49 protein-coding genes (2 of these 49 running past the window's edge) are annotated in these 55976 nt (G+C 68.0%); 21 read left to right on the top strand and 28 right to left on the bottom strand.

The window, feature by feature from the left end; all coding sequences use genetic code 11:
* The 6 genes from AC07SQ_RS09100 to AC07SQ_RS09075 form a co-directional block, all read left to right on the top strand.
* On the top strand, positions 1 to 28 hold the end of the coding sequence (locus tag AC07SQ_RS09100) for a 3-oxoacid CoA-transferase subunit A (RefSeq protein WP_492686569.1). The gene continues 674 nt to the left of window position 1, outside the view; only the last 28 of its 702 coding nucleotides appear in the window; the start codon falls outside the window, past its left edge; the stop codon is at positions 26 to 28.
* A gap of 60 nt (positions 29 to 88) precedes the next feature.
* A complete protein-coding gene (locus tag AC07SQ_RS09095) occupies positions 89 to 730 on the top strand; it encodes a 3-oxoacid CoA-transferase subunit B (protein ID WP_175497135.1) in 642 nt (213 codons plus the stop codon).
* A gap of 30 nt (positions 731 to 760) precedes the next feature.
* Entirely contained in the window at positions 761 to 1966 is a 1206-nt protein-coding gene (gene pcaF, locus AC07SQ_RS09090; RefSeq protein WP_495272074.1) for a 3-oxoadipyl-CoA thiolase, read from the top strand.
* Positions 1966 to 2940, top strand: coding sequence for a Bug family tripartite tricarboxylate transporter substrate binding protein (locus AC07SQ_RS09085; RefSeq protein WP_495272075.1), 975 nt, complete (start codon positions 1966 to 1968; stop codon positions 2938 to 2940). The genes pcaF and AC07SQ_RS09085 overlap by 1 nt, the downstream gene beginning before the upstream one ends.
* 56 nt (positions 2941 to 2996) lie before the next feature.
* Positions 2997 to 4010: a Bug family tripartite tricarboxylate transporter substrate binding protein gene (locus AC07SQ_RS09080; RefSeq protein ID WP_495272076.1), complete on the top strand. Its 1014-nt coding sequence runs from the start codon at positions 2997 to 2999 to the stop codon at positions 4008 to 4010.
* Between the two features lie 350 nt (positions 4011 to 4360).
* Entirely contained in the window at positions 4361 to 7486 is a 3126-nt protein-coding gene (locus AC07SQ_RS09075; RefSeq protein ID WP_495272077.1) for an autotransporter outer membrane beta-barrel domain-containing protein, read from the top strand.
* Between the two features lie 29 nt (positions 7487 to 7515).
* On the opposite strand, the gene AC07SQ_RS09070 is transcribed toward AC07SQ_RS09075, so the two are convergent.
* The 5 genes from AC07SQ_RS09070 to AC07SQ_RS09050 all read right to left on the bottom strand — a co-directional run bounded on the left by AC07SQ_RS09070 (position 7516) and on the right by AC07SQ_RS09050 (position 11765).
* The gene (locus tag AC07SQ_RS09070) at positions 7516 to 7938 is read right to left on the bottom strand and encodes a ribbon-helix-helix domain-containing protein (protein WP_307696991.1); all 423 of its coding nucleotides are present in this window, start codon (positions 7936 to 7938) and stop codon (positions 7516 to 7518) included.
* Positions 7939 to 8012: 74 nt separating this feature from the next.
* Positions 8013 to 8591 carry a DJ-1/PfpI family protein gene (locus tag AC07SQ_RS09065; protein WP_495272078.1) on the bottom strand — a complete coding sequence of 193 codons (579 nt, stop codon included), beginning with the start codon at positions 8589 to 8591 and terminating at the stop codon, positions 8013 to 8015.
* A 127-nt stretch (positions 8592 to 8718) separates the two neighbouring features.
* Positions 8719 to 9573, bottom strand: coding sequence for a carbohydrate ABC transporter permease (locus tag AC07SQ_RS09060; RefSeq protein WP_495272079.1), 855 nt, complete (start codon positions 9571 to 9573; stop codon positions 8719 to 8721).
* On the bottom strand, positions 9570 to 10460 hold the full coding sequence (locus tag AC07SQ_RS09055; RefSeq protein WP_139704849.1) for a carbohydrate ABC transporter permease: 891 nt from the start codon (positions 10458 to 10460) through the stop codon (positions 9570 to 9572). The genes AC07SQ_RS09060 and AC07SQ_RS09055 overlap by 4 nt, the downstream gene beginning before the upstream one ends.
* An 81-nt stretch (positions 10461 to 10541) precedes the next feature.
* Complete coding sequence (locus tag AC07SQ_RS09050; protein ID WP_070062654.1) at positions 10542 to 11765, bottom strand: ABC transporter substrate-binding protein; 1224 nt, start codon at positions 11763 to 11765, stop codon at positions 10542 to 10544.
* A 330-nt stretch (positions 11766 to 12095) separates the two neighbouring features.
* Here AC07SQ_RS09050 and AC07SQ_RS09045 point away from each other — a divergent pair, with 330 nt between their 5' ends.
* Genes AC07SQ_RS09045 through AC07SQ_RS09035 form a run of 3 tightly spaced genes read left to right on the top strand, consistent with a single transcriptional unit; the run spans position 12096 to position 15578 of the window.
* Positions 12096 to 12884 (top strand): SDR family oxidoreductase, encoded by a 789-nt coding sequence (locus AC07SQ_RS09045; RefSeq protein ID WP_373866829.1) that lies wholly within the window; start codon positions 12096 to 12098, stop codon positions 12882 to 12884.
* Between the two features lie 36 nt (positions 12885 to 12920).
* Complete coding sequence (locus AC07SQ_RS09040; RefSeq protein ID WP_095746735.1) at positions 12921 to 14117, top strand: ABC transporter ATP-binding protein; 1197 nt, start codon at positions 12921 to 12923, stop codon at positions 14115 to 14117.
* A gap of 18 nt (positions 14118 to 14135) precedes the next feature.
* The gene (locus AC07SQ_RS09035; protein WP_495272080.1) at positions 14136 to 15578 is read left to right on the top strand and encodes an aldehyde dehydrogenase family protein; all 1443 of its coding nucleotides are present in this window, start codon (positions 14136 to 14138) and stop codon (positions 15576 to 15578) included.
* Between the two features lie 33 nt (positions 15579 to 15611).
* Here the strand turns inward: AC07SQ_RS09035 and AC07SQ_RS09030 are convergent, their stop codons facing one another.
* From AC07SQ_RS09030 to AC07SQ_RS08995, 8 genes are all read right to left on the bottom strand, one after another.
* Complete coding sequence (locus AC07SQ_RS09030) at positions 15612 to 16571, bottom strand: LysR family transcriptional regulator (RefSeq protein WP_492697607.1); 960 nt, start codon at positions 16569 to 16571, stop codon at positions 15612 to 15614.
* A 46-nt stretch (positions 16572 to 16617) separates the two neighbouring features.
* Positions 16618 to 18102 carry an N-acyl-D-amino-acid deacylase family protein gene (locus AC07SQ_RS09025; protein WP_495272081.1) on the bottom strand — a complete coding sequence of 495 codons (1485 nt, stop codon included), beginning with the start codon at positions 18100 to 18102 and terminating at the stop codon, positions 16618 to 16620.
* A gap of 20 nt (positions 18103 to 18122) precedes the next feature.
* Entirely contained in the window at positions 18123 to 19427 is a 1305-nt protein-coding gene (locus tag AC07SQ_RS09020) for an alanine racemase (protein WP_495272082.1), read from the bottom strand.
* Positions 19428 to 19559: 132 nt separating this feature from the next.
* Complete coding sequence (locus tag AC07SQ_RS09015; protein ID WP_495272083.1) at positions 19560 to 20531, bottom strand: ABC transporter ATP-binding protein; 972 nt, start codon at positions 20529 to 20531, stop codon at positions 19560 to 19562.
* On the bottom strand, positions 20531 to 21568 hold the full coding sequence (locus tag AC07SQ_RS09010; protein WP_495272084.1) for an ABC transporter ATP-binding protein: 1038 nt from the start codon (positions 21566 to 21568) through the stop codon (positions 20531 to 20533). The genes AC07SQ_RS09015 and AC07SQ_RS09010 overlap by 1 nt, the downstream gene beginning before the upstream one ends.
* Positions 21568 to 22407 (bottom strand): ABC transporter permease, encoded by an 840-nt coding sequence (locus AC07SQ_RS09005; RefSeq protein WP_492697764.1) that lies wholly within the window; start codon positions 22405 to 22407, stop codon positions 21568 to 21570. The genes AC07SQ_RS09010 and AC07SQ_RS09005 overlap by 1 nt, the downstream gene beginning before the upstream one ends.
* A 3-nt stretch (positions 22408 to 22410) precedes the next feature.
* Positions 22411 to 23352, bottom strand: coding sequence for an ABC transporter permease (locus AC07SQ_RS09000; protein WP_495272085.1), 942 nt, complete (start codon positions 23350 to 23352; stop codon positions 22411 to 22413).
* A gap of 9 nt (positions 23353 to 23361) precedes the next feature.
* Positions 23362 to 24939, bottom strand: coding sequence for an ABC transporter substrate-binding protein (locus tag AC07SQ_RS08995; RefSeq protein WP_495272086.1), 1578 nt, complete (start codon positions 24937 to 24939; stop codon positions 23362 to 23364).
* Positions 24940 to 25167: 228 nt separating this feature from the next.
* Here AC07SQ_RS08995 and AC07SQ_RS08990 point away from each other — a divergent pair, with 228 nt between their 5' ends.
* From AC07SQ_RS08990 to AC07SQ_RS08975, 4 genes are read left to right on the top strand one after another with little or no spacing between them, the layout of a single operon-like run.
* The gene (locus tag AC07SQ_RS08990; RefSeq protein ID WP_495272087.1) at positions 25168 to 29904 is read left to right on the top strand and encodes an Ig-like domain-containing protein; all 4737 of its coding nucleotides are present in this window, start codon (positions 25168 to 25170) and stop codon (positions 29902 to 29904) included.
* Between the two features lie 51 nt (positions 29905 to 29955).
* A complete protein-coding gene (gene cnbZ / locus AC07SQ_RS08985; protein WP_062479841.1) occupies positions 29956 to 30708 on the top strand; it encodes a 2-amino-5-chloromuconate deaminase CnbZ in 753 nt (250 codons plus the stop codon).
* A 38-nt stretch (positions 30709 to 30746) separates the two neighbouring features.
* Positions 30747 to 31778, top strand: coding sequence for a TRAP transporter substrate-binding protein (locus tag AC07SQ_RS08980; protein WP_492744313.1), 1032 nt, complete (start codon positions 30747 to 30749; stop codon positions 31776 to 31778).
* 29 nt (positions 31779 to 31807) lie between these two features.
* Positions 31808 to 32653 (top strand): fumarylacetoacetate hydrolase family protein, encoded by an 846-nt coding sequence (locus AC07SQ_RS08975; protein ID WP_495272088.1) that lies wholly within the window; start codon positions 31808 to 31810, stop codon positions 32651 to 32653.
* A gap of 56 nt (positions 32654 to 32709) precedes the next feature.
* Here AC07SQ_RS08975 and AC07SQ_RS08970 read toward each other — a convergent pair whose 3' ends face one another.
* Positions 32710 to 33180 (bottom strand): hypothetical protein, encoded by a 471-nt coding sequence (locus AC07SQ_RS08970; RefSeq protein ID WP_447747003.1) that lies wholly within the window; start codon positions 33178 to 33180, stop codon positions 32710 to 32712.
* 5 nt (positions 33181 to 33185) lie between these two features.
* Positions 33186 to 33455 carry a hypothetical protein gene (locus AC07SQ_RS08965; RefSeq protein ID WP_307589336.1) on the bottom strand — a complete coding sequence of 90 codons (270 nt, stop codon included), beginning with the start codon at positions 33453 to 33455 and terminating at the stop codon, positions 33186 to 33188.
* 304 nt (positions 33456 to 33759) lie between these two features.
* On the opposite strand from AC07SQ_RS08965, the gene AC07SQ_RS08960 reads away from it, so the two are divergent.
* On the top strand, positions 33760 to 35973 hold the full coding sequence (locus tag AC07SQ_RS08960; RefSeq protein ID WP_495272089.1) for a TonB-dependent receptor domain-containing protein: 2214 nt from the start codon (positions 33760 to 33762) through the stop codon (positions 35971 to 35973).
* A gap of 33 nt (positions 35974 to 36006) precedes the next feature.
* On the opposite strand, the gene lhpI is transcribed toward AC07SQ_RS08960, so the two are convergent.
* The 5 genes from lhpI to rtcR are packed head-to-tail and all read right to left on the bottom strand — an operon-like array spanning position 36007 to position 40623.
* A complete protein-coding gene (gene lhpI, locus AC07SQ_RS08955; protein WP_495272090.1) occupies positions 36007 to 36957 on the bottom strand; it encodes a bifunctional Delta(1)-pyrroline-2-carboxylate/Delta(1)-piperideine-2-carboxylate reductase in 951 nt (316 codons plus the stop codon).
* On the bottom strand, positions 36954 to 37823 hold the full coding sequence (locus tag AC07SQ_RS08950; protein WP_495272091.1) for an alpha/beta hydrolase: 870 nt from the start codon (positions 37821 to 37823) through the stop codon (positions 36954 to 36956). Before AC07SQ_RS08950 ends, lhpI begins: the two co-directional genes overlap by 4 nt.
* Positions 37820 to 38392 (bottom strand): 3'-5' exonuclease family protein, encoded by a 573-nt coding sequence (locus AC07SQ_RS08945; protein WP_495272092.1) that lies wholly within the window; start codon positions 38390 to 38392, stop codon positions 37820 to 37822. The genes AC07SQ_RS08950 and AC07SQ_RS08945 overlap by 4 nt, the downstream gene beginning before the upstream one ends.
* Positions 38393 to 38428: 36 nt before the next feature.
* Positions 38429 to 39004: a hypothetical protein gene (locus AC07SQ_RS08940; protein ID WP_495272093.1), complete on the bottom strand. Its 576-nt coding sequence runs from the start codon at positions 39002 to 39004 to the stop codon at positions 38429 to 38431.
* Positions 39001 to 40623: an RNA repair transcriptional activator RtcR gene (rtcR, locus tag AC07SQ_RS08935; protein ID WP_495272094.1), complete on the bottom strand. Its 1623-nt coding sequence runs from the start codon at positions 40621 to 40623 to the stop codon at positions 39001 to 39003. The genes AC07SQ_RS08940 and rtcR overlap by 4 nt, the downstream gene beginning before the upstream one ends.
* Positions 40624 to 41315: 692 nt before the next feature.
* Between rtcR and AC07SQ_RS08930 the strand changes: the two genes are divergently transcribed.
* The 5 genes from AC07SQ_RS08930 (at position 41316) to rtcA (ending at position 46287) form a co-directional block, all read left to right on the top strand.
* Entirely contained in the window at positions 41316 to 42467 is a 1152-nt protein-coding gene (locus tag AC07SQ_RS08930; protein WP_495272095.1) for a slipin family protein, read from the top strand.
* 298 nt (positions 42468 to 42765) lie between these two features.
* Positions 42766 to 43986 carry an RtcB family protein gene (locus AC07SQ_RS08925; protein ID WP_307589349.1) on the top strand — a complete coding sequence of 407 codons (1221 nt, stop codon included), beginning with the start codon at positions 42766 to 42768 and terminating at the stop codon, positions 43984 to 43986.
* Between the two features lie 11 nt (positions 43987 to 43997).
* On the top strand, positions 43998 to 44786 hold the full coding sequence (locus AC07SQ_RS08920; protein ID WP_495272096.1) for a hypothetical protein: 789 nt from the start codon (positions 43998 to 44000) through the stop codon (positions 44784 to 44786).
* Between the two features lie 24 nt (positions 44787 to 44810).
* Positions 44811 to 45164 (top strand): zinc-ribbon domain-containing protein, encoded by a 354-nt coding sequence (locus tag AC07SQ_RS08915; RefSeq protein ID WP_495272097.1) that lies wholly within the window; start codon positions 44811 to 44813, stop codon positions 45162 to 45164.
* 22 nt (positions 45165 to 45186) lie between these two features.
* Positions 45187 to 46287, top strand: a complete 1101-nt coding sequence (gene rtcA / locus AC07SQ_RS08910) for an RNA 3'-terminal phosphate cyclase (RefSeq protein WP_495272098.1) — start codon at positions 45187 to 45189, stop codon at positions 46285 to 46287.
* On the opposite strand, the gene AC07SQ_RS08905 is transcribed toward rtcA, so the two are convergent.
* Both AC07SQ_RS08905 and AC07SQ_RS08900 read right to left on the bottom strand, forming a co-directional pair.
* On the bottom strand, positions 46288 to 46647 hold the full coding sequence (locus tag AC07SQ_RS08905; RefSeq protein WP_495272099.1) for an alpha/beta hydrolase: 360 nt from the start codon (positions 46645 to 46647) through the stop codon (positions 46288 to 46290).
* A gap of 117 nt (positions 46648 to 46764) precedes the next feature.
* Positions 46765 to 48423, bottom strand: coding sequence for an adenylate/guanylate cyclase domain-containing protein (locus AC07SQ_RS08900; protein WP_495272100.1), 1659 nt, complete (start codon positions 48421 to 48423; stop codon positions 46765 to 46767).
* A 43-nt stretch (positions 48424 to 48466) separates the two neighbouring features.
* Between AC07SQ_RS08900 and AC07SQ_RS08895 the strand changes: the two genes are divergently transcribed.
* Positions 48467 to 49192, top strand: a complete 726-nt coding sequence (locus tag AC07SQ_RS08895) for a Crp/Fnr family transcriptional regulator (RefSeq protein ID WP_354342819.1) — start codon at positions 48467 to 48469, stop codon at positions 49190 to 49192.
* Between the two features lie 20 nt (positions 49193 to 49212).
* On the opposite strand, the gene AC07SQ_RS08890 is transcribed toward AC07SQ_RS08895, so the two are convergent.
* The 4 genes from AC07SQ_RS08890 to AC07SQ_RS08875 all read right to left on the bottom strand — a co-directional run bounded on the left by AC07SQ_RS08890 (position 49213) and on the right by AC07SQ_RS08875 (position 53188).
* On the bottom strand, positions 49213 to 49686 hold the full coding sequence (locus AC07SQ_RS08890) for a DoxX family protein (RefSeq protein ID WP_369645120.1): 474 nt from the start codon (positions 49684 to 49686) through the stop codon (positions 49213 to 49215).
* A 139-nt stretch (positions 49687 to 49825) separates the two neighbouring features.
* On the bottom strand, positions 49826 to 50830 hold the full coding sequence (locus AC07SQ_RS08885; protein ID WP_159275413.1) for a tripartite tricarboxylate transporter substrate-binding protein: 1005 nt from the start codon (positions 50828 to 50830) through the stop codon (positions 49826 to 49828).
* A 49-nt stretch (positions 50831 to 50879) separates the two neighbouring features.
* The gene (locus tag AC07SQ_RS08880) at positions 50880 to 52289 is read right to left on the bottom strand and encodes an amidase family protein (protein WP_495272101.1); all 1410 of its coding nucleotides are present in this window, start codon (positions 52287 to 52289) and stop codon (positions 50880 to 50882) included.
* 116 nt (positions 52290 to 52405) lie between these two features.
* On the bottom strand, positions 52406 to 53188 hold the full coding sequence (locus tag AC07SQ_RS08875; protein WP_495272102.1) for a FadR/GntR family transcriptional regulator: 783 nt from the start codon (positions 53186 to 53188) through the stop codon (positions 52406 to 52408).
* Between the two features lie 175 nt (positions 53189 to 53363).
* On the opposite strand from AC07SQ_RS08875, the gene AC07SQ_RS08870 reads away from it, so the two are divergent.
* Complete coding sequence (locus AC07SQ_RS08870) at positions 53364 to 54122, top strand: sulfite exporter TauE/SafE family protein (RefSeq protein ID WP_095951002.1); 759 nt, start codon at positions 53364 to 53366, stop codon at positions 54120 to 54122.
* Positions 54123 to 54128: 6 nt separating this feature from the next.
* On the opposite strand, the gene AC07SQ_RS08865 is transcribed toward AC07SQ_RS08870, so the two are convergent.
* Together AC07SQ_RS08865 and AC07SQ_RS08860 are read right to left on the bottom strand one after the other, a co-directional pair.
* Entirely contained in the window at positions 54129 to 54491 is a 363-nt protein-coding gene (locus tag AC07SQ_RS08865) for a DUF1428 domain-containing protein (RefSeq protein WP_062479540.1), read from the bottom strand.
* A gap of 70 nt (positions 54492 to 54561) precedes the next feature.
* Positions 54562 to 55976: the 3' portion of a DHA2 family efflux MFS transporter permease subunit gene (locus AC07SQ_RS08860; protein ID WP_495272103.1), read on the bottom strand. It continues 61 nt past the right edge of the window; the window shows 1415 of its 1476 coding nt (coding positions 62-1476); the start codon falls outside the window, past its right edge; its stop codon occupies positions 54562 to 54564.

Here is a 55976-nt window from a genome sequence, read left to right as displayed (position 1 = left end):
AGCCGGTGGCTTCAAGAAGGCAGCTTGAGCTGCCGGGCCGCCCCAAAGCGAAAACCGTAGCGCGAAAGCGCGGAGGAACTTAATTCTCATGGCATACACCCGTCGCACCAAAGATCAGTTGGCAGCCCGCGTCGCACAAGACATCTTCGACGGCGCCGTCGTCAACCTCGGCATCGGCCAGCCCACGCTGGTGGCCAACCACCTGCCGCAGGGCCGCGAGGTCATCCTGCAAAGCGAGAACGGCATCCTCGGCATGGGCCCCGCGCCCGAGGCCGGCGAAGAAGACTACGACCTCATCAACGCCGGCAAGCAGCCCGTCACGCTGCTGCCGGGCGGTTCGTTCTTCCACCACTCCGACAGCTTCGCGATGATGCGCGGCGGCCACCTCGACATCTGCGTGCTCGGCGCGTTCCAGGTGTCGGCCACGGGCGACCTCGCCAACTGGCACACCGGCGAGAAAGACGCCATTCCCGCGGTCGGCGGTGCGATGGACCTGGCCATCGGCGCCAAGCAGACGTGGGTCATGATGGACCTGCTCACCAAGCAGGGCGCGAGCAAGCTGGTGCAGCAGTGCACCTATCCGCTCACCGGCATCGGCTGCGTCAAGCGCGTGTACTCCGACCTCGCCACGCTCGAATGCACGCCGCAGGGCCTGAAGCTCGTCGACACCGTCGAGGGCCTGAGCCGCGAAGAACTCGAGACGCTGGTCGGCCTTCCGATCGCCGCCTGATCCGTTCCACCCATTCAAGAGACAACTCACATGACCAATCAAGCCTTCATCTGCGACGCCGTGCGCACCCCCTTCGGCCGCTACGGCGGTTCGCTCAGCAGCGTGCGCACCGACGACCTCGGCGCCGTGCCCCTGCGCGCACTGATCGAGCGCAACAAGAACGTCGACTGGCAGGCCGTGAGCGACGTGCTCTACGGCTGCGCCAACCAGGCCGGCGAAGACAACCGCAACGTCGCGCGCATGTCGGCGCTGCTCGCGGGCCTGCCGATCGAAGTGGGCGGCGGCACCATCAACCGCCTGTGCGGTTCGGGCCTCGATGCACTGGGCACCGCGGCTCGCGCCATCCGCGCCGGTGAAGCCGGCCTGATGATCGCCGGCGGCGTCGAAAGCATGAGCCGCGCGCCCTTCGTCATGCCCAAGGCCGAGAGCGCCTTCAGCCGCAACAACGCGGTGTACGACACCACCATCGGCTGGCGCTTCGTCAACAAGCTCATGAAGGCGCAGTACGGCGTCGACTCGATGCCCGAGACGGCCGAGAACGTCGCCACCGACTACAAGATCGAGCGCGAGGCGCAAGACCTGATGGCGCTCAACTCGCAGCTGCGCGCTGTCGCTTCGCAGAAGTCCGGCTTCTTCGACGCCGAGATCGTGCCCGTGAGCGTGCCGCAGAAGAAGGGCGACGCCCTCATCGTCAACAAGGACGAGCATCCGCGTGACACCACGCTGGAGGCGCTGGCCAAGCTCAAGCCCATCGTGCGTCCCGACGGCACCGTGACCGCCGGCAATGCCAGCGGCGTGAACGACGGCGCCTGCGCGCTGCTGCTGGCCGACGAAGCCAGCGCCGCCAAGCACGGCCTCACGCCGCGCGCCCGCGTGGTCGGCATGGCCACGGCCGGCGTCGCGCCGCGCATCATGGGCATCGGCCCGGCGCCCGCCACGCGGAAGGTGCTGGCGCTCACCGGCCTCACGCTCGACCAGATCGACGTCATCGAACTCAACGAAGCCTTCGCCGCACAAGGCCTCGCCGTGCTGCGCCTCTTGGGCCTGAAGGACGACGACGCGCGCGTGAACATCAACGGCGGCGCCATCGCACTGGGCCACCCGCTCGGCGCCAGCGGCGCACGCCTGGCCACCACCGCGGTGAACCAGCTGCACAAGGGCGGCGGCCGCTACGCGCTGTGCACGATGTGCATCGGCGTGGGGCAGGGCATTGCCGTGATCCTGGAACGCGTCTGATGGGCCTCGCCCGACGCGAGCTGCTGTTGGGCCTGCTGGCGGCGGGCCTGCCTGCGCATGCGCAGCAGAGCGATGCCAAGCCGATCCGCATCGTCGTGCCCTTCGCGGCCGGCGGCGGCAACGACGTGTTCGCACGCCAGATGGCCAAGGGCCTGGGCGAGGTGCGCAAGTCGGGCGTCATCGTCGACAACAAGCCCGGCGCGGGCGGCAACCTCGGCACCGAGCAGGTGGTGCGCAGCACGCCCGACGGCAGCACGCTGCTGCTGGGCCACACGGGCACCGTGTCGATCAACCCGGCGCTGTACAAGAGCCTGAAGTTCGACGCGCGCAAGGACCTGCTGCCCGTGGCCATGTTCGCGTCGTCCGCGCTCGTGCTCGTGGTGCCCGCGGCCTCGAAGGTGCGCAGCGTGGCCGACCTCGTCAAGGAGGCCAAGGTGCGCCCGGGGCTGCTCGACTACGCCTCGAGCGGCAGCGGCACGGGCGGCCACCTCACGGGCGAACTCTTCGCGCAGCGCACCGGTACGAAGATCAATCACATCCCCTACAAGGGCACCAACCCCGCGCTCACCGACCTCGCGGGCGGCCAGGTGCAGATGATGTTCAGCGTCATCCCGCCCGCGCTCGCGCTGGTCAAGGGCGGGCGCCTGCGCGCGATTGCCGTCACGGGCGCGAAGCGTTTGCCGTCGCTGCCCGACGTGCCCACCGTGGCCGAGTCGGGCCTGCGCGAACTCGCGGGCTTCGAGAGCACGCTCACCTACGGCATCCTCGCGCCGCGCGGCACGTCCGACGCGTTCGTGAAGACGCTGTCGACGCAGATGCTGCAGGTGGCGGGCGGTGCCGAGTTCCAGTCGCGCCTGGACGTGGAAGGCGCCGTGCCGCTGCTCGGCGGGCCGGCCGACTACGCCGCGCTCATCGCGAAGGAAAGCGCGCTGTGGGCCGGCATCGTCAAGGCCTCGGGCGCGTCGGTCGACTGAGCGGCGTCGCACCGCTTCCCACCCATCAACGATTCATCAAACCGGAGACTTCCCTCATGTCCTTCTTTCGTTCGTCGCTTTCGCGCCGCACCATCGCTGCAGCCGTGCTGGCGCTGACCGCCGGCGGCCTGCTGCCGCTGACCGCTTCGGCACAACAGCAGCCCGCAGCCTTCCCGACCAAGCCCGTGCGCATCATCACGCCGTTCCCGGTCGGCGGTGGTCCGGACGGCGTGGCCCGCCTCGTGGCCGACAAGCTCTCGCGCGCCTGGGGTCAGCCGGTGGTGGTCGAGAATCGCCCGGGCGGCAACGGCTTCATCGCCATCGACGCCTTCAAGCGCGGTGCCAAGGACGGCCACGACATCATCGTGCTCGACAACGTGCACCTGGCCGCGTACCCGGCGCTGTTCAAGAAGCTGCCATACGACGCATCGAAGGACTTCGACGCGCTGCTGCCGCTGTTCAAGACCTACTTCTTCTTCACCGTCGCGACCAACAGCAAGTACAAGACCGTGGGCGACCTGATCGCCGACGCCAAGGCCAACCCCGGCAAGCTCGACTACGGCTCGTGGTCGGTCGGCAACCCGGTGCACCTGGGCTCGGAGCTGTTCGAGTCGGCCACCGGCACGCAGATGGAGCACGTGATCTACAAGGAGACCACGCAGCTGTACACCTCGGTCGCCACCGGCGAGCTGGCCTTTGCGCTGGGCAGCAGCGCCACCGCCGGCCCGCTGCAGCGCGCCAACAAGCTGCGCTTCCTGGCCGTGGCCGCACCTCAGCGCAACGCCGCCTTCCCCGACGTGCCGACCGTGGGCGAATCGGGCGGCCCGAAGGGCTTCGAGGTCATCGGTTGGAACGCCATCGCCGTGCCGAAGGGCCTGCCGGCTTCGGTGACCGACAAGATCAAGCGCGACATCGAGAAGGGCCTGGCCGAACCCGACGTGCTGGAGAAGTTCAAGAGCTTCGGCTACGAGCCGTTCCCCACCACGCGCCCGCAGTTCGACCAGTTCGTGGCGACCGAAACGAAGCGTTTCACCGACGTGATCCGCAAGGCGAACGTGTCGCTGGACTGACAGCGCGCGCCCAGGGCGCATCCGCAACGAACAAGGCACCCGCGAGGGTGCCTTTTCTTTTGGGCGTCGCGCCCAGGGCGAGAGATTGTGCTGTCCAAAAGTCACATGTTACGTATGGATACGCGACAGGGTAGACCGTCTACCGAAGGGCCTGACAGAGGCGGAGTGGCCCCGCATGGGGCGGTCGCTCCCGTTTCAGGGTAGCCCCTTGCAGGGATACGCGTAACTGGCACGCGTTCTTACATTTTTGACTTGCACATCCGAAATCGTCGCCGTGGGGAGGAGCAAGCCATTGCTGCTGCACACGGAGGTCCACCTGCCCAGTCAGTGAACGAAGAGGGAGTTGAGTCATGAACAAGATCTTCCGAACCCTGTGGAGTCCCACCGCCGGCACCTGGGTGGCCGCGCCGGAAATCGCGCGCGGCCACGCGCGATCGTGCAGCGGGGGCGGCGTGCGCGCGGTGGCAGCAGCGGCGGCAACGGCGGCGCTGTGGGTCTGCGTCGTGCCGGTGCTCGCGGCCGGCGGCGCGGGCGGCCAGCCGGTCGGTGACGCGTCGCTGAACGCGGGCACGGGCGGCAGCGACGGCACGGGCGGGAGCGGCGGGCTCAACGACACCACGGTCAATGCCTTCGGCGGCACGGGCGGATCGTCGACGCCGGGCGGTGTCACGGCGGGCGCCAGCGCCAGCATCGGCGGCTTCGGTGGTGCCACGCCGGGCACCGGCGGCGCGGCCGGCGCGGCCAGCACGCCCACCGGCCCCGGGGCGTTCCAGGGCGACGCCGGCGGCGCGGGCCAGGCGCAGACCGGTGACGCGGCCAATGGGAACGGCTATGGCGGGGGTGGCGGCGGTGGCTTCCAGGGCATGTCGATCGCCAACAACGTGGCCAATTCGTCCGACAGCTACACCGGCGGCATCGGTGGCGCGGGCGGCAACGGGTACTGGGCTGCCGGCGGCGGCGGTGCGGGCGGCTACGGCTCGATCCTCAGCGGCCCGCTCGGCAGCTACACGGCCACGGGATCTTCCACGGGCGGCGCCGGCGGCAAGGGCGGCGACGCCTTTTCGCAGGGCGGCGGCGGCGGCAGCGGGGGCGGCGGGTTCTACCTGAACGCGACCAATCCGGGGCTCAGCTTCACCAACACCGGTCCCCTCACGGGCGGGGCGGGCGGTGCCGGCGGGGCCGAATTGGCACCCGCCCGTTCCAACGCCTCGGGCGGCGGCGGCGGCGCAGGGGGCATCGGCGCGACGTTGGCGGGTGTCGCCGTCACCGTCGGCAATTCCGGCGCGATCACGGGCGGTGCCGGGGGCGCGGGCGGTGCGGCCGGCGGCGGTGCGGGCGGCACCGGTTCACCGGGCGGCGGCGGCGATGGCGGGGCGGGCCTCGCATCGACCGGCGCGGGCGCAACCGTCACCAACACCGGCACCATCGCCGGTGGGGCGGGCGGCGTCGGCGGGGCCAACAGCAACGGCGGACCGAGCGGTGCCAACGGCGTGGGCGGCGTCGGGGTGACGGGCGCGAACCTCGCGCTGACCAACGGCGGAACCATCTCGGGCGGCCTGGGCGGCGACGGCGTCACGCGCGCTGCGGCGGTCGCATTCACGGGCGGCACCAACAGCCTCACGTTGAACACCGGCTCGTCGATGACGGGTGCGATTTCGATCGGCGCGGGCGCCACCGCGAGCGTCATCGCGGGCGCCGGTGGCCTCACCGTCAGCAACGCCCTGCTGCTGGGCGGCACGGGCACCATCGACACCAACGGGAACGCCCTGACGTGGACCGGCGCGATCTCCGGCGCCAGCGATCTCGTGAAGATCGGCGCGGGCGTGCTGACGCTCAGCGGTGCCGACACCCACTCGGGCGCGACCAACGTCGCGGCGGGCACCTTGCGTGCCGGCGCGGCCAACGTGCTCAGCAGCGCGAGCCCCTTCACGGTGGCCACCGGCGCGACGCTCGACCTGGCCGGCAACAGCCAGACCCTCGCGTCGATGGCCCACAGCGGCACCGTCTCGCTGGTGGGTGCGGTGCCCGGCACCACGCTCACCGTCAACGGCCCGTGGGTGGGCAACGGCGGCACGCTGCGACTGGGCACCGCGCTGGGCGGCAGCGCGAGCGCGAGCGACCGGCTCATCCTGAGCGGCGCCACCGCCGTCGCCAGCGGCACGACGAATGTGCAGATCACCAACCTGGGCGGCCTGGGCGCGCTCACCACCGGCAACGGCATCGAGGTGATCAGCGCCCTCAACGGTGCGACCACCACCGCGCAGACCACCAAGAGCGCGTTCGTGCTGGCCGGCACGCACGTCGATGCGGGCGCCTACGAGTACCGGCTGCATGCGGCGGACGCCGCCGGCGCGGGCGAGAACTGGTACCTGCGCTCGACCACTGCACCCGTGACGCCCGTGACGCCTGTCCCGCCCGTCACGCCCGTCACGCCGCCGGCCGGCGGTGGCGGTGGCGGCTCGGGCACTGGCGGCACCGGCGTCGTGCCCGTGCTCGCCGTGCCCACCTACCGCGCCGAAGTGCCGCTGTACGCCGCGCTGCCCGAGCAGCTGCGCCAGTCCAGCCTCGCGATGCTCGGCAACAGGCGCCTGCGCATGGGTGAGGACCTTGTAGCGGGCGCAAACCCGGCCAAGCCCACGCAGGGCTACCGCGAGGCGTGGGGGCGCATCATCAGCACCGAGCGCACCATCGCGCAGGGCGGCACCGTGAGCCCCACGAGCAAGGGGCGCCTCACGGGCTTCCAGGCCGGCACCGACCTGTGGGCCAACCCCGACTGGCACGCGGGCGTGTACGTCGGCCAGCTCGACGGCGACATGCGCGTGAACGGCTTTGCCAGCGGCCTGGCGAACCTCGGCGTGGGCACCAACAACCAGAAGAGCGAATACCTGGGCGCCTATGCCACCTGGAAGCACGCCAGCGGCGTGTACGTCGACGGCGTGCTGCAGGCCGGGCGCCACCGCTACACCGCCAGACCCACGCTGGGCTTCTCCCGGGGCGGCAAGGGCAACAGCCTGCTGGCGTCCATCGAGGTGGGGCAGTCGATTCCCATCGCGCAGAACTGGACCGTCGAGCCGCAGGTGCAATTGGTGCACCAGCGGGTGAGCCTGGGCGACACGGGCATCTCCGGCGCGCTCGTGCAGCAGAACAGCCACAACGGCTGGCGGGCACGCGCCGGCGTGCGCGTGAAGGGCGAGTTCGTCACCCGCGCCGGGGTGCTGCAGCCTTATGTGCGGGTCAATTTCCACCGCAGCAGCCGCGGCACCGACGTCACCCGCTTCGTCGGCCCGGCCGGCTTCACCGACATCGCGACGCGCACCGGCGGCAGCAGCACCGAGCTGGCGGCAGGGGCCACGCTGCAGGTGGCCGAGAACACGAGCGTGTATGTGGAGCTGGGCAAGCTGTGGGCGGGCTCCGGCGGCGACTCGCGCATCAAGAGCGGGGTCAATGCGAGCGTCGGCGTGAAGATGCGCTGGTGATCTCGTGAAGGGGCGCGCAAGGGCGGCGTCTACGCATGCCGCCGCACGCCGGCGTGGAGCGTGTGCACGCGTGCCTCTCCCGGCTGCTGCGCAGGCGATGGCCGCCCCCAACCCTGCGGCAGTTCATGCAGCACGGCGTTCGCATCGAGCGAGCGGATCGCGACCGACGTGTCGGCCGGAATCCGCCCCTGCGCCACCATCGCCTCGTAGCGCAACGCGCACACCCGCAGGAACGACGCGAAGTTGCCGACCTCGCCGCGCGCCGCCACCAGCTCGTCGTACAGCCGCTCGATGAGCTGCACCACGGCCATGCCGTCGCGCTGCGCGATCTCTTCGAGCACCTGCCAGAACAGGTTCTCGAGCCGGATGCTGGTGACCACGCCGTGCAGCCGCACCGAGCGCGTGCGCGCGTCGTAGCTTTGCGGATCGGCGCTGATGAAGACTTCGCACATGGGCCATCTCCTTGAGAGGCTGAATGAATCGGGGCGACGCGGCACTGTAGCGCCGCCCACGCACTTCCGTCCGATCAGTGTTCGATGCGGGTGCCCAGCACCACCAGGAACTGCGACAGCCACGCCGGATGCGCCGGCCAGGCCGGTGCGGTGACGAGGTTGCGGTCGGTCACCGCCTGGTCGACCGGGATGCCCATGTACTCGGCGCCGGCCAGTTCCACCTCGACCTGGCAGGCCGGGTAGGCCGAGACCTTGCGGCCCTTGATGAGGCCCGTGGCCGCGAGCAGCTGCGCGCCGTGGCAGACGGCGGCCACCGGCTTGTCGGTGGCCAGGAAGTGGCGCGCGATCTCCACCACGCGGCTGTGCATGCGCAGGTACTCGGGCGCGCGGCCGCCGGGGATCACGAGCGCGTCGTAGGTCTCGGGGCGCACCTCGTCGAAGCTGGCGTTCAGCGTGAAGCGGTGGCCCGGCTTCTCGCTGTAGGTCTGCGCGCCTTCGAAGTCGTGGATGGCGGTGTGCACCCAGTCGCCGGCCTTCTTGTCGGGCGCCACCGCATGCACGGTGTGGCCGACGGCCAGCAGGGTCTGGAACGGCACCATGGTTTCGTAGTCTTCGGCGTAGTCGCCGCAGAGCATCAGGATCTTGCGAGCCATCGGGTTTGTCTCCTTCGGATGAGGTGTAGCGAAACCGGCCAGCGCAGGGGGCGCGCCGGCCGTCGCCGCATTATTCGAAGGGGGCGGGCGCAGCGGGTAGCAGCGGGCTGTGATGCCGCTGCGGTCGCTATTTGACCGAGCCCGCGGTCAGGCCCTGCACCATGTAGCGCTGCATCCACGCAAACAAAATGGCGACCGGGACCACGGCGCAGATGGCGGCGGCCATCACCAACTCCCACTGCACCACGTACTGGCCCGCGACCATGTTGGTGACGAGCACGGTCAGCGTCTGCTTCTCCGTGGAGCGGATCAGCGTGTAGACCACCGCGAACTCGTTCCAGGCATTGACGAAGGTGACCAGCGCCGTGACCGCCATGGCCGGCAAGGCCAGCGGCAGGAACACCTTGCAGACCGTGCGCACCGGGCCCGAGCCTTCGAGCCAGGCCGACTCTTCCAGGTCGCGCGGAATGGTCTCGAAGTAGGAGGTCATCATCCAGACGGCAAAGGCGATGCCGAAGGCGCCATAGGCCACCACCACGGACAGGCGCGAGTCGGTCATGTTGCCGCCCTCGAACCAGGGCAGGCTGGCCGCCATCTTGAACAGGCCCACCACCAGCAGCACGGGCGAGATCATCTGGGTGATGAGCAAAAACTGCCGGTAGCCGCCCTGGCCGCGAAACTTCAGGCGCGCCAACGCGTAGGCGGAAGGCACGCTGACGGCAATCGTCAGCACGGTCGCAGAGAGCGACACCAGCAGGCTGTTCAGCAGCGCGCGCCCGAAGCCGGTCTGGGCCCACATGGCGGAGAAGTTGCTCCACTGCCACTGCTGCGGCAGCCAGCGCGCCGGATAGACGTAGATCTCGGACGCCGGCTTGAGCGCCGTGAAGAACATCACTGCGAGCGGAAAGATGACCACGGCCACCAGCGGCGCGAGCAGCAGCCAGCACCAGAGGCTGCGCACGAGTTTGTCGGGGCGGATCATGCGGCGGCCTTCGCGGACTGGCGCTTCTGCAGGCGCAGGTAGAACACGGTGAAGGCCAGCAGCAAGGCCAGCATCACGAGCGAGATGGCGGCTGCCTCACCGGGGCGGCCCAGGCGAAAGCCCAGCTGGTACAGCCAGGTGACGAGGATGTGCGTGGCGTTGTCCGGCCCGCCCTGCGTCATGATCCAGATGATGGGGAACGAGTTGAAGACGTAGATCACGTTCAGCACGATCGCCATGTGGATGAAGGGCTTGAGCAGCGGCAGCGTGAGCCGGCGAAACTGCTGCCAGCGCGACGCGCCTTCGATGCCGGCCGCCTCGTAGATGTCCTGCGACACCGACGACAGCCCGCCCAGGAAGATGGTCACGGTGAAGGGAATGGACACCAGGATGCCCACGCCCACCTCGACCCAGAACGCGAGCTGTCCATCGGCCAGCCAGTTGATCGGCTCCTGGATGATCCCGACCATCGCGAGGCTCGCATTGACCATGCCGTACTGGCCATTGAACGACCAGGTCCAGACGATGGCGGTCATGGTCAGCGACACCGCCCAGGGCAGCATCACGATCGTGCGCGCCACGCCCCGGCCATAGAAATCCTGCTGCAGGATGAGCGCGATCGGCACAGCGCACAGCACCGCGCCGCCGACCACGCACACCGTCCATTGCACCGTGCGCCACACCACGTGGACGAACACCGGATCGGTGAACACGGTGCGAAAGTTGTCCAGGCCGTTGAAGGCCCGCAGCAGGCCGAAGCGCGAGATGTCGTGCACCGACTGGAACACCAGGGTGGACAGCGGGTAGGCCAGGATGAAGAGGGTGAGCAACAGGCTCGGCGCAATCAGCCCCCAAGCCAGGGCAGGGCCTCGAACAGGATTCTGCATAGGGCAATTCGATCGGATAGACGTGGTGCGACACGCGGAAAGCTGGCGCAGCCCGGCGGCTGCGCCCCGGGGCTTGCTGGCTTACTTCTTGTTGAGCTTGGTGTTGGCTTCGGCCGCGGCCTTGTCCAGTGCCGCCTTCGGTTCCGCCTTGCCCTGGTAGATGGCCTGCAGCGCATTGGTGACGGCCTGCGCCGAGTCTTCCCAGCCGGCGACCAGCGGGGCGAAGCGCGCGTTGGGCAGCAGGGTCACGAACTCGGAGAGCACCGGGTCGTCCTTGAACACGGGGTCGTTGGCCACCTCGCGCGTCACCGGCATGAAGCCTTCACCCTGGTCGAACTTCAGCCGCGCGGTTTTCGAGAACATGAAGTTCAGGAATTTCTGGGCGGTTTCCTTGTTCTTCGAGGTCTTGAACATCATGATCGAATCGGTCACGCCGAAGGTGATGTCCTTGCCGCCATTGGGCACGCCGGTGATGCCGTATTTCAGTTGCGGCGCGTCCTTGGCGATTTCCTTGGCCAGCGGAGGCAGCGAAATGACCATGCCCAGGCGCCCCTGTTTGAACAGGTTGTGCAGGTCGTAGCGCGTGTTGCCCGCCACGCCGGGCTCGGTCAGGCCCTGGTCGATCATGCTTTTGTAGAGCGTGGCGGCTTTCACGCCGGTCGGCGAATTGAAGGCGGCCTTGTTGCCGGCATCGAGCACATCGCCGCCCATGCTCCACAGCGCGTAGTAGAAATAAGTGTCGGTATCCAGGTCCTTGCCCTGGATGCCATAGCCGTAGGCCCCCGTGGCCTTGATCTTTTTCGCGGCGGCAATCACGTCGTCCCAGGTCTTGGGGCCATTGGGAAAGCCCGCCTTGCTCAGCATGTCCTTGTTATAGAACATGGCGCGCACGCTGGCTGCAATAGGCAGCGCATAAGGCTTTCCATTGATATTTCCGGCTTTCAGGAAGGCCGGAATGAATTGGTCCTTGAATGCTGCATTGGCGTAATTGTCGACCGGCTCCACCAAGCCGTCATTCACGAAATCGCCGACCCAGCGGGTCGCGACGTGGGCCAGGTCGGGAGGGTTGTTGCTGGCGATTTCCGCCTGCAGTTTCTGCTGCATGTTCTCCCAGCTTCCCACCTCGACCTTGACCTTGTCTCCCGGGTTGGCCTTTTCGTAGTCCCGGGCCAGCGCCTCCAGCCAGGGGCGCGTGTTGTCGCTGTAGCTGGACATGGCGATGCGGATATTTCCTGCCTGGGCCGTGAGGGAGGAAAGACCCAGAAGAATTGCGCCTGCCAATAGAGTTGTATTTCGTTTTTTCATATTTAATTCCTCGTGAAGTGATTGAAAATTAATTGAATACACGTCGGGATCCGCTTCGATCAATGCTTGCGCTTTTTTATCTTACGAGTCGGTCGAATGACGCCATAGATAGAGCTAACCCTCGATTTCTAAAAAACAGAACCCTGCCTGCGAAATATTGAAGGCCAAATTCCCGTGGCCTCCTGTACGCTTCAAAATTCGAGCTCGAATTGCGCGCGGTAATTCATTGCCGCCCGGTCGGGAGAGGTATTGGCAATTCACAGGGCGCATTGCGTGGACACATCAATTTCGACTCCGTCTTCGGTTCATCCCCACGCGCCGTCCCGGCGCGTGACGCTGGTCACGGGCGCCGCGGGCGGCATCGGCCAGGCCCTGTGCCGCCGCGTGCTGCAGGCGGGCGACCGGCTGATCGCGCTGGACCACGACGCGGGCGCACTGGAGCGCCTGGCGGCCGTGTTGGCCGGGCAGGGCGTGAGTGCCGACGATCTGGCGCGGCTGCATCCTTTGGTGGCGGACGTCACCGACTGCGCGGCGCTGTGCGACAAGGTGGCCACGGCCGTTGCGGCTGTCGGCCCGGTGGATGTGCTGGTGTCGAACGTGGGCGCCGCGCGCGGGCCGACGGTGCGCAAGACCACGCCGCAGGACTGGCAGGCCGACATCCAGCTCAACCTGAATGGCGCGTTCCATTGCGTGGAGGCGGTGCGCCACGCCATGGTCGAGCGCCGCAGCGGGCAGCTGGTGCTCATCGGCTCGGTCAACGCGCTGACCACGCTCGGCCACCCGGCCTACAGCGCGGCCAAGGCGGCTCTCGTCAGCTACACCCGCTCGCTCGCCATGGAACTGGGCGCCTACGGCATCCGCGCCAACATCGTGCTGCCGGGCACCGTCAAGACGCCCGCCTGGCAGGCGCGGGCCGACAAGAACCCGCAGGTGTTCGAGCAGCTGAAGAAGTGGTACCCGCTGGGCGACTTCGCGACACCGGACGACGTGGCCGATGCCGTGCTCTTCCTCGCGTCGCCCGCCGCGCGCGTCATCACGGGCGTGGCGTTGCCGGTGGATGCGGGCCTCATGGCGGGCATTCTTCCGATGGCCCGTGAGATCACTGTCGAAGACTACTGAGCCAGCGACTCACTTCCACAAAGACAAGGAGACCCCATGGCTCAGGTTCAACTCAAGCAACTGCGCAAGGATTTCGCGGGCGTGCCCGTCGTGCACGGCATCGACCTGGACATTGCCCACGGCGAGTTCGTCGTGCTGGTCGGCCCCTCGGGCTGCGGCAAGTCGACGCTGCTGCGCATGATCGCGGGGCTGGAGCCCATCAGCGGCGGCGAGCTGCGCATCGGCGGTGCGCGGGCCAACGACCTGTCGCCGCAAAAGCGCAACATCTCGATGGTGTTCCAGAGCTATGCGCTCTACCCGCACCTGTCGGTCTACGAGAACATCGCCTTCGGCCCGCGCACGCGCGGCGAAGCCGAAAGCGACTTCCGCCCGCGCATCGAAAAAGCCGCCAGCCTGCTCAACCTCACGCCCTACCTGGACCGCCTGCCGCGCGCGCTCTCGGGCGGACAGCGCCAGCGCGTGGCCATGGGCCGCGCCGTGGTGCGCGAGCCCGCGCTGTTCCTCTTCGACGAGCCGCTGTCCAACCTGGATGCGCAGCTGCGCGTGCAGATGCGCGCCGAGATCAAGGCCCTGCACCAGCGCCTGGGCAACACCATGGTCTACGTCACGCACGACCAGGTGGAAGCCATGACCATGGCCGACCGCATCGTCGTGATGCGCGCGGGCCGGGTAGAACAGGTCGGTGCGCCGCTCGAGCTCTACGACCGCCCGGTCAACCGCTTCGTGGCGGGCTTCATCGGCTCGCCCGCCATGAACTTCACGCAGGGACAGGTGCATCGCGCACACGGCCGCACCTGGCTCGCGCTGCCCGACGGGCAGGCCTGGGACCTGCCGACTTCCGGGTGCACGCCCCTGCTGGCCGATGGACAGCACGTGCTGCTGGGGCTGCGGCCCGAGCATCTGCAGCTGGCCCCCGAGGGCCTGGCGCTGCGCGTGATCCTCACGGAGTCGACGGGCGACAAGACGCAGATCTACGGCACCGTGGCGGGCAGCGAGACGCCCTGGTGCGTGTCCGTGCACGACCGCGTGGCCCTCAAGCCCGGCGACCTCGTGCACCTGCAGGTCCGCGAGGCTGCATCGACCCATTGCTTCGATGCGCAGACCGAGCGCCATGTGGGTGTCGCGGCCCCCGCGCCGGCCGGGTACAGGCCGTCCGCGTCCAGCGTGGACGCGCGTGCCGGCGGCAGCGAAGGCCAGCGCCACGCCGCGTCGATCGCGTATTCGTACGGCTAGGCCATGCGCAACCACTGCATGTCCGAAGTCGAAACGGGCAACCACATCGGCGGGCGCTGGTCGACCACCGTCGACACCCTGCCGGTGATCAACCCGGCCAATGGCGACACCATCGCCACCGTGCCCCGTTCGGGCCGCGAGACGGCGGGCGAGGCGGTTGCCGCCGCCAAGGCCGCTGCCAAGGCGTGGGCCGCCACGCCCGTGTTCGAGCGCGCGGCGATGTGCATGGCGATCGCGGCCGAGATCGATGCCGCGCGCGAGGCCCTCGCACACACGTTGTCGTGCGAGCAGGGCAAGGTCCTGGCCGAGGCGCAGGGCGAAGTCGCCAAGGCCGCTGATGGCTTCCGGCTTGCCGCCGAACTCGTCAAGCAGATGGGCGGCAAGACGCTGCCGGCGGAAGATCCGGGCAAGCTCGTCATGACCCTGCGGCAGCCGCGCGGCGTGTACGGCGTCATCACGCCCTGGAACTTCCCGGTCAACATTCCCGTGGAATACCTCGCCCCCGGCATCGCCACCGGCAACACCCTCGTCTGGGTGCCTGCGCCGTCCACCGCGCTCGTGGCCTGCGCGCTGATGGCAGTCATCGAAAAGGCCGGCCTGCCCGCTGGCGTTCTCAACCTGGTGATCGGCGAGGGCGCGACCGTGGGCGATGCGGTGGTCGTGCACCCGGACGTGACCGCCATCGCCTTCACCGGCAGCACCGCGACGGGCCAGCGCATCGCCGAGCGAGGCGCCGGAAAGCCCCTGCTGCTCGAGCTCGGCGGTAATGGCCCCCTGATCGTTTTCGAGGACGCCGACCTCGATGCGGCAGCCGCTGCAGCGGCAGGCGGCGCGTTCTTCAATGCCGGGCAGGTGTGCGCGGCGACAGGGTGCGTGCTGGCCCATGCCAGCGTGGTCGACCGCCTCTGCGACAAGCTGGTCGCCAAGGCCGCCGAGCAGGTGCTGGGCGATCCCTTGCATCCCGCCACGACCATGGGGCCGCTCAACAACGCCAAGGTGGCCGCCAAGGTGCGCGCGCATGTGGACGATGCCGTTGAACAGGGTGCACGCGTGCTGTGCGGTGGCCAGGCGCGGCCGGACCTGGGCAGCGACCTCTTCTTCGAGCCCACCGTGGTGCGCGACGTCATGCCCGACATGCGGCTGTGCCGCGAAGAAACCTTCGGCCCCGTCGTGCCGGTCATCGCCTTCCAGGACGAAGCGCAGGCCCTGGCGCTGGCCTTGCAGAACGACTACGGACTCTCGGTGGGCGTCTTCACCCAAGACATTGGCCGCGGCATCGCCATGGCCAAGGCGATTCCCGCCGGCATCGTCAACATCAACGCGGGCACCACCTGGTGGGAAATCCACCTGCCCTTCGGCGGCGGCTGCGGCAAGAAAAGCGGCATCGGCCGGCTGGGTGGCATGCACACACTGGAGGCGATGACCGAGATCAAGATGATCACGGTCACGCTGCCGGGTTGAGCCCTTCGATGCCGACGATCCCGCGCGCCGGGACTACTCCGGCTTTCCCCTGGCGGGCGTGCGAGCGGCGTTGGCGCGCCCCGGCTTCACGGGCCGTTGCCACCCTTGCATGTACGCGATCAGCGACTGCGACAGGTGATTGGCCGCGAGCGACAGCCGCCGGGAATAGCTCGCCACCAGCGTGGCGCGCGCAGAGCGCAGCGACGCATCGGTGAGCGGAATGGCCACCACCTTGCCGGCCTCGATCAGCGGCGCGACCACGTCGCTCGGCTGGAAGGTGATGAGGTCCGACTCCGCGACCAGCCGGCTCGCGAAGGACAGCGAATTCGTCTCGACCGCGATGTTCAGCTTGAACTTGCCCTTGGAGCTGACGCGGTCGACCAGCTGGCGCAGGCCGAAGGAACGGTCGGGCAATGCCAGGGGCGCGTCGGCGACTTCCGCGAGCGTGCAGCTGCGCTGTTGCGCCAGGGGATGCTGCGTCGAAGCGATCACGCACAAGGGCTGTTCGATCTTCTGCAGCTCGATGAGGTCGGGGCGCGGCGAGGCGCCGAACAGGATGCCCAGGTCGTACTTGTGCTCCGCCACCGACTCGCCCACCGCATGCGAGCCCATGAGGTCGAGCGAGAAGGTGATGCCCGGGTGCGTCCGGATGAAGCTCGGCATGAAGCTGGTGAGCAGGCCGTGCAGGATGCCTTCCACGCAGCCCACCCGCACATGGCCCTTGGCCAGCGTCTCGTACTCGTGGATCTGGCCCTTCAGGTCGGCCAGCTGCGTCTTGTTGTCCTGCGCATAGCGCAGCAGCAGTTCGCCGGCCGCGGTCAGCGCCATGCCGCGCGCGTGGCGCTCGAAGACGGGCACCCCCAGTTCGTCTTCCAGCAACGCGATCTGCCGGCTCACGGCGCTCTGGGCCACGAAGAGCTTTTCCGCCGCCACGCGCACGGAGCCGAAGGCCGCGACCTCGTAGAAGTACCGAAGGGTGGTGGATTCGATCATGCGTGCACTCTACGGGATGGCGGGGAAGGGGCGCGGCGACGTTCAGTTAGTTCGCGGCGCGTGCCTGCCGTGTCAGCATGCGCCCCGCGCGCGCGAGCACGCGCGCCTCGTTCGCACCGCGGTACGCGAGCACGCCGTTCACGAACACGCGCTCGATCCCTTCGCTCACGCCCAGCGGCTGGTCGTAGGTGGCGGTGTCGGTGATGGTCTCGGGGTCGAACACCACCACGTCGGCCATGGTGCCGACACGCAGAAGGCCCCGGTCCGCGATGCGCAGGTTGCGCGCCGTCATGCCCGTCATCTTGTGCACCGCCTGCTCCAGCGTGAAGAGCTTGCGCTGGCGCCAGTAGCGTGCGAACACGCGCGGGAACGCGCCCCACAGCCGCGGGTGCGGATGGCGGTCGTGCGGCAGGCCGTCGCTGCCGATCATGGTGCGCGGATGCGCGATGACTCTTTCGACGTCTTCTTCCTGCATCAGGAAATAGCACGCACCGCCGGGCTTCAGGCGCAGGCTGGCCTCCTGCTCCGTCGTGCCCCATTCGCGTGCGATGTCGGAGATCAGGCGGCCGGTCATCTCCGGGTGGGGCTCGGACCAAGTCAGCAGCACGTCGATGACGCCGTCCACCATGTCCTCGCGCAATACGGTGGACCCGGCCACGTAGGGATACACGTCCATCGCGATCTCCTGGCGCTGCGACAGGGCGTCGATCAGCGGCAGGGTCTCCTTCGTGCGGCCCCAGTTGGCCGGGCTTGCGCACTTGTGGTGCGAGATGATCAAGGGCACGCCGGCCTCGAACGCCGAGTCACCGGCCTCGTGCATCGCCTCGATGATCTGCTGCATCTCGCTGCGCAGGTGCGTGGCGTACACGCCGCCATGGCGCGCCACGACGCGCGCGAGCGCGGTGACCTCTTCGGCTGGCGCTGCAAAGGCTTCTTCGTAGAACAGGCCCGATGACAGGCCGTGCGCACCCGAAGCCATGCAGTCGTCGAGCAGCGCGGCCATGTGCGCCAGTTCATCGTCGTTCGCGGGCCGGTCGAGCGCCTGCATCGCCGCGAAGCGCAGCGTGGTGTGGCCCACGAGCGCGGCCACGTTGAGCGCAGGCTGCGTCGCATCGACGGCCGCACGGTACTCGGCCATGGTCGCGTGCTTGAACGAGTCGGCGCCCAGCAGCGTGAGTGGCGGCTTCGACTGTGGTGTGCGGTACGGCGCCAGCGAGATGCCGCAATTGCCGGTGACCACGGTGGTGATGCCCTGCGACACCTTGGGCAGGCACAGCGGGTCGCGCAGCACGATGGCGTCGTCATGCGTGTGCGCGTCGATGAAGCCGGGCGCGATCACCTTGCCGCGGCAGTCGACCACGTCGACATCGGCGATGTCCAGCCCTGCAGGCAGGCGCGCGCGCAGGCCTTCGCCCAGCGCCAGGATGCGATCGCCCTGCAGCAGCACGTCGCCGGGCCACGAAGGGCCGCCCGAGCCGTCGACCACGAGGCCGCCTTCGAGCAGCGTCGCGCTGTTCTTCTGTGTGTTCATGGAGGGATGCGTTGCCTTGCTCAGAAATGGATCACGACCGCATCGCTCACGCGGTAGTCGTTCTCGACCACGGGCATCCAGTGCCACTTGTCGAAGGTGGTGCAGGGGTGCGAGATGCCCAGGCCCACACGGTCGCCGACGACCGGTGCCTGTGCTTCGTCATTCGCGTCCCAGCGCAGGTAGGCGTGCTGGTCGTTCAGCGCGGTCACCTTCCAGCTGGCGGGCACAGCGTGCGACTGCAATGCACCGCGTGCCGCGTGCGCAATGGGGATCGGCATCGACATGTCGAAAGAAACGTCGCGCTTGCCGACCGAGAGAATCGCCAGGCCCGGCTCGGGTCGCGACTGCACGTTGGCCCAGACCTCCATCGCCGGTGTCAGCCCTTCGCCGCACTCGCACCCCATGCGCTCATCCGCCACGTTCACCATGCGCTTGTAGAAGCCATGGTCGTGCGTCACGTAGCAGCCCGAGCGCAGCAGGCCGCGCACCGGCGCACCCAGTGCGGGCTTCAGGCGCCCGGCCACGAGATCGAAGATCGCCGAGCCGCCGGCCGAGACCAGCACCTCGTCGGTCTCGAAGAGCTGCTGCGTGTCGCAATGACGCGCGACGGCTTCGATCCGGTCCATCAGGGCCTTGGCAAAAGCGGTGTCCTGTTCGGTGGACCCGGTGGCATTCAGGCCTTCGTAGCTCTCGATGCCCACCAGCTTCGCGGCGCTGCTGGCACGCACTGCACTGGCCACGGCGACCGCTTCCGCATGCGTGCGGCAGCCCGTGCGTCCGCCGTCGATGCCGATCTCGAGCATCACCTCGAAGGGCACGCTGGCAGGATTGCGCTTCGACCAGTCTTCGATCAGCGCCAGCTGCGCGATCGAATCGATCAGGAACACCACACGCAGGTCCGCATGGTCAGCCAGCAGCAGCTGAATGCCCGCCAGGTCTTCGTCGCTCACGACCTGGTTGGCGATCAGCGTGCGGCGCGCGCCGGCCGCCACGCCCACGGCCAGCTGCGTGACGGTGGCAAAGGTCAGCCCCCAGGCGCCGGCGTCGAGCTGGCGCTGGAACAGCTGCGGCGACATGGTGGTCTTGCCGTGCGGCGCCAGGTCGATGCCCCATTCGCGCACGCGCGATTGCATCCACGCCAGGTTGTGTTCGAGCGCCTCGCGCTTGAGCACGGCCAGCGGCAGCGGCAGGTCGCCGGCCAGCACGTTCCAGCCGGCGGCGCCGACTTCGCTGCGCAGGCGCGGCGGCTGGGTGCGCGGGTAGCCCTTGAAACGGTCGCTGAGCAGCGGGTCGATGAGGTCGTGAGAGGAGGGCAGGGTGTTCATTGGAGCTCTCGATTCATGAGGGTTGTCGCGTGGTCGTGGAACACCGCGGAACCGGCTTTGCCGGGCCGCTGGTGTTGCCCCCTGCAAGGGGGTTGGCGAAGCGACACGAAGTGCGCGAAGACTGGGGGTGAGTCATAGCGTTCGGATGCAGGCGCTGTAGTGTGCGGGGGAAATCTCATCCAGGCTGGGTACCGTCTGCGCACAGGCCTCGATGGCGTGCGGGCAGCGGGTGCGGAACACGCAGCCCGAGGGCGGCGAGATCGGGCTGGGAATATCGCCCTTCAGTGCGATGCGCTCGGTCGCCATCTCGGGATCAGGCTTCGGGCTCGCGGCCAGCAGCGCCTGGGTGTAGGGGTGCGAGGGGTTCGCGAACAGCTCCTCGGTGGTGGCCACTTCCATCACCTTGCCCAGGTACAGCACCACCACGCGGTCGCACAGGTACTCGACCACGTCCAGGTCGTGCGAGATGAAGAGCATCGTCAGCCCTAGGCGCTCGCGCAGGTCCGCCAGCAGGTTGATCACCTGCGATTGAATCGACACGTCGAGGGCCGACAGCGGCTCGTCAGCCACGATGAACTCGGGCTCCACGGCCAGCGCGCGCGCCACGCCGATGCGCTGTCGCTGGCCGCCCGAGAACTCGTGCGGAAAGCGGCTGGCGTGCTCGGGGCGCAGGCCCACGGTCTCCAACAGCTCGGCAATGCGCTTGTCGCGCGCCGCCGCGCCCTTGTGCAGGCCGTGCGTGGACAGCGCCTCGCCCAGGATGGCGCTGATGCGCATCTTCGGGTTCAGGCTGGCGTACGGGTCCTGGAAGATGATCTGCAGCTTGCTGCGCAGCTTGCGCATGCGCTCACCGGAAAGATCGCCGATGTCGTCGCCGCGGTACAGAACCTGGCCCTCGGTGCGCTCCACGAGCCGCAGCACGGTGCGCCCGATGGTGCTCTTGCCCGAGCCCGACTCGCCCACCAGGCCCAGCGTCTCGCCGGGGTGGATCGCGAAGGACACGTCGTCCACCGCGCGCACAGGGCGCTCGCTGCTGCCGAAGTACTTCTTGAGGCCGCGGACTTCGATAAGGGGTGGTGAAGATGAGGTAACAGCGGTGGTCATCATGCAGCCCTCGCGAGCGGTTGGTCGGGCTGCACGCGCACGCAGCGGGCCTGGCGGTCCTGACGGATGTCGATGAGCGGCGGCATGGCGCTGCGGCATTCGGGCAGTGCCTGGTCGCAGCGCGGCTCGAAGGCGCAACCGGGCGGCGGCGCCAACGGGCTGGACACCTGCCCGCGGATCGCAAACAAGCGCTTGGGCTTGGGTTGCCCAGGAACTCGCGCCTTGCCCGGCAGGCAGGCCAGCAGGCCCTGCGTGTACGGGTGCTCGGGCTGCGCAAAGAGCGGGCGCACCGGCGCACGCTCGACCACGCGGCCCGAGTACATGACCACCACGTCGTCGGCATGGTGCGCCACCACGCCCAGGTTGTGCGTGATGAACAGGATGCTCATGCCGGTCTCGGCCTGCAGCCGGCGCATCAGCTCCAGGATCTGCGCCTGGATGGTCACGTCCAGCGCGGTGGTGGGCTCGTCGGCGATCAAGAGCGTCGGGTCGCAGGCCATGGCCAGCGCGATCATCACGCGCTGGCGCATGCCGCCCGACAGCTGGTGCGGGTACTCGTGGATGCGCTGGGCCGCGGCCGGAATCTCCACCAGCTCGAGCATGCGCAGCGCATGGGCCAGCGCGGCCTTGCGGTCCAGCCCCTTGTGCAGGCGCACGCTCTCGGCAATCTGCTCGCCGATGGTGAACACCGGGTTCAGGCTGGTCATGGGCTCCTGGAAGATCATCGACAGCTGGTTGCCGCGCAGCGAGCGCATCTCGCGTTCGCCGATCTGCAGCAGGTCGAGCGTCTTGCCTTCGCGGGTGACGAAGGAGGCCGAGCCGCTGACCTGTGCGTTGGCGGTCTTGGGCAGCAGGCGCATCAGCGTGAGGCTGGTGACCGACTTGCCCGAGCCCGATTCGCCCACCAGTGCGGTGGTCTTGCCGGGCTGGATGGCAAAGCTCACATCGGCCACCGAACGGATCAATCCGTCTTCAGTGGGGAAGCTGGTGCTCAGGTTGGTGACCGTGAGGCGTGGGGTGGTGTTCGCGGTGTTCATCACGAGGTCTTCTTGAGCTTCGGATCGAGCAGGTCGCGCACGCCATCACCCAGCAACTGCAGCGACAGCGCCGTGAAGATGATCGCCAGGCCTGGGAACAGCACGACCCAGAAGGCCTGGTGCGCGTACTGCTGGCTGCCCGCGACCATGGTGCCCCAGGTGGGGATCTCGGGCGGCACGCCGACACCGAGGAACGACAGCCCCGCCTCGGCCAGGATCGCGTAGGCGAAGATGAACGACACCTGCACGAGGATCGGCGACATCAGGTTCGGCAGGATGTGGCGCCACAGGATGCGCGAGGTGCGCACGCCCAAGGCACGTACGGCTTCGACGAAGAGCAGTTCGCGCACGACCAGTGTCGAGGCCCGCACCACCCGTGCGACACGCGGCGTATAGACCAGCACCAGCGCGAGCACGGTGTTCATCAGAGAAGGCCCGAGAATCGCCACCAGCGCGATGGCCAGCAGGATGTCGGGGAAGGACATCATGGCGTCGACCACGCGCATCAGCGGTGCATCGAGGCGGCGGAAGAAGCCTGCCATCAAACCCAGCACCGTGCCGGCGATGACCGCGCCCAGCGCCGTGAGCGCGGCAATGGCCAGCGAGTAACGGGCGCCGTGCACGATGCGTGCGTACATGTCGCGCCCGAGTTCGTCGGTTCCGAGCAGGTGTTCGGCGCTGGGCGCCTTCAGGCGTTGCAGCACCGCTGTGTCGTTGGGGTCGGCCGAGGCGACCAGCGGCGCGCCGATGGCCATGATGGCAATCACCAGCAGCACCAGGGCGGACACCATCACGATGCGGCGGTGCATCAGCTGGCGGAGCATTCGAGGCATGCGCATCGTTCAGACCTTCACGCGCGGATCGACCACCGCATACAGCAGGTCGATCGAGAAATTGATGAGCACGTAGATCGCGGCAATCACGAGCAGCGCCCCCTGGATGACGGGGTAGTCGCGCCGCAGCACGGCGTTGACCACGAGGTTGCCCACGCCCGGCAGGCCGAACACGGTCTCGGTGATGACGGCGCCGCCGATCATGAGTGCGACCGTGAGGCCGATCACGGTGACGATGGGCACCAGCGCATTGCGCAGCGCGTGCTTGAGCACGACGACCTTCTCGCTCAGGCCTTTGGAGCGCGCGGTGCGCACGTAGTCTTCGCCCAGCACGTCGAGCATCGAGGCGCGCGTGAAACGGATGATGAGTGCGGAGTTCAGCAGGCCCAGCACGGTGGCCGGCAGCACCAGCGCGTGCAGCCGCTCGGCGAAGGGGGCATCGGGCGCGCCGTACCCCGACACCGGGAACCACCCGAAGGACACCGCGAAGATCTGGATCAGCACGATGCCCAGCCAGAAGCTGGGGATGCTGGCGCCCAGCATCGCGATGCCGGTGAAGAACTGGTCGACCACGCGGCCGCGGAACACTGCAGAGACGATGCCGCAGGGCACGCCGATGAGCGCCGCGATGGCCACGGCCAGCAGCGCGAGCAAGGTGGTGGGCTCGGCGCGCTCCCACAGCGCCTGCGTGACCGGGCGCTGCAGGAAGATCGAGGTGCCCAGGTTGCCCTGCAGCACTTCGCGCAGCCAGTAGCCGAACTGCACGGGCAGGGGTTTATCCAGGCCGTAGTCCTTCTGCACGCGGGCGATGTCGGTGGCGGTGGCCTGGTCGCCCAGCAGCACGGAGATGGGGTCGCCCGAAGCGGCGCGTGTGAGCACGAAGACCAGCACGGCCACCAGGGACAGCACGACGAGCATGCCGGCGAAGCGCGAGGCAATGAAACGGAACAAGCGCGCCTCCTACTTGATCTTCACATTCCAGAAGAAGGGCCAGTTCGTGGGTTGGTAGTTGTCCAGTGCCGGGCTCTTGGCCGAGAGGGCATTGAACTTGCCGACGCTGATGTACGGCACCTCGTCGTACACCACCTGCTGCACATTGCCCCACAGCGCGCCGCGCTTGGCCGGATCGCTCTCGGTGTTGAAGGCACTGAGCGAGGCCTTCTTGGCGGGCGAGTCCCACCAACCTGGTGCACCGTCGCCCAGTTGCGGTGGCGACAGCATCGGCTCGGGGAACAGCCCCGAATGGGTGATGAAGATTTCCCACAGCCGCGGGTCGTTGCGGCGCTGGGTGAGCGTGGCCCAGTCGACCACGTTGAGGTCGACCTTGAAGCCGGCGCGCTTGAGCTGCTCGGCCATCAGCAGCGACATGTTGTAGTGGAAGTCGTACTGGCGGCTGGTGAGCACGCGGACCGGCTCGCCCTTGTAGCCGGCCTTGGCGGCGGCGTCTTTCGCCTTGGTGGCGTTGCGCTGGTTGTACTGGTCGGCGCCCGCCGCCGAGTAGAACGGCGAACTCTTGGGAAAGTGGTTCGCCTCCGCGATGAAGAAGCGCGTGTCGCCGAAGCCGGCCGCGAGCATCTCGCCCTGGCCCATCGCCGTCTGCAGGGCCTGGCGCACGGCCTGGCTGGCGAGCGGGCCTTCCTTGGTGTTGAAGACCACCAGCGGAAAACCGAAGGCGGGCGTGATGATCGGCAGCGTCTTGCCACTGGCCTTCTCCAGGCGCGGCAGCGCTTCCACCGGCAGCAGGTCGGCAAAGTCGTACTGGCCCGCGAGTGCACCTTCGACGCGCGTGCTGGCGTTGGGCACGGGCACGAAGCGAAGTTCTTCGATGACCGCTTCGCGCCTGCCGCCATAGCCGCTCGCGGCTTCCTTGCGCGGGCTGTACTTGTCGAAGCGCGAGAGCAGCACGAACTGGTCGGGACGGCGCTCCTTGAACTTGTAGGGGCCGGTGCCGACGAAGTCTTTCAGCGGCGAGGCCATCGATTCCTTGGCCATCATCGCGGCGGTGCCATTGCTGGGCAGCGCCAGCTGCGACAGCAGCGGCGCATACGGCGCCTTCAGCACGATCTCCACGCCCAGCGGACCCTTGGTCTTGAGGCTCTCGATTTCCTTGCCCACGGCCTTGCCGCGCGGCGACTGGTCCATCCAGCGCTGCAGGCTGGCGACCACGTCGTCGGCCGTGAGCTCGCGCCCGTTGTGCAGCGCCACGCCCTTGCGCAGCGTGATGGCGTAGGTCTTGCCGTCGGCCGAGATCTTGGGCATGCCCTCGGCCAGCATCGGCACCACGTTCCACTTGGCATCGAAGGTGTACAGCGTCTCGTACACGTGCTGCATGATGGTTCCGACCAGGTCGGCCGTGGAGGCCATCGGGTCGAGCGTCTGCGGCTCGGCCACCATCGCCAGCGTGGCGAAGTTGCGCGGGCCCTGCGCGTGGGCGCTGGGGTGAGGCAGTGCGGCGCACAGCATCGCGAGCAGGGAAGCTCCCAGCAGGCTGCGCTTCGACAGGCGGGGCAGGCGCTGGACAAGACCGGCGTGAGACATGGGGTGTTCCTTCATGGGCGATCGGTGGGCAATGAATTCACTTTTTTCAGGCCCGAACTTTGAAGCACAACCTATGCCAAAACATCACCATTTACCCTGAGCAATGATCTAAATATTCGAACTCTCCCTTCGAAATTCAATGCCGTTCGCGCACGCATCCGCTGCTAGATTCCGGTCGAATCTTTTCCCACCGAAAGATGGCGTCCGATCGAATTTGCGAGGATGAAAATGAGCACCAAGAAAGTTCTTGCGGTAGGTTTTCTGTTCGGCTGTGCGTTGCTGACGCATGCGGCGATCACCGGGGTGAACCCCCTGGACACGATCAGGAAGGCTGCCACCGGCATGGCCTCCGCGGCCGCTGACCTGGTGGCCGATCCCTTGCCGCTGCAGGGACCCGGACTGGGCAACCTGACCTACACGCAGGCCGAGCTGTTCAAGCCCATCTCGATGATCAAGGAGGAGGTCGACACCGGCGTCGGAGCCGGCACCGGCGCCGACGTGCCGAAGATCCCCGGGGGCAGCGTGACGCACCCCACCGCCGGGTACACCAAGTACCACTACGGCCAGAACGTGGGCCTCATGATCAACGGCTACTTCCTGACGACGTTCACGCCCGACGGCGGCCTGGGCCCCGGTGGCTTCCTGCTCTACGACGTCTCCGATCCGCGCAACCTGCGGCTCGTCAAGCGCATCTACGAGCCGGACGGCCGCACCAAGGAACTGAGGGAGCCGCATTCCATCGGCATCGCCACCATCGGCGGCAAGCAGTACGTCGCCGTGCCCAGCGTCTTCGGCGTGGAGTTCTGGGACTTCACCGACATCAACGACGTCAAGCAGGTGAAGAAGCTGGTGCTGCCCAACGTCAACAAGGGCGACTACAACAACGTGAGCTGGCAGCTGTGGTGGCAGGCGCCCTACCTGTACGTGGCGGCGGCGGAGCAGGGCGTGTTCGTCATCGACGCCGCAGACCCCGCGAACGCACAGCTCGCGAACCGTGGCGCCGGCAAGCCCAACCCGATACCGACGGGCGAGCTCGGCGGCTTTCGCGTGGGACCGATCTTCACCATGGGCAACCACATGGTGCTGACGTCCATGACCAACACCAGCGGCTTTGCCAGCCTGGACATCTCGGACCCGCTGAATCCCAAGGTGCTCGACACCGTCTCCGGGTCCACCGCCAGCTACTACTCCACCTGCTTCGACGGCAAGAAGGTCTACGCCTCCGCACAGGAGAGCGGCGGCAAGATGTACGGCTACGACTTGAGCGACCGGTCGCGTTTCGTGGCCGAGGACAACCGGCTGGTGATCAACCAGCAGCTGTACTGCAGCACGCAGGACAACTTCGTGTTCCAGGGCGCGCAGAACTACATCCACAAGGTCGATGTGAGCAACCCGCTCAACCACGTCGAGGTCGGGCGCGGCGGACTGTTCGCAACGACGCATCCCGATTTCTCGAGCTCCGACCATGGCCAGGTGTCGCCGTTCGGCAACCTGATCTACGTCGGCAACGACCACGGCTCGGGCAGCGGTTTCATCGTGCATGCGGTGGACCCCGACACCACCAAGCCTGAAGTGAAGCAGGTCTCGCCCGTGAACGGTGCGAAACAGCAGGCCCTCACCTCGCGCATCGGCCTGGGCATGACCGACAGCATCCGACCGGAGAGCGTGAACGCCAACACCTTCATCGTGCGGCCCGTGGGCGGCAACACGCTGGCGGGCACCTACAGCGTGCAGCTGGGCATCGTCAACTTCCACCCCGCCCAGCCGCTGCAGCCGGGCACCGCCTACGAGGTGTTCCTGCCCGCCAACGGCCTGAAGGACTATGCGGGCAACGCCATCGCGGCCGACTACCGTTCGACCTTCAACACCGGCAATGCCAACGACATCAACCTGATGCACCACTGGGCGCTGACCGGCAACCTGGGTGACCAGATCAGCGCCAACAACGGCACGCCCGCCACCGGCGATGCCTTCGAGAGCATCGGCCTGAACTTCGCGAACCGCACCGCGGGCGTGCAGCTGAAGAACGACAGCGTGTCCACCACGCTGGGCGGCACCGCTTCGCTGAGCTTCTACATGAAGACCACGCAGGCCGGCGCTGCGAACTCGTGGACCGCGCCCGGCATCTTCGGACGCGACCAGTCGCCGGGCGTGGACGACGTGTTCTGGGGCTGGCTCGACAGCACCGGCAACATCAAGCTGTCGGTGGGCGACCATGCGGGCACGCGCTCGCAAAGCGCCGTGAACGACGGCAACTGGCACCACGTGGTGCTCACGCGCGATGCGGCCTCGGGCGCGCAGGCGGTGTACGTCGATGGAGTGAAGACCACGTCGACCGGCCCGACCGGCACCAAGGGCCTGTCGACCAAGTTCCAGCTGCTGGGGCAGATCCAGGGCAACACCGCGCTCTTCAAGGGCACGCTGGCCGAAGTGCGCGTGTACGCCCGCGTGCTCGGCGACACCGACGTGGCGGCGCTGCGGGCGCAGGCCGTGATCGGCGATCCCGGCATCGTGGGCGCACCGAAGATCGTCAACGGCCAGCTGAATTTCAACCCGGCCACCCTCGGAGCCACCGGCGCGCAGTTCCGCTGGAACTTCGGCGACGGCACGCAGAGCGCGTACGCCTCGCAACCCGGCGTCACGCACACCTACAGCAGCCCCGGCCACTACACCGTGACGCTGACGGTGAAGGCCGCGAACGGCCAGGAGACCTTCTACACCTACAACCTCACGGTGATCGCGCCCGTCACGGCGGCGGCGCCCACGCACACGACCAACATCGCGGGCGATGCGAACGCGGTGTACTCGGTGAACCCCGACAGCGGCACGGTGGCCGCCATCGACGCGCAGACCTTCGCCAAGCGCTGGGAAGTGCGCGTGGGCGATGAGCCCAAGACGCTGGCCGTGGGCCCCGACGGCCGCATCTGGGTCACGGTGCAGGGCGAGGACAAGCTGGTGGCGCTCAACGCGGCCGACGGCACGCTGTCGACGACGGTGCCGCTGGCCTACGGCAGCGGCCCGTACGGCGTCGTCTTCACGCCCAATGGCACCAAGGGCCTGTTGACGCTGGAGAGCAAGTCGGCGCTGGTCAGCTTCGACCCGACCACCGGCGCTGCCACCGGCACGCTCGCCCTGGAAGGCAGCGTGCGCGGCATCGCGGTCGATGCGAGCTCGCAATCGGCCTACGTGACGCGCTTCAAGTCGAAGATGACGGGCGGCCAGCTGCACAAGGTGAACCTGCAGAGCCTCAGCGCTGCCACGCCGATCGCGCTGGCGGTCGACACGACCACGGTGGACACCGAGGCCGCCTCGCGCGGCGTGCCCAACTACCTGAGCCAGGTGGTGATCTCGCCCGACGGCGCGCGTGCGCTGCTGCCTTCGAAGAAGGACAACATCGTGCGCGGCACCTTCCGCGACGGCCTGCCGCTGGAGCACGACAAGACGGTGCGCTCCATCCTGTCGCAGGTGAACCTGCAGACGGCGGCGGAAGTGTTCAGCGAACAGCTCGACTTCAACGACCGCGCCCCCGCGCGCGCCGCGCTGTACTCGCCGGCGGGCGACTACATCTTCGTGGCGCAGATGGAAGGCAACCGCATCGCCATCGTCGATGCCTACAACCGTTCGGTGCGCGGCGAGATCAACGCCAGCAGCGCGCCGCACGGCCTGTACCTCGATGCGGCGCGCAAGCGGCTGTACGTCAACAACTTCCTGGCGCGCTCGGTGTCGGTGCACGACGTGGCGCAGGTGCTGTCCTCGGAGTCGGCCGCCCCGGCCTTCCTGCAGAACATCACCACGGTCGCGCAGGAGCCGATGGCCGCCGCGGCATTGCGCGGCAAGCAGGTGTTCTACAACGCGTCCGACCGGCGCATGAGCATGAACAACTACATGTCCTGCGCGAGTTGCCATGCCGATGGCAGCGACGACGGCATGGTGTGGGACTTCACGCAGCGCGGCGAGGGCCTGCGCCGCACCATCAGCCTGCAGGGACGTCGCGGCACCGGCCACGGCAAGCTGCACTGGACCGCCAACTTCGACGAGGTGCAGGACTTCGAGCACGACATCCGCAACGAGTTCGGCGGCACGGGCTTCCTGACCAACGCCGACTTCTCGGCCACGGGCGACCCGCTCGGCGTGCCGAAGGCCGGCCGCAACGCGCAGCTCGACGATCTCGCGGCCTACCTGAACTCGCTGAACAAGTACATGCGCAGCCCGGCCCGCGCGGCGGACGGCAACCTCAGCGTGGACGCGGTGCGCGGCCAGACCGTGTTCAACACGGCCCAGTGCGCGACCTGTCACACGGCCGGCAGCCTGCGCGACGGTCTGCGGCACGACGTGGGCACCATCCAACTGTCGTCGGGCAAGGGCAGCAACCAGCCGCTGGCCGGCGTGGGCTTCGACACCCCGACGCTCTACGGCACCTGGAGCAACCCGAGCTTCTTCCACAACGGCCAGAAGGCCACGCTGCAGGACGTGCTCGCGGGCGGCCACGGCAATGCCTCGAGCCTGCCGGCGGCCGACCTGCTGGCACTGGGCGAATACGTGAAGTCGTTCGACACCGCACCGGCGATCGACACGCGCATCCGCTCGGAGGTCAACAACCTGTGCGTCAACGTGTCGGGCGGCTCGACGGCCAGCGGTGCCACGGTGGTGCAGTGGGCCTGCGGCAACGGCGCCAACGAGACCTTCACCGTCAACAGCAGCGGCGGCTACAGCCAGTTCGTCGCGAAGCACAGCGGCCTGTGCCTGGCGCAGGGCAACACCAACGCCGGCGGCGGCCCGGTGGTGCAGCTGGCGTGCACGGCGGGTGCGGCCACGCAGTGGAGCGTGGTCGGGGCGACGCTGCGCAACCGGGTGTCTTCGGGTGCGTGCCTGGATGTGCCCGGTTCGACCACCACGCAGGGCACGGCGCTTTCCACCTACGCCTGCCATGGCGGGGCCAACCAGCGCTGGAGCCAGATTCCCTGAGCTCCTGCGCTCTTTCTCTCTCTTTCTCTCGCTCTCCAAAAAGGAAATCACGTGTCGGCACTCCAACTCTCCCTCCCAGGCGGCTATCGGTTCATTCCGGGCGTCCAGCAGTACTCGGCTGGCGTGGCCGCCGAACCTGGGTTTCGCATCGAGCGCGTGCGCTTCCTGGAGCCCCTGCCCCTGAAGCAGGGCTTTCGTCGCATCAAGGAAATCCTGGAGGAGGCCTCGCGTCCGCTGGCCGCCTTCTGCGCGTGCGAACTGCGGTCCCCGGCACCGTTCACCGAACAGGGCTTCGTCGAGTTCAACAACCTCTACGTGGGCACGTTGAAGGAGTGGGGCATCTTCATCGGCGACCTGAACCCGGTGGCGCGAAGCAACGTGTGCCCCGCGCTGTCGCCGCCGTCGGAGCCCTCGTTCCATGCCTTCAGCTACACCGTGCCCGACGCCGAGGCGGCGGCGTCGTTCGTGGTGGCGGGCAGCGCCGAAGCGCCGGAAGGCAAGGGGCACTACCGCGACCATGCCGTGCGCCTGGGCGACACCTCGCCGCCCGCCATCCTGAAGAAGGCGCAGTGGGTGCTCGACGAAATGGAACGCCGCCTGGCATCGCTGGGCTTCACCTGGGCCAGCACCACGGGCTCGCAGCTGTACACGGTGCACGACATCCATCCCTTCATCGCCGACGAGATCGTCAAGCGCGGTGCCGCGCGGCACGGGCTGACCTGGCACTACAACCGCCCGCCCGTGGTCGACCTCGAGTACGAGATGGACTGCCGCAGCGTCCAGTTCGAACGCGTCGCGGTCTGATCGCGCGCGGGTCGCCACACCCTTTCACCGAGACGCCCATGCCCAAGAAATTGCCGCATCGCCTGGCCGCCACCTGCCTCGTCCTGAGCGCGTTCCTGGCGGCCGGCCTCGCCGCTGCGCAGAACATCCAGGAGCGCACCTTCAAGTTCGCCTTCGTGAACCAGAAGGAGCATCCGCAGGGCATGGGGGCGCAGCGCTTCTCGGAGATCGTCGAGAAAAAGAGCGGCGGCAAGATGAAGGTGAAGCTCTTTCCTTCGGGCGTGCTCGGCGGCGATGCCTCGGTCATCGCCTCGCTGCAGGGCGGCACGGTGGAAATGACGATGGCGATCCCGGGCCTGCTCTCGGGCATGGCCCGGGAGTTCTCGCTGTTCGACCTGCCGTTCCTGTTCAACAACGAGAAGGAAGCCGACTTCGTGCTCGATGGCCCGGTCGGCCGCAAGCTGCTGGACAAGCTGCCCGAGAAGGGGCTGATCGGCCTCACGTACTTCGAGCACGGCTTTCGCAACGTCACCAACAGCCGGCGGCCGGTGGCGAAGATGGAAGATCTGCAGGGCCTGAAGCTGCGCGTGATGCAGATCCCCGTGATGATCGATGCCTTCCGCGCGCTGGGCGCCAACCCGTCGCCGCTGCCGCTGCCCGAGGTCTACACCGCGCTGGAGCAGAAGGCCGTCGACGGCCAGGAAAATCCGTACTCGCTGGTGGAAGCCTCGAAGTACTACGAGATCCAGAAGTACGGCTCCAACACGCGGCACGTGTTCAACCCCGTGGTGCTGCTGTTCAGCAAGAAGCGGTGGGAGCAGCTGTCGGACGACGAACGCAAGATCCTTCTCGATGCGGCCCGGGAGACGCAGCCCTTCCAGCGCGCCGCCAACCGCGACGTCAACGCCAGGGCCGCCGAGTTCCTGAAGGGCCAGGGCATGGTGTTGACCGAGTTCCCCGCCGCCGAGCGCGAGCGCCTGCGCGAGAAGCTCGCGCCGGTCACGGACAAGCATGTCAAACAGATCGATCCGGCACTGACCCAGGAACTGTTCTCCGAGCTCGGCAAGGCACGCAGCAGCGCCGCCAGATAGCCAGCCAATCAACCACCAAGGAATAACGAATGAAGCTGTTGCGTTACGGGGCTGTCGGCCAGGAAAAGCCGGCGATGCTCGACGCAGAAGGCCGCTTGCGCGACCTCTCCATGCATGTGAACGACATCGCACACGAGGTGCTGCTGCCCGCCGGCCTGGCGCGCCTCGCCGCGCTGGACCCGCAGAGCCTTCCGCTGGTGGAAGGCGCCCCGCGGATCGGCGCCTGCGTGGCCGGCTCGGGCAAGTTCATCTGCATCGGGCTCAACTACTCGGACCACGCGGCCGAGACGGGCGCCACGGTGCCGCCCGAGCCCATCGTTTTCCTGAAGGCCACCTCGGCGATCGGCGGACCGAACGACGCGCTGGAGATTCCGCGCGGTTCCACCAAGACCGATTGGGAGGTGGAGCTGGGCGTGGTGATCGGCAAGACCGCGAAGTACGTCAGCGAGGCGGATGCGATGGACCACGTCGCGGGCTACTGCCTGATCAACGACGTGTCGGAGCGCGCCTTTCAAACCGAGCGCCAGGGCCAGTGGACCAAGGGCAAGTCGGCCGACACCTTCGGACCGATCGGGCCCTGGCTCGTGACGCCCGATGAAGTGCCCGACCCGCAGCAGCTGGACATGTGGCTGGAGGTCAACGGCGTGCGACGCCAGAGCGGCTCCACGGCCACCATGGTCTACGGCGTGCGCTACCTGATCGCGTACCTCTCGCAGTTCATGAGCCTGCGTCCGGGGGACATCATTTCCACCGGAACCCCGCCCGGCGTGGGCATGGGGTTCAAGCCGCCGGTCTACCTGAAGCGCGGCGATGTCGTCACGTTGGGCATCGAAGGGTTGGGCACGCAGCGGCAGGTCGCCACGCAGTTCGACTGAAGGGGAGGTGGCAGGGGGCGGCAGCGGGCCGTGAGGCGCCCGCTGCTGCCGCTGTGTCAGATCAGCGTGGCGCTCACGCCGCGCTGCACCACGGGCGCGATGCCGGCGTAGAAGAACGCCAGGCTGTCTTCCGGCCCGTTGACGGCGCGCCCGCGCACCTTGGCCATGGCGCAGACGCCGACCTGTGCGCTGTCGGGGCCGATCACGAGGACGAAGGGGTTGTCGTCGTCGCCGCGCAGGTAGCGTCCGCCGAACTCGCGGCGTGCGGTTTCGAATACGTAGGCCGAAGCCAGGAAGTGCAGGTCGTCGGGCAAGGGCGCCTGCTGCTGGAAGAAGTCTTCGAGCACCTGGTCGACCAGGACCAGCGAGGCTTCGGAGTAGTCGAGCGCCGCGCTGTCGATGGGGGCGCCGGGTTGCGAGAAGGCGCCGATGAAGTCTTCCGCCTGCGAGGCCATGCCGGCCTCGAGCGTCGACGGCATTTCCACTTCCGGCTGCTTTTTCTTCTTCAGGAAATCGAACAGTCCCATGGTGCTCAGGCCTGCACCGCGGCCGACAGTTGCCGCAGCATGGCCGACTGCCGCGCCTCTTCGGCGTCGCGCAGGCTCTTCGCGGCGCGCGCCGCGACGTAGGTGACGTACAGGGTCTCGACGGCCCGCGCCCATTCGTGCGCCTTCTGCGACACGCCTTCCGCCTTCACCGGCGAGCCGGTGGCCATCGGCGTCGACAGGTCGTCCAGCGGACGGGCCGGGACATCGACGCCGGCCTTCCCGAGGATCACGGCTTTCTGAAGGATGGTGAGCATGGCGGACCTCTCTTTTTTCTTGTTCCAGAGTAACAGCGCCCTTCGCGGGCTGCCATTCGCCAGATGACGTATCCGCCCCCGAATTCAAGATGAACTTTCGGCTGACATGGGGTTTGTCTGGGTGGCCGGAAGCAGGGCCTACACGAAGCGCCATCGGCCTCTCGCAATGTCCCTTCGATGGTTCTGGATGCAAATAATATTTGTTTTCATTCTCAATAGAATTGATGCTGATCAGTTGGTACGCAACAACAACGCATCCCGAGAGCGGCCCTGTTTTTCCTGCCGTTTCCCGTGGAGTTTTTGCATGTTGTTTTCGCGTTGCGGCCGTCGGCCGCGTCCGTCGGTGCTGGCGCTGGCCGCCGCATCTCTTTTTTCTCCCGCCCTGTTCGCCCAGACGCCCGCTGAACAACAACTGCGCGAGGTCGTCGTCAGCGCGACCGGCTTCGAGCAGGAACTCAAGGACGCGCCCGCTTCCATTTCGGTCATCACGCGCCAGGAGCTGGAAACGCGCCAGTTCCGCGACCTGGCCGAGGCGCTGCAGAACGTCGAAGGCATCGACGTGGGCGGCTCAACCGGCAAGACCGGGGGCCTGGACATCTCGATCCGCGGCATGCCCAGTGACTACACGCTGATCCTCATCGACGGCCGCCGCCAGAACGTGGCCGGCGACGTGACGCCCAACGGCTTCGGCGCCGCGCACACCAGCTTCATGCCGCCGCTGGCGGCCATCGAGCGCATCGAGGTCATCCGCGGCCCGATGTCCACGCTGTACGGCTCCGACGCCATGGGCGGCGTGGTCAACATCATCACGCGCAAGGTGGCGCGCGAATGGGGCGGCCAGGTCACGATGGAAACCGGCATTCCGCAGGACAGCGAGTGGGGTTCGCAGACGCGCTCCAGCGTCTACCTGAGCGGCCCCGTCGCCACCGACCTGCTGGGCCTGACCCTGCGCGGCAACATCTACCGCCGCGAAGCCGCCGACTGGGTGCTGGCTCCCGGCCAGGCGCAGCCCGCGACGGCCCGCAACCCCGCGCCGGCCGAGAGCCACCAGCACAGCGTGGGCGGCCGCCTGATGCTCACGCCCAACCGCCAGCACGACATCTGGCTCGACGTCGAATCGGGCCGCAGCTGGTACGACAACGAAGACGGCCGCCTGGGCACGCGCGATGCCGCCGCGCCCAACCGCACCGGCAACAACCCGCCGGGCTACCTGGACGCGCTGCGCTTCAACCGCGACCAGGTCGCCATCGGCCACACCGGGCGCCTGGGCTTCGGCACGGTGGAAAGCAGCCTGATGCACACCACCACAGAAACCGTCGGCCGCACGATTCCCGGCGGCGCCATCCCGCGCAATGCCGCGGCCCGACGCACCGTGTACTGGCTGAACGAAGCCGACCGCGGCCGCGCGCGCGAACTCAAGACCACCAACCTCGTGCTCGACAGCAAGCTCGTCGCGCCGGTGGGCGATGCCCACGTGCTCACCGTCGGCGGCCAGTGGTGGGACGCCAAGCTGGTCGACGGCCTGCTGCCGCGCTCGCAGAGCCAGACCATGTGGGCACTGTTCGCCGAAGACGAATGGCGCCTCGCGCCCGGCCTCACCGCCACGCTGGGCGGGCGCTACGACCACCACAGCGCCTTCGGCGGCCACGTGAGCCCGCGCGGCTATCTGGTCTGGGACGCCACGCCGCAGTGGACCTTCAAGGGCGGCGTCAGCAAGGGCTTTCGCGCGCCACGCCTGAACCAGCTGATCGACGGCATCAGCGGCGTGAGCGGCCAGGGCGCCACGCTCAACATCGGCAACCCGAACCTCAAGCCCGAGACCAGCACCAGCACCGAACTGTCGGCGCTGTTCAACAACCAGAAGGGCCTGACCGCCTCGGCGACCTTGTTCCACAACAAGGTGAAGGACAAGATCGCCAGCGGCGGCGACTGCAGCGTGGCGCGCATCTCCAGCTGCGTGGTCGACCCGACCGCGAACTACTCGGTCAACGTCGACCAGGCCAAGACCTGGGGCATGGAGCTGAGCAGCCGCGTGCAGCTCACCAAGGCCTGGGGCCTGAAGGCGGGCTACACCTGGACCGACAGCGAAGTGATCGAAGGCGGCGTGAAGAACGGCAAGCTGGCCGACACCGCGCGTCATCTGCTGCACGCGCAGGTCGACTGGAACCCCGACGCCAAGTGGCGCTTCTGGCTGCGCGGCGAATACCGCGGCAAGAGCCCGCGCTTCACCGGCGACCCCGCGCGCCTCACGGGCAACAACCTCGCGATCTACCGCGCGGTGGGTGACATCAAGGCCTACCACCTGTTCCACCTGGGCGGCTCCTACCAGGTGTCGAAGAACGTGCGCCTGAACGCCAACATCAACAACCTGTTCAACAAGGACTTCCGCAAGTTCCAGCAGGTGAACCTGGCGGGCACCTCGGCCTGGGTCAACGAGTACTTCCAGGGCGGTGCGTCGGTGGCGGGCACCACGCCGGCGGGACGCACGATCTGGCTGTCGGCGAACGTGACGTTCTGACGCTGGCGGCGACCGTGGCGGGCCGCGCGGACCTCAGGGGTTCGCGCGCGCCTGCCACACCAGCGTGGCCGCGCTCAGGTCTTCGAGCGCACTGCCCACGGCCTTGAACACCGTGCGCTCGGCATCGCCCGTGCGCCCGGGCCGTGCGCCACGGCACAGCTCGGCGAGCGTGCCCTGCACCGCGTCGGCGCGCAGGGTACCGGCCGCGATCGCGTCGAGCAGGTCGCCGGCCTTCTGCAGCGCCTCGGGCGTGTCGATGAAGGTGCGCGTGCCATCGAAACAGTGCACATCGGCTTCGCGCATCGCGGGCGTGAAGCTGCCGATCAGGTCGAGGTGCGCGCCCGGTGCGAGCCATTCGCCGCGCACCAGCGGCGTGGTCGCCAGCGTGGCGCAGCTCACGATGTCGGCATTGCGCACGGCCGCTTCGAGGTCGGTGCCGACCGCCTGCGCGTTCCATCCCTCACTGCGCCATTGCTCGGCCAGCGCCTGCGCGCCCTCGGGCCGGTGGTTCCACACCCACACCTCGTCGACGGGTCGCACGCTCGCGTGCGCGGCGGGCAGCATGCGCGCGATGCGGCCGGTGCCCAGCACCAGCAGCTTGCGCGCATCGGCGCGGGCCAGAAACGAAGCGCCCAGCGCCGAGGCGGCCGCCGTGCGCCGCGCCGTGATCTCGTTGCCGTCCATCATCGCCAGCGGCACGCCGGTGCGCGCGTCGTACAGCACGTAGGTCGCGTGCAGCCCGGGCAGGCCGCGCGCGCCGTTGCCCGGAAAGATGTTGATCGTCTTGATGCCCAGGAAGCCCGCGTCGCTCCACGCCGGCATGATCAGCACCGTGCCGCGCGTGGCCGCGTCGCCGCCGGTCTCGATGCTGTGCACGTGGCGCGGCGGCACCTGCGCCTCGGCCGCGAAGGCGGCGCGCAGCGCGGGCACCAGCCGCTCGAAACCCAGGGGTGCGGCGGTGGCGGCTTCGTCGAAGTGTTTCATGGGCGGGCAGGCAGCGCCGGGGCGCTGTCGAAGAAGGTGGTGAGGGCTTGCTGGTAGGTGGCGCCGAAGCGCGGCGCCGCCATCGGCTCGAGGTGACCGGCGCCCGGCACTTCGATCAGCTGCTTGGGTTCTTTCGCATCGGCCAGCAGGCGTTGCGAGTGGTGGTGCGGAATCACCGCGTCGGCCGTGCCGTGGATCAGCAGCAGCGGAATCGGCGCGATGGCCGCGACGAACTTCGAGGCCGCGTAGTCGTCGCGCACCAGCAGGCCGGCGCCCGGCAGCTTGTCGTTGGCGATGGAGCGGTACGAATAGAAGGTCGACTCGATCGCCACCGCCTTCACGCCGGCCCGGTTGCCCGAGCCCACGGCTGCGATCGCGTTCGTGCCGCCCAGGCTCTGCCCGAAGACGAACAGCCGCGACGCATCGACGTCCGCGCGGGCGCGCACATGGTCGAGCGCGGCGTTCGAATCCTCGAACACGCCGCGGGGTTCGGGCGCGCCGTCCGACTCGCCATAGCCGCGGTAGTCGAACACGAAGACGTTGTAGTCCTGCGCGGGCAGCCATGCGACGAAGCGCCAGTGGCTGCTCATGTTCTGCGCGTTGCCGTGGAAGTGCACCACCGTGCCCTTCGCCGCCTTCGGGTCGGCCCGGCCCGCGGCGGGAATGAACCAGCCGCTCAGGCGCGTGCCGTCGGCGCTGGTGAAGCGCACGTTCTCGTAGCGCAGGCCCAGCGCGTCGGGCGTTTCGTAGCGCACGCGGTCGGGGTAATAGAACATCGACTGCACGCAGCCGCCGAGCAGGAAGAGGGGCAGGGCGGCGAGCGACATCCACCAGCGGCGAGCAGGTGCGGCGGTGGTGGCCGTCATGCCTGCGATCCGCCGGCCTGCCGGCTTTCGGCGAGCATGTTGCAAAAGAGGGCGCCTTGCTCGATGGCGTCGTCCAGCGCCACGTGCGTGTGCGGCAACCCGGCATCGAACCAGCGGCGCGGCATCGCGCGCTTGGTGCTGTCGCGGTAGCCGATCTTCAGCAGGGCCATCGCGAAGCTCTTCATGTCGAGCGCCGAATGGCTGAACGGGCTCTCGCCCGCGAAGCGCATCAGGTACCAGTAGACGAACAGGAAGTCGAAGCCCGCCGGATAGGCCACGAACACCGGCCGCGCCTTCAGGCCCTTGAGCCACGCGACGTAGTTCTTCATGGCATACGCCGGGTCCTGCAGGTCGGTGCGGCACGCGGCCCAGGCCTCGGGCTGGGTCTGCCACCAGGCAGCCGTCTTCGGGTCGGCCCCGGCGCCGGGCAGCGTGTGCAGGTTGGCGCTGAAGGTGGACACCAGTTGCTTGTCGGCTGTGTAGGCGGCCGAGCCGAAGCTGAGCATCGAGTGCGGGCCGGGAATGGGGCCGTCGGTTTCGACGTCGGTGCTGATGTAGATCTCGGTCATGGGGCTAAGAATCGGATGAACTTGGCGGCCCTGTGCTTAGAGGAGGGGCGCGGCTGGGGATGCACGGCGCGCCGCGACGCTGAATGCAATCCAGGAGAGCACAGCCCCTATCGCCAGGCAAATCGAAACGATCAGTGAAATTTGCTTTGAGCGTTCGATCTGCGTCGCATAGCGCTCGTAGGAAATGATGGGGCCTTGTGGCCCTGTGACCGCGACGATCTGCCCACGCCAAGTACTGAGAGTGAAAGTGTCGCCGGCACTGCGGATGTTGGAGATGTCCTGCTCGGTGACATGCAGTGGCTCAGCGAACTGCATATAGACCTCCGGTCGAAGCCGCTGCATCAGTGGATTTTTCTCTTGGGCGTTGGCCATTCCGATGCCGTATCCGCCGTCGAAGTTGGTACTCCCCGCGTAGCGGCCGTCACGACTTCGGGTTTCGGTGAGCCTGCCCAAATAAGAGATCGTGGAGGTCTGATGACTGAGATCGCGAGCTTCGGGGGATCGGATATCTGCACGGTACTTGAATGCGCCGCCAGCGAGTGCCAGGAGAATGAAGGCGACGATATGCCTGTTCTGCACGGTCCAGGTGAGAAACGCCCTGATCTTGGTCATGTAGTTTCCTGAGCGTTCATGGTCTGGCTCCATTCGAGTTTGAATTTCGCCAGATATTTTCGCAACCGATCTGCATCGTTGACCACGCTGCGCTGCTCGCGTGTGGCCTGGAACAGGCGTCGCCCTGCGTCCGAAAGGCTGCGGGACTGGCGGCACACACGCACCACCGCTTCGAGCTGCAGGCGATCGAACAGATCGAGCGCGGCGAACTTCTCTTCGCCGAGCAAGACTTCCAGGTCGACCTCATCGTCCGCCGCCACTGAAGCGCCCGTGCCCTCGTGCTTCCACAGCCAGCGCAGCCGCGCGATCTCCGCCTCGACCAGCGCGACGGCGATGCGCCCGCCATCGGCCAGCGTGGCAAGCCGCGTCACGCTGGCCGACAGGTCGCGGAAGTTGCCGCGCCAGATCGCCTCGCTGCTCTGCGCAAAGCGCAGGTAGGCCGTGCGCGCCTCGGCGTTGAAGCGCACCACGCGGTGGTTCTCGGCCGCGTGCAGGGCCAGCAGGTGGTCGAGGTTGGGCTCGATGTCTTCGGGCCGCTGCGCGAGGCCGGGCAGGTCGTAGGTCCAGAGGTTGATGCGCGCGAACAGGTCTTCGCGAAAGCGCCCCTGCGCCACGTCGCGGCGCAGGTCGCGGTGGGTGCCGGCGATGAGCTGGAAGTCGCTCTCCACTTCCTTGTCGGCGCCCACGGGGAAGAAGCGCTTCTCTTCGATGGCCTTGAGCAGCATCGCCTGTTCGTCCAGGCCCAGCTCGCCGATCTCGTCGAGAAACAGCGCGCCCTGGTGCGCGGTGCGCAGCAGCCCCGCGCGGTCGCTCGCCGCGCCGGTGAACGAGCCCTTCTTGTGTCCGAACAGCGTGGAGGCCGCGCCGTCGCCGCGCAGCGTGGCGCAGTTCACTTCGACGAAGGGCCCCGTCACCTGATGGCGCGCCTGCTTCAGCTCGAACATGCGGCGTGCCAGGAACGACTTGCCCGCGCCCGTCGGCCCCACCAGCAGGATCGGCGCGCGCGAGCGCACGGCCACGCGCTCGATCTCGTCGATGAGCGCGTTGAAGCGCGCGTTGCGCGTGGCGATGCCGCTCTTCAAAAAGGCGACCGCGTCGCGCTGGTCGGCGTCGAAGCGGCGCGCGATCGGGTCGTAGCGCGACAGGTCGAGGTCGATGAGCGCGACCTTGCCGGCGTCGCCCTGGCGCTGCTTGCGCGGCGGCGAGGTCTGCGCCAGCACACCCGGCACCACGCGCGATTCCGACAGCAGGAACATGCAGATCTGCGCCACGTGCGTGCCCGTGGTGATGTGCGTCCAGTACTGCTCGCGCTCGGGCTGGAAGGGGTAGGTGCGCGCCCAGTCGTACAGGCGCGTGTAGACCTCGCCGAAGTCCCACGGGTCTTCGAGGTCGAAGGGCACGAGGTTGACGAGTGTCTCGGGCGACACGGCGGCGATGTCGGCCTTCACCAGCTCGGCCAGCGCCGTGTGCTTGCGCGTGTGCAGCAGCTCGATGCGCGCCACCACCATGTCGTCGTGCTGCGCGAGCGAGACCGTGGGGCGCCACTTGTTCCAGCGGCCCGCGCCTTGGCCGGCATCGAGCTGGGTGCCGAGGAAACCGATGACGACGATGGGCTTCATGGATAAAAGACTAGCTGAAATTCTAGAAATTGTCCGAATGCTAGCACGGGATCGGCGCCATGTCATACCGGTCGAAGAAGAAATTTCCCTTGCAGGTCAATGACTTGCATCGCCGTCGCCGTGTTTTCTGCCGGCGAGCAAGCAAGCTGGCACGCTCGCTGCAATAGAGAACCTGTCCGGATGCAGTTCATCCGCTCCCAGGTGCCGCATGAAAGCGGCCCGGTGCCGCAGGCCAGACCTGTTCTTGGGTCCGCGGTATGCCGCTGTTGAACTGTGCTGGTCACTGGACTTGATCCAGTCTGCTCATGGTCGAGCACCGTGCTAACCACGCGGCGTGGCGGGTTCGATTCCCGCAAACAACCTTCGGCGGTGTTCGCACCGCCGCTTTGATGGGGGCGAAAGCCCCACCGCCCCGGCACACCGGAGCGAGGCGCAGGGCCGGGCCCGGCCGAGCGACACCGTGCCAGTGCAGGCGGCTTGCGCATCGCGCGTTCTGCCAGGAACCGCATGCAGCCATCGACGCAGAAGGAGGCGATGGCGCAGCCACCGCACCGACCCGTCGACCGCTGCGTTGCTGACCTCGCAAGCCACGGTGCCCGCCGCCTGCCCTTCGTGGGCCCCGATACCTGATCTGCAAGGCAGACGAACAACGAACGACAACCGCAACGAAGAAGAAGAGAGAGGAAGAAAAAATGCTGGGATTCACCCAATTCACCGTCAAGAAGAACGAACGCGTGCTGCTGCTGCGCAACGGCGATTTCGAGGGCCTGTACGCCGCCGGCAAGTACCGCGTGTTCACGGGCTTCGACACCGTGCAGCTCGAACGCTTCTCGCTGGCCGAGCCGGCCTTCGACCACGAGCTGGCCGACTACTTCCTGGCGCGCGAGCCGCAGCTGGTGCAGCGCGAGTTCGTGCAGGTGTCGCTGGGCGAGACCGAGGTCGGCCTGCGCCATGAAGACGGCGTGCTGGTGCAGGTGCTGCCGCCCGCCACCCGCAAGCTCTACTGGCGCGGCCTGCGCGAGCAGCGCGTCGACGTGATCGACGTGGCCGCCGATGCACGCCTGCCGGCCGAGCTGCTGGCCAAGCTGCAGAGCGTGGCGCTGCGTCCGCGTGCGGTGCAGGGGCTCGAAGGCGTGCTGCTGGTGCAGGTGCCCGAGTTCCACGCCGGCGTGCTGACCCTCGAAGGCCAGATGCAGGCCCTGCTGCCGCCGGGCAACCACGGCTTCTGGCGCTTCAACCGGCAGGTGGCCGTGACCAGCGTGGACCTGCGCTCGCAGATCGCCGAAGTGAGCGGCCAGGAAATCCTGACCCGCGACAAGGTGGGGCTGCGGCTGAACCTGTCGGCGATGTGGCGTTTTGCCGATGTGCGCCAGGCCCTGGCGCAGATGCCCAAGCCGGCCGAGCATGTGTACCGCGAGCTGCAGTTCGGCCTGCGCGCGGCGGTGGGCGAGCAGACGCTCGACGCCCTGCTGGAGAACAAGTCCGCCATCGACCAGACGGTGTTGGCGCAGGTGCGTGAGCGGTTGGAAGGTTCGGGCCTGGTGCTGGAGAGCGTGGGCGTGAAGGACATCATCCTGCCGGGCGAGATGAAGACCATCCTCGCGCAGGTGGTGGAGGCCGAGAAGTCGGCCCAGGCCAACGTGATCCGCCGCCGCGAGGAAACCGCGGCCACGCGCTCGCTGCTGAACACCGCGAAGGTGATGGAGGGCAACCCCGTCGCCTTGCGCATGAAGGAACTCGAGACGCTGGAACGCGTGGCCGAGCGCATCGACAAGATCTCGGTGGTCGGCGGCCTGGACCAGGTGCTCAACGGACTCGTGACGCTGCGGCCGAACGGGTCCTGAGCGGTAGAGAAAAGAGAGAGACACGGGCACGCAGGCACAGAAGGGAGCGCCACTGCCAAAAATGTTTGAAATTGCCGGCAGCCTGGGTAAGACCAGGTGCGGCGGGCAAGTCGGTCGACGAGCAAGGTTGAGGATGCAGGTGCTGGCTCCGATGACGGGTCTGTCACTGGCGCGCGTTTCCAATCGTCGACTGGGCCGCTGGATTCAAACACCACGGTCGCCGTATTGATGCGGGTTCGAATCCCGCCGTGTCCACCAAACGAGTGTGAAGAATAGATAGAGAGAAGAGGAAAGAAAAATGACGAACTACAAACTGCATGAAGTCGCCAACGGCGTTCCTGTGAAGATGTGGACGAACGGCGTGCCCGTGGAAGACGAAGCGCAGAAGCAGCTCGAGAACGCCGCGCGCCTGCCCATCGTGTTCAAGCACATCGCGGCCATGCCCGACGTGCACTACGGCATCGGCGCGACCGTGGGTTCGGTGATCCCGACCTTCAAGGCCATCATTCCCGCCGCCGTCGGCGTGGACATCGGCTGCGGAATGATGGCCTGCAAGACCACGCTCAACGCGCGCGACCTGCCCGACAACCTGGGCCCGCTGCGTTCGGCGATCGAGAAGGCCGTGCCCCACGGATCGAACCCTAAGCGCATGGGCCGCGACAAGGGTTCGTGGGAAACCCCGCCCGACGAAACCGATGCCGCCTGGGCCAAGCTGGTGGACGAGTTCGAGCTGATCTGCGAGGACCACCCGCGCATCAAGAACACGAACAACCACAAGCACCTGGGAACGCTGGGTACCGGCAACCACTTCATCGAGGTGTGCCTCGACGAAGCGGGCGCCGTGTGGTTCATGCTGCACTCGGGTTCGCGTGGCGTGGGCAATGCCATCGGTACGCACTTCATCGAACTCGCGAAGAAGGACGCGCAGCTGCACCAGCGCAACCTGCCCGACCAGGACCTGGCGTACTTCGAGGAAGGCGCCCAATACTTCGGCGACTACGTGCGTGCGGTGGGCTGGGCCCAGAAGTTCGCACGGGCGAACCGCGAAGTGATGATGCAGCGCGTGGTCGCGGCCGCGCGCAAGGTCATCACCAAGCCGTTCGAGGCGCACGTGGAAGCGGTGAACTGCCACCACAACTACGTGAGCCGCGAGACGCACTTCGGGCAAGACGTGCTCGTGACCCGCAAGGGTGCGGTGAGCGCGAAGCTCGGCGAGCTGGGGATCATCCCCGGCAGCATGGGCGCCAAGAGCTACATCGTGCGCGGCAAGGGCAACCCCGAGAGCTTCATGAGCTGCAGCCACGGCGCGGGCCGGAAGATGAGCCGGACGAAGGCCAAGAAGCTCTTCACCGTCGCCGACCAGATCGCTGCGACCGAAGGCGTGGAATGCCGCAAGGACGCCGACGTGATCGACGAGATCCCGATGGCCTACAAGGACATCGACGCGGTGATGGAGGCGCAGAAGGACCTGGTGGAGGTGGTTTACACGCTCAAGCAGGTGGTGTGTGTGAAGGGATAGCGGAGAAAGAAATGAAACCGATAAATTGCTCTTACATCTACAACCTGGGCCAGATCGTCGAGCGTTTGGAGAGCGTAAAGGTTGGCGATCGCTTCAAGGATGCGCTTGCTCCTTGCTTGCTGGCTTATGACGCGCTGCGAAACTTTTGCTCGCAAGATGTTCATCCGCTCAACATCGCGAAGGAAAAAGGCTATTCGCTGATTCAGGCGCTGGACGATCTTGCTGTGAACTTCGATGGCAGGCAGGAAGGTCTTCTGGATCAAGCAGATGTCGATCGAATTCGCGCGGCGCGAACTGATTTCGAAGCAGTACTCAAGCCAGAGTGGGATCGCCAAGCAGTCTTCGCAGTCTCACTAAAGAGAGGGTATGACTCTTGGGTTCTCGTGTGGGATGGGTTGAGGCTTTTCACACCGGGGTTGGCTCAAAAGGTGCCAGCTGCGACTGGCGACTTCTCCGCCGCTACACGCTGCATCGCGTTCGAACTGCCGACCGCTGCGGCGTTTCATTTGTGCCGAGGGCTTGAGGCCGTCGTTCGTCGCTTCTTTGAGGAAAAGATTGGAGCGCTGCCTCAGGAGGCCAACGAACGAACACTGGGTGCCTTGCTGGCGCGGTTGGAGAAATCGAGTGTCATGGATGGCAAGTTGGCGGCGTCGCTTCGGGATCTAAGAACGCTACATCGCAATCCAGCAATGCACCCGGAAAGGTCTCTCGAATCCATCGATGAGGCCATAGCTCTACTGAATGCCATGGACGCTCCGATTACTCATATGTTGAGGGAAATTCCTGACGTCGTTGAGTGAAGAAGATCGTCAGCGATTCTTGAAATGAAAAGCAACAAGCAACGCCGCGCCGAGATCAAGGCGCACCGCCTCGAACGCGCCGCGCGCGCCGTGGCATTGCAGCAGCGCCAGGCCGGTGCACGCCTGCTGCGCGCCGAAGGCATGGTCGCTGCCGACACGGCCTTGCTGGCCGCGCACAACAACACCTACGGCCCGTTGCCCAGCTTCTACGTCGACAAGGCGTTCACCTGCCGCGATTGCGGTGCGCAAGAGGTGTGGACGGCCAAGCAGCAGAAGTGGTGGTACGAGGTGGCGCTCGGCAGCATCCACAGCACGGCGGTGCGCTGTCGCGCTTGCCGGCTCGGAACGCCTCGAACAAGAACAACGACAAACGACTGAACAAGAGAGAAAGACTTTCCCGATGACGGAAGCACAAGAAGAACAACGAGCGCTCGATGCCGTCGAACTCGACGGCTCCCAAGGCGAAGGCGGTGGCCAGATCCTGCGCACCGGCCTCGCGCTTTCGATGGTCACGGGCCGGCCGCTGGCCATCGCGAAGATCCGCGCGGGCCGGGCCAAGCCGGGCCTGATGCGCCAGCACCTGGCGTGCGTGCATGCGGCCGCGGAGATCAGCGGCGCGCAGGTCGAAGGCGCCGAGCTGGGTTCGCAGTCGCTGCGCTTCGTGCCGGGGCCGGTGCGCGCGGGCGACTACCGCTTTGCGATCGCCGGCGCGGGCAGCTGCATGCTGGTGCTGCAGACGGTGCTGCCGCCGCTGCTGCTGCAACCCGCGGGGCAGGTGAGCCGGCTGCGGCTGAGCGGTGGCACGCACAACCCGATGGCGCCGCCGTTCCACTTCCTGGAGCGTGCGTTCGCGCCGCTGGTGCGTCGCCTCGGCGGCGACCTGCAGCTGGTGCTGCGCCGTTGCGGCTTCTATCCGGCCGGTGGCGGCGAGGTGGAGGCGACGATCGTGCCGGCGGCGGAAGGCGCGCGGCTGCAGGCCTTCGACCTGCTGTCACGCGGCCATCTGCTGGCGGGTCATGCGGAGTGCCTGGCGCCCGGCCTGCCGCGCCATGTGGCGGCGCGCGAACTCGAGACGGTGGGGGCGGCGATGGGCTGGTCGGTGGAAGCCGAGCAACTGCGCACGGTGCCGACGCGCCAGAACGAGGGCCCGGGCAATGCGCTGCTGGTGACGCTGGCCTACGCGCACCTCACCGAGGTGTTCACGGCTTTCGGCGAGAAGACGCTGAGCGCGGAGCAGGTGGCGCACGGCCTCGTGAAGGAGGTGCGCGCCTTCCAGAAGCACGAGGACGCGGCCGTGGGGCCGCACCTGGCCGATCAGCTGGCGCTGCTGCTGGCGCTGGCGGTGTTCCGGCAACCGGGGCAGTCGGGCGCGTTCACCTGCAGCGAAGTGACCCCGCACACGCGCACGAACTGCGCGGTGATCGAGCGCTTCCTGCCGGTGCGCTTCACGATCACCGAAGCTGCAGGCCCGCGCGCGGCGCGGGTGCAGGTGGCGTCGTGATTACAGGCCGGCCTGGCGCGTGAAGCTCACGGCCGGCTTCTTGTAGGCGGAGGGCACTTCGTCGCGGTAGAAGGCGCGGCGGTCCAGGCTTTGCAGCGGGTTGTGGGCAGCGGCCACGGCCTGGTCGCGCACGGCCTGGCGGTCGAGCGTGGAGGTCACGGCGACGGTGCCTTCGGCGGCGGCGTCGGAGTATTCGTTGCCATTGCGCGCGGCGGCGACGGCCTGGGTGCGCACGTCGGCACGGCTGGCGGCCGAGGTGATGGCGTGCACGCCTTCATACGTTTCGGCGTGGGCCGCGCCCACGGTGCCCAGCAGGGCGAAGGCGGCGGCGGAAATGGCGAGGAGTTGCTTGCTGTTCATGGTGAGATTTCCCTTGAGTCTGTGGGCGGCGGACAGTCGTCGTTGCCACAAGCTGCAGTGTGAAACCGCATCACGGAAGGCGCTGTGCGTTTGCGCACCGAATCCGGCAGGTGGTGCTCAGGCCGCTTTCCCGGCGCGTGAATACATCACGGCCAACGGTTCGGAGCGCCCGCGCACGTTCAGCGTGTCGACCGGCCCCAGCGATTCTTCGGCGCCGGCCTGCTGCGCCGCGAACTGCGAGACCACGAGCCGCGCCGAGGCGGTCTTGGAATGGTCCTGCAGGCGGCTCGCGGTGTTGACCACTTCGCCGATGGCGGTGAAGGTGGTGGTCTCGAGGTAGCCGACCTCGCCGACGGCCGCGCGCCCGGCGTGCAGGCCCATGCCGAAGTCCAGCTGCTGGCCGAACTGGGCCTGGAAGTCGACGTTCCATGCGTCCATGCGTTCGCCGATGAGTTGGGTGGCATGCAGGGCCTGCCGGCAGGCGGTAGGCAGGTCGCTCTCCAGGCCGAAGATGGCCATCACGCTGTCGCCGATGAACTGGTTGGGCACGCCGCCGCTCTCGCGCACGGCGGCGCCCACGATGGCGAAGTAGCGGTCGAGCACGTAGGCCAGGTCGAAGGGCCACTGCCGCTCCGACAGGCCCGACCAGCGCCGCAGGTCGACGAACAAGATCGCCACGTCGCGCTCGTGCCCGAAGCGGCCGACCGGCGCGGGCCGGCCTTCGCGCGGCAGCGGCGCGAACAGCGGCGTCACCTCGATGCTGCCGCGCGGGCGCAGCTGGCACGCCAGACGTACGTCGTGCGGGGCGCGCACGCGTTCGAGCGTGCGCTGCTCGTCACGGCCCGGCGTGCCGATGTGTTCGGGCGCACCGCCCACGCGCACGCGGCAGGTGGAGCAGCGCGCGCGCCCGCCGCAGATCGACACGTGCGCGATGCCGTGCGAGCGGCTGGCTTCGAGCACGCTCCAGCCGGGCGGCACGTGCACGGTGCGGTCGGGGTAGCGCAGCGCCACGGTGGCACCGCGCGCGCGCCGGGCCAGGCGGCTGCGCGCCGCGTAGGCCGCGAGCAGGGCCAGCAGCGCCAAGGCGTAATAGAGCTTGATGTTCGTCTCGGCGGCGTTGAGCGCGCGGCCCTGTTCGGGCGTCGGCAGCACGACGGGCGGCACGCCGGTCCACTGGAACTCGCGCCCCATCGACACGAAACCCATCGCGGCGGTCACCGGCAGCAGCACGGCCACGGCGAGCAGCGGCGCGAACAGGCGCCGGTAGAGCGGGCGCACGCGCAGCGCGAAGTGCAGGCCGAGGCAGCCGTGGGCCCAGGCGGCGAGCATCATGCCCAGCTGCGCGCCCGCGCCGGCCAGGTCCCACAGGCCCCAGACCACGCGCACGTACGAACCCTCGATGCCGTAGGCCAGCCAGGCGCCGCGCATGGCGGTGAGGTGGGTGGCCAGCAGCAGCGGCAGCGCAAAGCCCAGCAGCACGCGCAGGGCTTCGAGTGGCGGCATGCGCAGGGTGCGGCGCTCCCACAGCGCGGCCACGGCGAGCACGAGGTGGGTGAGGGCGGCGCCGTACAGCAGCAGCGTGCCGGGCAGGCTGTGCCAGAACTTCTGCACGCCGCGCAGCACGGTCTCGGCCGCGGCGAAGGAGACGATGCCCAGCGAATGGTTCAGCAGGTGCGCCGTGATGTAGGCCATCAGCACCAGCCCGCTCGCCCAGCGGAGGTTGCGCCGTGTCGGCGTTCTCAGCAAAAAAGGGGAAGGAGGGGAACGTCTGTCCATGAACGGGTTCGAAGCGGCACCCGAGCATAATGCGCGCGCCTCGATGACCACCGGCATGGCCCTACCCGAACCCACCCCCCGCTCCAGCCTCGCGCTGCGCCGCATCGCGCTGCTCGAAGGCCTCTCCGACGACCGCTTCGACCATTTGGCGCGCCAGTGCCTGTGGCACAGCGTGGCGGCCGGCAAGCCGCTGATGCTGCGCGCCGACCTGCAGGGGGAGGTGTTCCTGCTGGTGTCGGGCCGCGTGCGGGTGACGACCTACGCGGCCAACGGCCGGCAGGTGACGTTCCGCGATTCGGAGGCCGGCGCGCATTTCGGCGACATCGCAGCCTTGGACGGCGGGCCGCGTTCGGCCGACGTGGTCACGCTCGAACCCTGCGTGGTCGCCAGCCTGGACCGCGCCGCCTTCCTGGCGCTGCTGCGCGAGGAGCCGCTGGTGGCCGAGCGCGTGATGCAGCGGCTGGCCGCGCTGGTGCGGCAGCTGTCGGAGCGGGTGATCGACCTGAGCACGCTGGGCGTGCAGAACCGCCTGCATGCCGAGCTGCTGCGCCTGGCGCGCGAGGCGGGCATCGACGGCAACGAGGCCCGGCTGGAGCCTGCGCCCAAGCACGCGGCGCTGGCCAGCCAGATCAGCACCAACCGCGAGCAGGTGACCCGCGAACTCAACACGCTGGTGCGCGGCGGCGTGCTGCGCAAGGACGGCAAGGCGCTGGTGGTGGCCGATGCCGAGCGCCTCGCGCAGATGGTGTCGCAGGTGCGCGGCGACTGACCCGGTCCGCTCCGGTCCGATCAGTTCCAGCGGCCGTTGGGGCCAGCCACGCTGTAGCGGCCGGCGCCCATCAGCGCCACGCTCAGCGCGCTGAACAGGTACAGGCCCTGCAGTTCCAGCGCCCAGCCGCCCTGCTTGGTCAGCGCGAACAGGTCGGCCATGTGCACGAGGCCGAAGGCGAAGAGCATGTTGATCACCACCACGGCGGCCGCGGCACGCGTCCACAGGCCCGCGATCATCAGGAGCGGCGCGACGATCTCGCCCACGAACACGAGGTAGGCCAGCCCGCCGGGCAGGCCGGCCTTGGCCAGCATGCCGCTGATGAAGCCGACGCCGGCCGAGAGCTTGAAGATGCCGTGCAGCAGCATCAGCACGCCGACCGACACGCGCAGCACCAGCTTGCCGGCGTCGTCGCGGGCAGCGGGCGTGGCAAGGAACGACGAGGAGGAAGACGCCGAAGCGGCGGAGGCGATCGGGGCAGCCTGGGTGTTCATGGCGAATCCTTGAGTGGAAGAAAAAAGGAAGAAGGCCGCCGCGGACTGCGGCGGTTGCCATGCCAGTGTGAGAGCCCCGTCGCCGCCGGTCGGTGCGTTTACGCACACTTTTCGGCGGTTGGGTCGCTGCCGCCGGGCGTCAGTCGCCCTTGTAGCCCGAGGCCTTGATCACCGGCAGCCAGCGTGCGGCCAGCGCGTCGGTGTAGCGCACCACCTCTTCGGTCGAGGCGCCGGGCAGCAGGTCGTAGCCCACGCGGCCCAGCTTTTCGCGCACGTCGGGCAGGGCCAGCACCTTGCGCACGGCCCGGTTCCACTGCGCCAGCGTGGCGGGCGCGGTGTTGGCGTGGGCATAAAGCACGTAGCGCGACGAGGCCACGAGCGTCGGGTAGCCCGACTCGGCGAAGGTCGGCACGTCGGGCAGGCCGTCGGCGCGCTTGTCGCCGGCCACGGCCAGCACGCGCAGCTTGCCCGCGCGGTGGTACTCGGTGAGGGTGGTGGTGGCGTCCATGCCCGAGGCCACCTGGCCGCCGATCAGCTCGGTGACCATGGCCGCGCCGCCGCGGTAGGGCACCAGGGTGGCGCCGCTGCGCGACAGGGCCACGAAGTCCATCGCCAGGAAGTGCAGCAGCGAGCCGACGGTGGTGATGCCGATCGAGCCCTGGTCGGGGTTCGCCTTGGCGGCCTGGACGAACTGGGCCAGCGTCTTCACCGGCGAGGCGGCGCTCACGGCCAGGCCGAACTGGATGCCGCTCACGTCGGTCACGGGCTTGAAGTCGGTGGCCGGGTTGAAGCGCATGTTGGCGTAGATCGCGGGGCCGATGAACATCGGGTCGACCGGCGCCAGCAGCATGGTGGTGCCGTCGGCGGGGCTGTTCTTCAGCACCTCGGCCGCCAGCCGCGTGCCGGCGCCGGGGCGGTTGTCGACCATCACCGGGCGGCCGAGCTCGTCCTTGAGCTTTTCGGACAGCAGCCGGCCCATGAAGTCGGCCGGGCCGCCGGCCGGGAAGGGCACGATCAGGCGGTTGACCGCCGGCTGCGCGTTCGCGCCGTACGGCAGCAGGCCGCCCAGGCCCGTGGCCGCTGCCGCGCGGATGAGGCCGCGCCGCGAGAGCGCCGGGCCGGTGGGGAAAGTGAAGGGGGTCATCGAAAGTCTCCGGGTGGTTGGAATCGTTGGAAGAACAGGAAAAGGAAGATCACTGCGCGACCAGCGGCGTGAAGCGGGCCGCGTCCTCGATCGCCTGGCCGGCCTCCAGCAGCAGGTCTTCGCGAAAGCGCCAGGCCAGCAGCTGCACGCCCATGGGCGCGCTGCCGGCCATGCCGGTGGGCACCGCAAGGCCGGGCATGCCCAGCGCGGCGGTCGCGAGCAGCGGGCTCTGGGCGTCGATGAGGGCGCGGGCGCGCTCGAGGCTCGCGACGTCTTCGTCCTGCGGGCAGGGGCGCTGCCACGACACGGGCATCAGCACCAGCGGATGGGTCTGCATGAACACCGACCAGCTGCGCAGCAGCGCCTGGCGCCGCGCGAGGGCGTCGAGAAAACCGTCGCGGTCGGTCTCGGCCATGCCTTCGAGCAGGTAGCGCTGGCTGCGCCGCATGAGGTCGTCGCCGTGCTGCTCGACGCCCGCGATGATGTTGCGGCGCGTGTCGTCCACGATCAGCGTGCGCCACAGGGCCGCGGCCTCGCCGAAGCAGGGCAGCTCGGCTTCGTCGACCGCGTAGCCCGCCTGCTGCAGCCAGCGCGCGGCGTCTTCCAACGCTTGCGTGACGGCCGGGTCGACCGGGATGCCCGGCGCGCGCTTGAACAGCGCCACGCGGATTGGGCCGGTGGGGCGCGGCAGCTCGTGCGGCATTGGCACCCAGTTCGGGTCGCGCGCGTCGGGGCGCGCCATGGCCTCGTAGCCCAGTCGCAGGTCGGCGATGCTGCGCGCCAGCGGCCCCTGCACCGACATGAGCTGCGGCGTGATGCCGCGCTCGCTGGTCGCGCTCGGGTTGAAGGCCGGCACGCGGCCGGCCGTGGGGCGCAGGCCGGCCACGCCGCAGGCGTACGCGGGGTAGCGGATCGAGCCGCCGATGTCGTTGCCGTGCGCCAGCGCGCCCATGCCGCTGGCCACCGCGGAAGCCGCACCGCCGCTGGAGCCGCCGGGGGTGATGGCCGCGTCCCACGGGTTCAGCGTGCGGCCGTGCACGCCGTTGTCGGTGAACCAGCGCGAGGAGTAGGTCGCGGTGTTGCTGCGCCCCACGATGACGGCGCCCGCGCTGCGCCAGTGCACCACCACTGGCGCGTCTTCGCGGGCGATGTGGTCCTTCAGCGGGATCACGCCGTTGGTGGTGGCGTGGCCGGCCTGGTCGACGTTGACCTTGATGCTCACCGGCACGCCGTGCAGCGGGCCCAGTGCTTCGCCGCGCAGGGTGCGGGCGTCGGCCGCGTCGGCGCTGGCCAGGGCTTCGTCGGCCAGCACCTCGGCCAGGGCATTGAGGCGCGGGTTGAGTTCGGCGATGCGCGCGAGCACGCTGGTCGTCACTTCGCGGCAGGACAGCTCGCGGCGGCGCACGGCGTCGGCGAGGTCGGTGGCGCTGCGCTGCCAGAGGGCGGGGGATGCAGTCATGGGTGGTCTCGAGGAAAGTTCAGGCAAAGGAAACCCCGCACCCCGGCGCGACCGGGGTGAAGGCAAGAGAGAGCAGGGAAGAGGGCGGCGGCGGGTCAGCCCACGCCACGCAGGCGTCAGCCGGTCGGTTTCTTCATGAGCAGGCTGCCGCGGTCGACGCGGGATTCGGCCTCCAGGGCCAGGGCTTCGGCGTGTTCCATGTGCACACGCATGACCTCGCGCGCACGCGCGGGGTCGCGGGCGCGCAGCGCGTCGAGCAGTTCGGTGTGGCTGTCGACGATCTCCTCGTCGAACTGCTCGAACTCGGTGAGCGCGTTGCGCACGATGATCACGCGGCGGATCACGTCGTTGAGCAGGCGGCACACCAGCGCCAGGAAGGGACTGCTGCAGGCCTCGGCCAGGCGGTCATGGAACAGCAGGTCGGCCTCGCGGCGCTCGTTCCAGTCGGCGCTGCCGCCGTGGGCCGGGTGGCTGTGGCCGATCAGCGCCTCCAGCGCGGCCAGGTCGGCCTCGGTGAGGCGCGTGGCCACGTTGGCGGCCAGCTCGGGCTCGACCACGCGCCGCAGCGCGTACAGCATCGTGATGTCGACCGGCTGGAAGTACAGGAAGTTCGACACCGCCTGCAGGCACTGCTCGTACGAGGCCTGCGTGAGCGTGGCGCCGCCGTTGGGACCGGTGCTGATCGCCACCAGCCCCTGCACCTGCAGCGCGGCCAGCGCCTCGCGCACCGTGCCGCGCGACACGCCGAGCTGCTCGATCAGCTCTTTCTCCTGCGGCAGCTTGTTGCCGACCTGTTGCTGGGTCTGCACGACCCAGCGCTTGATGTTGTCGACCACCTGGTCGGAGCGCTTCACGCGCTTGTCGCGCGTGAGCGAAGGCTTGGGTTGGGAAGGGGGCATCTGCGTTTCGGGTATTTATGATCATAAATGTCATAAATCTCGAAAACGCTGTCAAGCGGGTTGTCCCGTGAGGCGCTGCCGGGGCGGGCCGTCGGCAGAAATTCGGGCTTCCTGCTACGCTCCCGCACGGCCCGCCTGCCCCTGGCGGGCTTTTTTCTGCGCTGCTGGTTTCCCCATGGTTTTTCCCCTCATCACCGACCCGTCGTTCTACGCGGTCGCCGTCCCCGCCGTGCTGCTGCTCGGCATCAGCAAGAGTGGCTTCGGCGCCGGATTCGGGTCGCTGGCCGTGCCGATGATGGCGCTGGCCGTCACCGTGCCGCAGGCGGCGGCGATCCTGATGCCGCTGCTGCTGCTCATGGACCTGCTCGGCCTGGCCGCGTTCCGGCGCGACTTCGACCGCTCGCTGCTCAAGTTTCTGGTTCCGTTCGGGCTGGTCGGCACGGTGATCGGCACGCTGCTGTTTCGCGTGCTGTCGGCCCACACGGTGGCGGGCATCGTGGGCGTGTTCACGCTGGTGTTTTTGGCGCAGCGCCTGCTGTTTCCGCCCAAGCCCAACGACCCGCTGCCGTCGCGCGCGGTGGGCGCGGTGCTGACGACCGTGTCGGGCTTCACCAGCTTCATCGCGCATGCGGGCGGGCCGCCGATCAATGCCTACGTGATCCCGCTGAAGCTCAAGCCGGTGGTGTTCACGGCGACGATGGCCTACTTCTTCTTCGTGGTGAATCTCAGCAAGTGGATTCCCTACGCGTGGCTCGGCCTGCTCGACTTTCGCACGCTGGCCACCTCGCTCGTGCTGATGCCGATCGCACCGCTGGGCGTGTGGATCGGCATCCGCATTGCACGCCGCATCGATGCGACGTGGTTCTATCGCTTCGTCTATCTGGGCATGCTGCTCACCGGCCTGAAGCTCGTCTACGACGGCTTCCTGGCCTGAGCATGTTCAGAGTTCCACAATACTTTTGAAGCCGCCGAAGATCATGCGTTTGCCGTCGAACGGCAGGTTCTTCATGTCCATCATGGCCTCCAGGCGCGGGTCGGCCATGACCTTCTTGTTGATCGTGTCGCGGTGCTTGCGCGACTTGTAGGTGATCCACGAGAAGGCCACGGTCTCGTCGGCCTTGAGCTTCACGCTCTGGGGGAACGACGTGAGCTTGCCGGGCTTCACGTCGTCGGCGATGCACTCCACGTACTCGAGCGCGCCGTACTCCATCCAGACCTTGCCGGCCTTGCGTGCGAGCTTGCGGTAGGCCTCGACGTTCTTGGTGGGAATGGCGACGATAAATCCGTCTACATAACGAGCCATGTCTGTTCTCCTGAATAGGGGATAGAAACGTTGAAAAAGAAAAAGCGGGGGCTGCATGGCGCCGTCGCGTTCACGGCGACGCTGTCTTGCCCGCCGCGCCCGGGGCCGACGCTGCTTCGTTGTTGTTGTGGGTGTGTCCCGGCGCAGCCGGGCGAAGCAGCAGGACCCCGATCAGACCCGCCGCCGCCGCGAACACGGCGCCGACCAGGAATGCCAGGTTGTAGCCACCGGTGAGCGCCAGCGGCATCTGCGCGCCTGCGGTGGCCATGGCGGTGGTGCGTGCCGCCGCGGCGCTGGCCAGCACGGCCAGGCCCAGGGCGCCGCCCATCATGAAGGCGGTGTTGACCACGCCTGAGGCCAGGCCCGAGTCGGCCGGGTCGACCTCGCTCATGGCCGCCAGCAGCACCGGGTTGAAGGCCATGCCCGCGCCCAGGCCGAGCAGCACCATGCCGGGCAGCACGTCGAGCACGAAGCTGCCGTTGACCGGTGCGCGCGCGAACAGCGCCAGCCCGAGGGCCGCGAGCCACAGCCCCGCCGCCAGCGGCTTGCGGATGCCGAAGCGCATCACGATCTTGGCCGACAGGCCCAGCGAGAACACCGCCATGATCACGTTGGCCGGCAGGAAGGCCAGCCCGATCTGCATCGGCGTGTACTGCAGCACCAGCTGCATGTACAGCGCCGAGATGAAGAACCACGCGAACATGGCCGCGGCCCACAGCACGCCGACCACGTTGGCCACCGACACGCTGCGCAGTTTGAACAGGCCCAGCGGCATCAGCGGATGCTGCACGCGCGCCTCGATGGCGATGAAGACGGCCAGCAGCACCACGGCCGCGCCGAGCAGGCCCATCGTCTGCGTGGAGCCCCAGCCCGCTTCGTTGCCGTTGACCACCCCGTACACCGCGAGCATCAGCGACGAGGTGACGGTGATGGCGCCGGCCACGTCGAGCTTCTCGCCGTGCGCATGGCCGCGTGCGTTGGGCAGCAGCGCCACGCACAGCGCATACACCGCCACGCCGATCGGCAGGTTGACCAGGAAGATCCAGTGCCAGCTCAGCGTGCTCGTGAGCAGGCCGCCCAGCAGCACGCCGATGCTGCCGCCGCCCGCGCACACGAAGCCGTACACGCCCATCGCCTTGGCGCGGTCGGCCGGCTCGGTGAACAGGTTCATGATCAGCGAGAGCGCCACGGCCGACACCACCGCGCCGCCCAGGCCCTGCACCGCGCGCGCCGCCACCAGCAGGCCCTGCGAGGTCGAGACCCCGCAGGCCAGCGAGGCCAGCGTGAACAGCACCAGGCCCGCCAGGAACACGCGGCGGTGGCCGTACAGGTCGCCCAGCCGCCCGCCCAGCAGCAGGAAGCCGCCGAAGGTCAGCATGTAGGCGTTCACCACCCAGACCAATGACGTCTCGGAAAAGCCGAGGTCGGTGCGGATCGAAGGCAACGCCACGTTCACGATCGTGGTGTCCAGCACGATCATCAGCA

This window comes from Variovorax sp. GW821-FHT06D12 (assembly GCF_059419205.1).
This window is presented reverse-complemented; position numbering and strand designations above follow the sequence as displayed.

What these genes read in the sequence shown, in the direction of transcription:
- AC07SQ_RS08925 (WP_307589349.1), top strand. Translation starts at nt 42,766, where the DNA reads ATGACGAACTACAAACTGCATGAAGTCGCCAACGGCGTTCCTGTGAAG.
- AC07SQ_RS09065 (WP_495272078.1), bottom strand. Translation starts at nt 8,591, where the DNA reads ATGGCTCGCAAGATCCTGATGCTCTGCGGCGACTACGCCGAAGACTAC.
- AC07SQ_RS09020 (WP_495272082.1), bottom strand. Translation starts at nt 19,427, where the DNA reads ATGAACACCCTGCCCTCCTCTCACGACCTCATCGACCCGCTGCTCAGC.
- rtcR (WP_495272094.1), bottom strand. Translation starts at nt 40,623, where the DNA reads ATGAAGCCCATCGTCGTCATCGGTTTCCTCGGCACCCAGCTCGATGCC.
- AC07SQ_RS08950 (WP_495272091.1), bottom strand. Translation starts at nt 37,823, where the DNA reads ATGACGGCCACCACCGCCGCACCTGCTCGCCGCTGGTGGATGTCGCTC.
- AC07SQ_RS08945 (WP_495272092.1), bottom strand. Translation starts at nt 38,392, where the DNA reads ATGACCGAGATCTACATCAGCACCGACGTCGAAACCGACGGCCCCATT.
- AC07SQ_RS08880 (WP_495272101.1), bottom strand. Translation starts at nt 52,289, where the DNA reads ATGACTGCATCCCCCGCCCTCTGGCAGCGCAGCGCCACCGACCTCGCC.
- AC07SQ_RS08960 (WP_495272089.1), top strand. Translation starts at nt 33,760, where the DNA reads ATGTTGTTTTCGCGTTGCGGCCGTCGGCCGCGTCCGTCGGTGCTGGCG.
- AC07SQ_RS08975 (WP_495272088.1), top strand. Translation starts at nt 31,808, where the DNA reads ATGAAGCTGTTGCGTTACGGGGCTGTCGGCCAGGAAAAGCCGGCGATG.
- AC07SQ_RS09095 (WP_175497135.1), top strand. Translation starts at nt 89, where the DNA reads ATGGCATACACCCGTCGCACCAAAGATCAGTTGGCAGCCCGCGTCGCA.
- AC07SQ_RS08915 (WP_495272097.1), top strand. Translation starts at nt 44,811, where the DNA reads ATGAAAAGCAACAAGCAACGCCGCGCCGAGATCAAGGCGCACCGCCTC.
- AC07SQ_RS08865 (WP_062479540.1), bottom strand. Translation starts at nt 54,491, where the DNA reads ATGGCTCGTTATGTAGACGGATTTATCGTCGCCATTCCCACCAAGAAC.
- lhpI (WP_495272090.1), bottom strand. Translation starts at nt 36,957, where the DNA reads ATGAAACACTTCGACGAAGCCGCCACCGCCGCACCCCTGGGTTTCGAG.
- AC07SQ_RS09015 (WP_495272083.1), bottom strand. Translation starts at nt 20,531, where the DNA reads ATGACCACCGCTGTTACCTCATCTTCACCACCCCTTATCGAAGTCCGC.
- AC07SQ_RS09075 (WP_495272077.1), top strand. Translation starts at nt 4,361, where the DNA reads ATGAACAAGATCTTCCGAACCCTGTGGAGTCCCACCGCCGGCACCTGG.
- rtcA (WP_495272098.1), top strand. Translation starts at nt 45,187, where the DNA reads ATGACGGAAGCACAAGAAGAACAACGAGCGCTCGATGCCGTCGAACTC.
- AC07SQ_RS09080 (WP_495272076.1), top strand. Translation starts at nt 2,997, where the DNA reads ATGTCCTTCTTTCGTTCGTCGCTTTCGCGCCGCACCATCGCTGCAGCC.
- AC07SQ_RS08980 (WP_492744313.1), top strand. Translation starts at nt 30,747, where the DNA reads ATGCCCAAGAAATTGCCGCATCGCCTGGCCGCCACCTGCCTCGTCCTG.
- AC07SQ_RS09050 (WP_070062654.1), bottom strand. Translation starts at nt 11,765, where the DNA reads ATGAAAAAACGAAATACAACTCTATTGGCAGGCGCAATTCTTCTGGGT.
- AC07SQ_RS08905 (WP_495272099.1), bottom strand. Translation starts at nt 46,647, where the DNA reads ATGAACAGCAAGCAACTCCTCGCCATTTCCGCCGCCGCCTTCGCCCTG.
- AC07SQ_RS09085 (WP_495272075.1), top strand. Translation starts at nt 1,966, where the DNA reads ATGGGCCTCGCCCGACGCGAGCTGCTGTTGGGCCTGCTGGCGGCGGGC.
- AC07SQ_RS09070 (WP_307696991.1), bottom strand. Translation starts at nt 7,938, where the DNA reads ATGTGCGAAGTCTTCATCAGCGCCGATCCGCAAAGCTACGACGCGCGC.
- AC07SQ_RS09005 (WP_492697764.1), bottom strand. Translation starts at nt 22,407, where the DNA reads ATGCGCATGCCTCGAATGCTCCGCCAGCTGATGCACCGCCGCATCGTG.
- AC07SQ_RS08995 (WP_495272086.1), bottom strand. Translation starts at nt 24,939, where the DNA reads ATGTCTCACGCCGGTCTTGTCCAGCGCCTGCCCCGCCTGTCGAAGCGC.
- AC07SQ_RS08900 (WP_495272100.1), bottom strand. Translation starts at nt 48,423, where the DNA reads ATGGACAGACGTTCCCCTCCTTCCCCTTTTTTGCTGAGAACGCCGACA.
- AC07SQ_RS08970 (WP_447747003.1), bottom strand. Translation starts at nt 33,180, where the DNA reads ATGGGACTGTTCGATTTCCTGAAGAAGAAAAAGCAGCCGGAAGTGGAA.
- AC07SQ_RS09025 (WP_495272081.1), bottom strand. Translation starts at nt 18,102, where the DNA reads ATGAACACACAGAAGAACAGCGCGACGCTGCTCGAAGGCGGCCTCGTG.
- AC07SQ_RS09030 (WP_492697607.1), bottom strand. Translation starts at nt 16,571, where the DNA reads ATGATCGAATCCACCACCCTTCGGTACTTCTACGAGGTCGCGGCCTTC.
- AC07SQ_RS09040 (WP_095746735.1), top strand. Translation starts at nt 12,921, where the DNA reads ATGGCTCAGGTTCAACTCAAGCAACTGCGCAAGGATTTCGCGGGCGTG.
- AC07SQ_RS08940 (WP_495272093.1), bottom strand. Translation starts at nt 39,004, where the DNA reads ATGACCAAGATCAGGGCGTTTCTCACCTGGACCGTGCAGAACAGGCAT.
- AC07SQ_RS08895 (WP_354342819.1), top strand. Translation starts at nt 48,467, where the DNA reads ATGACCACCGGCATGGCCCTACCCGAACCCACCCCCCGCTCCAGCCTC.
- AC07SQ_RS09010 (WP_495272084.1), bottom strand. Translation starts at nt 21,568, where the DNA reads ATGAACACCGCGAACACCACCCCACGCCTCACGGTCACCAACCTGAGC.
- AC07SQ_RS09055 (WP_139704849.1), bottom strand. Translation starts at nt 10,460, where the DNA reads ATGCAGAATCCTGTTCGAGGCCCTGCCCTGGCTTGGGGGCTGATTGCG.
- AC07SQ_RS08875 (WP_495272102.1), bottom strand. Translation starts at nt 53,188, where the DNA reads ATGCCCCCTTCCCAACCCAAGCCTTCGCTCACGCGCGACAAGCGCGTG.
- AC07SQ_RS08990 (WP_495272087.1), top strand. Translation starts at nt 25,168, where the DNA reads ATGAGCACCAAGAAAGTTCTTGCGGTAGGTTTTCTGTTCGGCTGTGCG.
- AC07SQ_RS08890 (WP_369645120.1), bottom strand. Translation starts at nt 49,686, where the DNA reads ATGAACACCCAGGCTGCCCCGATCGCCTCCGCCGCTTCGGCGTCTTCC.
- AC07SQ_RS08920 (WP_495272096.1), top strand. Translation starts at nt 43,998, where the DNA reads ATGAAACCGATAAATTGCTCTTACATCTACAACCTGGGCCAGATCGTC.
- AC07SQ_RS09035 (WP_495272080.1), top strand. Translation starts at nt 14,136, where the DNA reads ATGTCCGAAGTCGAAACGGGCAACCACATCGGCGGGCGCTGGTCGACC.
- AC07SQ_RS08965 (WP_307589336.1), bottom strand. Translation starts at nt 33,455, where the DNA reads ATGCTCACCATCCTTCAGAAAGCCGTGATCCTCGGGAAGGCCGGCGTC.
- AC07SQ_RS08885 (WP_159275413.1), bottom strand. Translation starts at nt 50,830, where the DNA reads ATGACCCCCTTCACTTTCCCCACCGGCCCGGCGCTCTCGCGGCGCGGC.
- AC07SQ_RS09060 (WP_495272079.1), bottom strand. Translation starts at nt 9,573, where the DNA reads ATGATCCGCCCCGACAAACTCGTGCGCAGCCTCTGGTGCTGGCTGCTG.
- AC07SQ_RS08870 (WP_095951002.1), top strand. Translation starts at nt 53,364, where the DNA reads ATGGTTTTTCCCCTCATCACCGACCCGTCGTTCTACGCGGTCGCCGTC.
- pcaF (WP_495272074.1), top strand. Translation starts at nt 761, where the DNA reads ATGACCAATCAAGCCTTCATCTGCGACGCCGTGCGCACCCCCTTCGGC.
- AC07SQ_RS08930 (WP_495272095.1), top strand. Translation starts at nt 41,316, where the DNA reads ATGCTGGGATTCACCCAATTCACCGTCAAGAAGAACGAACGCGTGCTG.